The organism is Thermus tengchongensis (assembly GCF_021462405.1).
Classification (GTDB): domain Bacteria; phylum Deinococcota; class Deinococci; order Deinococcales; family Thermaceae; genus Thermus; species Thermus tengchongensis.
Genome location: NZ_JAKEDU010000003.1, coordinates 1 through 53,791 on the forward strand (window position 1 = coordinate 1; position 53,791 = coordinate 53,791).

The window sequence follows — 53,791 nt, forward strand, 5'->3', positions numbered from 1 at the left end:
ACCCCCACCTGCCGGGCCAACAAGATGTGCTCCCGCGTCTGTGGCATCGGCCCGTCCACCGCCGATACCACCAAAATCGCCCCGTCCATCTGCGCCGCACCCGTGATCATGTTCTTGATGTAGTCCGCGTGCCCCGGACAGTCCACGTGCGAATAGTGCCGCTTCGCCGTCTCGTACTCCACATGCGCCGTGTTGATCGTAATCCCACGCGCACGCTCCTCCGGCGCCTTGTCAATGTCCCCGTAGTCCTTCACCTCCACATTCGGGTTCTCCGCCGCCGTCACAAACGTCAAAGCCGCCGTCAACGTCGTCTTCCCGTGGTCCACGTGCCCAATCGTCCCCACGTTCACGTGAGGCTTCGTACGGACAAACTCGCCCTTGGCCATCTGCGCCCTCCTTTCCGTATGCGGGGCAGGCCCGAAGGCCCACCCCCAGGCATTCCTACTGACCCTTGATGAGCTTCTCCTGCACCTGCTTGGGGACTTCCTGGTAGTGGTCGAAGAACATGACGAAGGAGCCTCGGCCCTGCGTCTTGGAGCGCAGGTCGGTGGCGTAGCCGAACATCTCCGCCAGGGGCACGTAGGCCCGGATCACCTGGGTGTTCCCCCTGGGCTCCATGCCCAAGATCTGGCCCCGGCGGGCGTTCAGGTCGCCAATCACGTCGCCCATGTACTCCTCGGGGGTGGTGACCTCCACCCGCATGATGGGCTCGAGGATCACGGGATCCCCCTTCTGCACCGCTTCCTTGATGGCCATGGAGCCTGCGATCTTGAAGGCCATCTCCGAGGAGTCCACCTCGTGGTAGGAACCGTCGTAGAGGGTCACCTTTACGTCCACCACGGGGAAGCCAATCAGGGGACCCGACTGCATGGCCTCCTCGATGCCCTTCTGCACCGCGGGGATGTACTCCTTGGGGATCACCCCGCCCACGATGGCGTTGACGAACTCAAAGCCCGACCCTCGAGGCAGGGGCTCGGCCTTGATCTTGACGTGGCCGTACTGGCCGCGGCCACCGGTCTGGCGGATGAACTTGCCCTCCACGTCCACCGGGCGGGTGATGGTCTCGCGGTAGGCCACCTGGGGCTTGCCCACGTTGGCGTCCACCTTGAACTCCCGCTTCAGGCGGTCCACGATGATCTCCAGGTGGAGCTCGCCCATCCCGCTGATGATGGTCTGGCCGGTCTCGGGGTGGGTGGAGACGCGGAAGGTGGGGTCCTCCTCCGCCAGGCGGGCCAGGGCCTGGGAGAGCTTGTCCTGGTCCGCTTTGGTCTTGGGCTCGATGGCCACGTCGATGACGGGCTCGGGCACCTCAATGGACTCCAGGACGATGCGCGGGGCATCCTCGCCCACCAGGGTGTCCCCGGTGATGGTTTCCTTGAGGCCCACCACCGCCCCCAGGTCACCTGCCCGGAGCTCCTCCACCTCCTCCCGGTGGTTGGCGTGCATCCTGAGAAGCCGGGCCACCCGCTCCTTACGGCCCTTGGTGGTGTTGTACACGTAGGAGCCGGAGGTGAGGGTGCCGGAGTAGACCCGAATGAAGGTGAGGCGGCCCACGTAGGGGTCGGCCATGATCTTGAAGGCCAAGGCCGCCAGGGGGCCGTCGGGATCCGGGTGAATCTCCACCTCGTTCCCGTCAGGCGTGGTGCCCCGGATGGGGGGGATGTCCAAGGGGGAGGGCAGGTAGTCCACCACCGCATCCAGGAGGAGCTGGACGCCCTTGTTCTTCAAGGCGGAGCCCAAGAACACGGGGGTGATCTGGATGGCGATGGTGCCCTTGCGGATGGCCGCCACCAGCTCCTCCTCGGTGGGCTCCTCGCCCTCGAGGTACTTGAGCATCACGTTTTCATCGAAGTCAGCGGCGACCTCAATGAGCTTCTCGTGGTACTCCCGGGCCTGGGGGAGGTACTCCTCGGGGATGGGGACCTCACGGATGTCGGTGCCCAAGTCGTTGCCGTAGGTGTAGGCCTTCATCCGGAGGACGTCGATGATCCCGGAAAAGGTGTCCTCGCGGCCGATGGGGAGCTGCATGACCACGGGCCTCGCCCCCAGGCGCTCCTGCATGGTGCGGATCACCAGCCAAAGGTCAGCCCCCGTTTTGTCCATCTTGTTGGCGAAGGCGATGCGGGGCACCTTGTACTTCTCCGCCTGGCGCCAGACGGTCTCCGACTGGGGCTCCACCCCCTGGCTGGAGTCAAAGACCACGATGGCCCCGTCCAGCACCCGCATGGAGCGCTCCACCTCGATGGTGAAGTCCACGTGGCCGGGGGTGTCGATGATGTTGATGCGGTGGTCCTTCCAGAAGCAGGTGGTCACGGCGGCGGTGATGGTGATGCCCCGCTCCCGCTCCTGCTCCATGAAGTCCATGGTGGCCGCACCCTCGTGGACCTCCCCGATTTTGTGGATCTTGCCGGTGTAGTAGAGGATGCGCTCGGTGGTGGTGGTCTTACCGGCATCGATGTGGGCGGCGATGCCGATGTTGCGGAGCCTCTTTAGGTCGTACTCTACCTTAACCGCCATGGCTTACCACCGGTAGTGGGCGTAGGCGCGGTTGGCCTCGGCCATGCGCTCCACGTCCTCCTTCTTCTTCACCGCTCCGCCCTTGCCCTCGGCCGCATCCATGAGTTCATGGGCGATGCGCACGGCAGCCCCCCGCTCGGAACGGGCGTTGGCCGCCTGCACCAGCCAGCGCAGGGCCAAGGACTGCTGCCTCCTGGGGGAGACCTCCATGGGCACCTGGTAGTTGGCCCCACCCACGCGGCGGGAACGCACCTCCATCCGGGGCTTCACGTTCTCCACCGCCTGCTTAAAGACCTTCAACGGCTCCTGCCCGGTCTTCTCCTGGATGATGCGACAGGCATCGTAGAAGATGCGGGCAGCCAGGTTCTTCTTGCCATCCCGCATGATCTTGTTGATGAAGGCCGACACCACCACATCCCCGTAGACCAGGTCGGGCTGCAGTTGGCGTACCTCTGCTCTTCTTCTCCGTGCCATAGCTCACCTACTTCTTCTTGGCCGGAGCCGCGCCCTTGGCCTCCTTAGGCTTCTTGGTTCCGTACTTGGAGCGGCTCTTCTTGCGGTCCTTCACGCCCTGGGCGTCGTAGACCCCGCGCACGATGTGGTAGCGCACGCCCGGCAGGTCCTTCACACGGCCACCCCGGATGAGGACCACGGAGTGCTCCTGCAGGTTGTGCCCCTCACCGGGAATGTAGGCGGTCACCTCGTACCCGGAGGTAAGGCGCACCTTGGCCACCTTACGCAAGGCGGAGTTGGGCTTCTTGGGGGTTACGGTGCGCACCACCGTGCACACCCCCCGGCGGAAGGGCGAGCCCTTCAAGGCCGGAACCTTGCTCTTCTTCTGGACCTTCTCGCGGCCCTTTCTAACCAGCTGGTTGATCGTCGGCAGTGCCACCACTCCCTTCTTATTGGACTTGCCCCCGTGTTCTCAAGATCCACCCGGGGGAAGGTGCATTCCCCCGACCTTCGCCCACACAGGGCAGCACCCTCAGGACCAGGGGCTGGCCCTGAGGGCCCTCAACTTGCCTAGTCTACAGGCCCAGGGGCGTTTTGACAAGCGGCGAGCCATGGAAAACCCCCGCCCGAAGGCGGGGTGTTCTGGAGCCGGTGGCCGGATTCGAACCGGCGGCCTACCGCTTACGAGGCGGTTGCTCTACCGCTGAGCTACACCGGCCCGCCCTAAAGAGTCTAGGGCAGGAGGCTCTTCTTGGCAACTACCTGAGCACCACCCCGGGCTGGACCCTTAGGGCACGGAAGAGGGGCAAGAGAGCGGAAAGGAAGGTGGCGGCTAGGCTTGCGCCGCTCACCAGAAGGAAGTCCGAAAGGCGCATCTCCACAGGCAGGTGGGTGAGGAAGTAAAGCTCCCCCGGAAGGTCCACTGGGCGGAGGGAGAGGTAGAGGCAAAGAAGATACCCCAGGAGATTGCCTAGAAGAACCCCCCCGATTCCCAGAAAAACCCCTTCCAGGGCGAAAACCATCCCCACGGTGAACCTCGAGGCCCCCATGGCCCGAAGAAGGGCGATCTCCGGGGTCTTCTCCACCACCTTGAGCACAAGAAGGTTGGCCACCCCCAGGGCGGCCACCGCCACAATCAGGAAGATCAGGATGCCCAGGACCCGCTTCTGCAGGGAAAGCTGCTCCAAAAGTGTACGCTGGGTGTCCTGCCAGGCCTGGGGGAAAAAGCGGGTGCCGGCAAGGGCTACCCCTATCTCCTTGGCCCGCCAGGGGTCCTTAAGGCGCACCTGGTACCCTTGGGCCCGTATGCCGGAAAGCCTCTCCACCGTTTTCAGGTCCACGAAGGCATAGGCGGAATCCAGGAGGTAGTTTCCCGTGCGAAACGCCCCCAAGACCCTTAGCTCCACCCGCTCCTGGGTGGCGGACATGGCATAGAGCCTGTCCCCCACGAAGGCTCCCAGGGATTGTTGCAGAGCCGAGCCCAGGTAGATGCCCCCGGGTTCCAGCCCCAGCCCCAGACCGGGGTAGAGGGCCTCACCTCCCTCACCCAGGCCCACCAGGGTGGCGAAGTCCACCCCCGGGCCCCTGGCACCCTCCGCCGGGCGGATTAGGAGAGCCTTGGTGGCGGCAAAGGGGGCGTAGGCCTCCATCTCGGGGTGTTGGGGCATGGGGGGGAGTTCCTCCGAAAGGCTGAAGAGGACCAGGTGGGGGTAGGCCTTCAAGGTGGCCCGCACCAGACCACTGACAAAGCCATTGGTGAGGGAGAGGGCGGTGAGGAGGACCGCCACCCCTACCCCCACCCCCAAAAGGGCCAAGGCGGTCTGCAGGGGCCTACGCCGCAGGTGGGCCAGGGCCAGAAAGAAGGCGAAGCGCACGCCCTAAGGATAAGGAAACTCTTGGCCTTTAGCGCCTGGGGTACTCCACCACCTCGAGGCTCACCACCCTGCGGCCAAAGCGCAGGGCTGTGGCCCGGTCGGGAAGCCAAACGTCCACCTTCTCCCGCATCCTGGGGTGCATCACGTCGGCCACCACGAAGATGCGGTCCCGGAAAAGGTAGTCAAACTGCCCACGGCCCCGGCCGTACACGGAACCCAGGTCCTTAAGGCGCACCTTGGTGCCGTAGGGCAGGACCTTGAGGAGGTCCGGGCTCACCGCCAGGACCCCCAAGCGGGTGCGCATGCCGGTGGCGGTGAGAAAGGGGGTGGAGTCGGTTTCCCGTACGCTGGAGGTGTAGGCCGTAGCCTGCAAGACCAGCACCTTCTTACCGCCAGACTGGGCCCATCCCCCAGCAACGGCGAGGGATAGAAGGAGCGCCACGAGCAATCCTCGCATAGCGCCCCTGAGTATGCAGACGAACCCTGGGAATTTCTGAGAAGGATGAGGTCAAGCCCTCATGCAAGCCCCTGCTTCTATTTTGAATTCATTCCCGAAGCTTAAGAACTCCGCACTGTAAAGAGCGCAATTTCCGCTACTCTATGAGAAAAAACCAAATGAACTTTAGTTTCTCCTAATCCCCATTTAAAGACCCTCAGGGACAAGGGGAGGCAGAAAGGGTGAGGGTGTACCTGCCGCTGAAGCGGCTCTCGGGATCGTTAAACCCAGCCATGGACTGGTTGCGCTCCTGGACCACAACTATACTGGGTGTGAAGCCGAGATCGCCCAGATTCACCACCCGCATCACCCGGTCTAGACGAACGGGGTTTCCCGGAGTGGTGCTCGCGGAAACCTTGGCAACCAAATCCAGAACCCCGGGTTCAAAACACAGGTATGGGCCGCTTCCCGGGTTCAGCTGGTACATGTCGGCTTCCCCCACAAACTCTATGGCCCCTATGGTGCTTCCCAGAGAAAGCGGCTGTAGGGGTCGGCTCGGATCGCCATTCGGATCTGGGGTGAACCAAACGGCCTTTAAACTCGCCGTATCCTGCTCTGTAGCAAGATTCTCCACACGGAGATAGAAGACTTGCCCTGTTGTGCCCCGGAAGTTAAGGCGGATACCAATGTCGGCAAACACCTGTGGGGTCAGTCCCAAGGGGTATGCGTAGATCTCGGCAACCACGCCAAACCTATCCCGGGCAACGCTGACCGCCTGGACAACCCCTTGGTCGTTGAGGAGTACCAGCCGCAGATTTCCCCGCAACTGAAGTTGCGCCGACACCGCGCTCACCTGCACCGCACCCGAATTGGGCAAACGAATGCGGAAAGTTTTGACAGCAGGAACCACACGTCCTCCCGAACGTACCTCGGCAGCAGGTAAGGGAACCGGTAAAACCGTTCCCCCTACGTCCAGATCGCCACTCACCGGCGGTACAGGTTGCACGCCGCAAGCCGCCAGCAAAATGAGGCTGGCTAAAATCAGGCTCTGTCGCCACATAGCAAACCCCCCTCTCCCTCAAGCATAGTTCGGAAGAGGGGGTAGAGCCTTGGAGTTTCCTTTAGCTACTCCAAGACCCCCAGGTAGGCGTAAAGGTCAGGCCCTCCAGGGAGGATCTCCACCACGAGCCCCGGGAACTTCCCGACCACTTCCTCGGCCTTTTCCTTAGAGGTGTTGGGGCCCAGGAAAAGGGTGAGGATTTCCTTGTCTTCTCCAGCCAGGCGGATAAGGCCCTCCAGCACCTCCTCGGGGGTTTCCCCCATGAGGACCAGCCTTCCATCCAGAAGCCCGATGGGCTTATCCTTTAGGACCTTGACCCCATCCACCTCAGCGTCCCGGCTGGCCCACGTGACCTCGAGGGTCACCGCCCCCTTTAGGGCCTCCTCCATCTCGGGAAGAAGCTCCTCCACCTCCACCTCAGGCAAGTAGCGCACCGCCGCCGCCAGGCCCTGGCCCAGGGTACGGGTCTTGAGCACGTACACCTCTTTGCCCTGGGCTTTGGCCAGCTCCGCCGCCTTCTCCGCCGCCAGGAAAACGTTCGGGTTGTTGGGCAGGAGGATCACCTTGGGGCTGGCCACGCTCCTGATGGCAGCCAGCAGATCCTCCACGCTGGGGTTTTGCGTCTTGTCCCCCGCCACCACCCGGGCCCCCAGGCTGCGGAAGACCCGACTCGGGCCATGCCCCAAGGCCACCGCCACCAGGCCCGTGGGAGGAGGGGCCTCCTCTCCTGCCCCCACCATGGCCAGAATCTCCGTGTGTTGCTCGGTCATGTCTTCCACCTTGGTGCGCACCATGCGGCCGAAGCGGGCCACGGTGGCCAGGAGGCCATCGGGGTCGTCGGTGTGGATGTGCCCCTTCACGTAGCCCTCGGCCCCCACCACCAAGAGGGAGTCCCCGAAGGGGGCCACGGCCTCGCGGATCCTCTCTATGGGCACCTCCACCCCCTCCATGAGGAACTCCGTGCAGTAGCCAAACTCCTCGGTGGCGAAGGCGGTCTGGGCGTAGCGCTCCACCTTGGGGGGCTCGGGCAGGGGAAGCCCCAGGACATACCCCCGAATACCCTCCAGAAAGCGCACATACCCCGCACCCCCGGCGTCCACCACCCCCGCCTGCTTCAGGACGGGAAGGAGATCCGGGGTCTTCTCCAGAGCCCTTTGGGCTGCGCCAAGGGCATTTGCCAGGGTTTCCTCGAGGGTCTCCCCTTGAGCTCCTTCCCCAGCCGCCCGGGCCACGGTGAGGATGGTGCCTTCCACCGGCTTCATCACCGCCTTGTATCCGGTTTCCGCCCCCAGGCGCAGGGCCTCAGCTAGGGCGGAGGCATCCAGCACCTCCCTCTTGCGGAGGGCCTCGCTGAACCCCTTCAGGATCTGGGAAAGGATCACCCCGCTGTTCCCCCGAGCCCCCAAAAGGCTCCCGTAAGCGATGGCCCGGGCCACCTCCGGCATCTTGGAGGTGTCGGCCAGATCTAGCTCCCGCCGGGCAGATTGGAGGGTGAGGTGCATGTTGGTGCCCGTGTCCCCATCGGGGACAGGGTAGACGTTGAGGGCGTTGATCTCCTCCACGAACACGGAAAACCAGTCCGTGGCGTAGCGGAAGGCCTCGGCCACCTCCCCAGGGCTTAGGCTAGCCACGCCCCACCCCCACCACGTGGACCCGCACCTGGGAGAGCTTAACCCCTGCCAGCTTCTCGGCGGCGAAGGCTACCCGCTCCGCCAAAGACTCCACCACCGTGGGGATGCGGGCGCCCACCGCCACCACCACGTAGAAGTCGGCGGTGTACTTTCCCGGGCTCGTCGGGTCCTGGCGCACCACCACCCCCTCGCTGGCCTCCTGCCGCCCCAGGATGCGCACCACCTGGTCCTTAAACCCCGCCGGGGCCATGCCCACCACCCCCGGCACCTCGTGGGCCGCCAGGGCCAGCAAGGAGGCCAAAGCCCCCTCAGTTACCGTCACCCGTCCTTGCATCCTACCTCCTTAGGGCCTCCTCCGGGGGAGTATAGGACAGGCCGAAGGCCTCCGCCACCCCGGGATGGGTGAGGAGTCCCTTGTGGGTGTTCAGGCCCTTGAGAAGAGCGCCATCCTCCAGGAGGGCTTGAAGGCCCTTCTCCGCCAGCTTCAGCACATAGGGCAGGGTCTGGTTGGTAAGGGCGAAGGTGCTGGTCCTGGGCACCGCCCCCGGCATGTTGGCCACCCCGTAGTGCACCACTCCCTCCACCACGTAGGTGGGCTCGGCGTGGGTGGTGGGGCGGATGGTCTCCACGCACCCCCCCTGGTCCACGGCCACGTCCACAATCACCGAGCCCTCCTTCATGAGGGGAAGCATGTCCCGGGTAACCAGCTTGGGAGCCTTGGCCCCCGGCACCAAGACCGCCCCGATGAGGAGGTCAGCGTGCTGGATGCTCTTCTTGATATTGGCCTCGGTGGCGGTGAGGGTGACCACCCGGCCCCCGAAGATATCGTCCAGGTACTGAAGGCGCCTGTGGTTCACGTCCAGAATGGTCACCTGGGCCCCCATACCCAGGGCGATCTTGGCGGCGTTGGTGCCCACGGTACCGCCCCCCAGGATGACCACGCTGGCCGGGGCCACCCCGGGCACCCCCCCGAGGAGCACCCCCCGCCCCCCGTGGGGCTTCTCCAGGAACTGGGCCCCCACCTGGGGGGCCATGCGGCCCGCCACCTCGCTCATGGGCACCAGGAGGGGCAGGGAGCCATCGGGAAGCTGCACCGTCTCGTAGGCGATCCCCGTGACCCCACTCCTCAGCATGGCCTCAGTGAGGGCGCGGTCCGCAGCCAGGTGCAGGTAGGTGAAGAGGAGGAGCCCCTCCCGCAGGAAGGGGTACTCCTCGGGCAGGGGCTCCTTCACCTTCACCACCATCTCCGCTCCCCAGGCCTCCTCCCGGCTCACCAGGTGGGCCCCGGCTCGCTCGTACTCGGCATCGGATAGGCCGGAACCCACACCCGCTCCCCGTTCCACCAAAACGGTATGCCCCCGCTTGACCAGGCTTTCCACCCCACCCGGGGTCATGGCCACGCGGTTTTCCAGGGTCTTGATCTCCTTGGGTACGCCGATCACCATACTAGGCCTCCTTTACGAAGACGCGTCTTATCTTGAGCTTGAAGCCGTCGCCCTCGGCGATGGCCAGAAGCCTTCTTCGGGAATCCACCAGGGCCACATAGCCCAGGGCGGGGATGGGCAAGGGTACCCCCTCCAGCACGCGCCGAGCCTCGGTGTGGGAAAGCTCCACCACCGGAAAGGGCAGGACATCGGTCTCGGGGATGGCCTTTTCCGGGGAAAGCTCGGAAAGCTTTACCGCCCTTTCCAGCCCCACCTTGCCGATACGGGTGCGCACCAGCCCGGAAAGGAAAGCCTTGGTCTTAAGCCTCTCCCCCAGGTCCCGGGCAAAGGCCCGCACATAGGTGCCCGGGCCCACCACCAAGCGGATCACCGCCGTGGGGTAAGGGCCCAAGGGCTTGGGAAGCTCCACCTTGCGCCCGCCCTTTTCTGCAAGCCGCCAGCCCTTGGCCGAGGGAGCGATGGGATGGGGTATGGGCTCGGGATCCAAGGCCAGGAGTTCCACCTCCAGGTACTTTACCGGCCTCGGGCCAAGCTCCAAGGGCTTCCCCTCCCGAGCGGCCTCGTAGGCCCGTTTCCCTCCCACCTTGATGGCGGAGTAGAGGGGAGGCACCTGCTCCTTGAGCTTCAAAAAGGAAGGGAGAACGGTTTCCAAGTCCTTGCGCTCAAAGCGCACCGGCGCTTCCTCGCTCACCGGCCCTTCCGCATCCAGGGTGGGGGTGGTGGCCCCGAAGGAAACCCAGGCGATGTACTCCTTGTCCTCCCCCGAAAGGAAGGGAACCAGCTTGGTGCTCTCGTCGGAAACCAAAAGGAGAAGGCCCGTGGCCAGGGGATCCAGGGTTCCGGTATGCCCCACCCGGCGGGTACCAAGAAGGCGCCTCGCCTCCTCCACCGCATCGTGGGAGGTGAGGTGGAGGGGCTTATCCACCGCATAGAGGGCCATGCCTAGGGGATTGTACCACCACCCGCCAGGGGAAAGAATGGAGGCATGGACCTGAAAGGCCGTTACCCCAGCCTTTCCTTCACCTGGCCCCGGCCCGGGGTGCTGGAGATCACCTTGCGGGGGGGAAAACTCAACGCCTTGGGCCCCGAAGCCCACCGGGACCTGGCCCGCATCTGGCAGGACTTAGGGGAACTCGAGGACGTCAAGGCTGTTCTTTTAAGGGGCGAGGGTGGGATCTTCTCCGCCGGGGGTTCCTTCGCCCTCATCGAGGAGATGCGCTCCTCCCACCAAGCCTTGATGCGGGTCTTTTGGGAAGCGAGGGAACTGGTGCTCGGGCCCATGAACTTCCCCAGGCCGGTGGTGGCTGCGGTGGAAGGGGTGGCGGTGGGGGCGGGGCTGGCCTTGGCCCTGGCGAGCGACGTGGTGGTGGTGGGCAAGAAGGCCAGGCTTCTGGACGGGCATCTTAGGCTTGGAGTGGCAGCCGGGGACCATGCGGTCCTCCTGTGGCCCCTCCTGGTGGGCATGGCCAAGGCCAAGTACCACCTCCTCCTCAATGAACCCCTCACCGGGGAAGAAGCGGAAAGGCTGGGCCTGGTGGCCCTGGCGGTGGAGGACGAGAAGGTGTACGAAAGGGCCCTCGAGGTGGCCATGCGCCTGGCCGAAGGTCCAAAGGAGGCCCTGAGCCTCACCAAGCACGCCCTGAACAACTGGTTCCGCACCTTCGTGCCCCACTTTGAGGTGTCCTTGGCCCTGGAGTTTTTGGGGTTCCAAGGAGAAGCATTGGAAGAAGGGCTACGGGCGCTTAAGGAAAAGCGCAAACCCCAGTTCTAGCATGGAGAAACCCCTGCGCCTACAAGCCTTCCTGGCCCGCGCCGGCGTGGGAAGCCGCAGGAAGGCGGAGGAGCTCATCCGCCAGGGCCGGGTGCGGGTGAACGGGGAGGTGGCCCACCTGGGGCAGAAGGTGGGGCTGGGGGACGTGGTGGAGGTGGACGGGAAGCGGGTGGAACTCCCCCAGGAAAGGATCGTCCTGGCCCTGCATAAGCCTAAAGGCTACACCACCACCCGCTTTGACCCCCATGCCCAGAAGACGGTGTTTGACCTCCTCCCCCCCATCCCCGGCCTCCACCCCGTGGGCCGCCTGGACCGGGACTCGGAGGGCCTCCTCCTCTTCACCAACGACGGCGCCCTCACCTTCCGCCTCACCCACCCCCGGCACGGGGTCAAGAAGGTCTACCGGGTCTGGACGGAAAGGGGCACCCTGCCGGAAGGGGTCTGCCGCAAGCTCCTCCAGGGGGTGGAGCTGGAAGATGGCCCTGCCCAAGCCCTCGCCTGCCGCCCTGCTCCCGGGGGGGCCTACCTTACCCTGGCCGAGGGAAGAAAGCGGGAAGTGCGCAGGATGCTGAAGGCGGTGGGCTACCCCGTGCGCCGCCTCCTCAGGGTGCAGGTGGGTCCCATCCAGCTGGGCCACCTCCCCCCCGGGCGGTGGCGCAGGCTCTCCGAGGAGGAGGTGGCGGCCCTCCTGCGGGAGGGCGGGCTAGAATGAAGGGCATGTTCACCGCGGGAAACGGACCCGTGCAGATCAGCGCCGAGGCCATCGCCCAAAGGGTGCGGGAGCTGGGAGCCCAGATCGCCCAGGACTACCAGGGCAAAACCCCCCACCTCATCTCCGTCCTGAACGGGGCTTTCATCTTCACCGCCGACCTGGTGCGGGCCATCCCCCTCCCCCTCACCCTAGACTTCATCTCCATCAGCTCCTACGGCAACGCCTACCGCTCTAGCGGCGAGGTGGAGCTCATCAAGGACCTCCGCCTCCCCATCCACGGCCGGGACGTGATCGTGGTGGAGGACATCGTGGACACCGGGCTCACCCTTTCCTACCTCCTGGACTACCTCGAGGCCCGCAAGCCCGCCTCCATCCGGGTGGCCGCCCTCCTATCCAAGCCCTCGAGGCGCCAGGTGGAGGTGCCCATCCACTACCTGGGCTTTGAGATCGAGGACGCCTACGTCTTTGGCTACGGCCTGGACCGGGCCCAGTTTGACCGCAACCTGCCCTTCATCACCTCCATCCGCCCGGAGGAAGAGTGAGGTACCTGGACCTCCTCACCGCCCTCTTCGCCACGGTGCTCCTCACCTCCAACGTGGCCTCCACCAAGCTGGTGGTCCTGGGGCCTTTCACCTTTGACGGGGGTACCCTGCTTTTCCCCTTGGCCTACATCTTCGGCGACGTCCTCACCGAGGTCTACGGCTACCGGAAAAGCCGGCGGGTCATCTGGACGGGCTTTTTCGCCCTCCTTCTCGCCACCCTCACCTTCCAAGCGGTGGCCGCCCTCCCCACCCCACAGGACGGGGAAAGCCAGCGCTTTGGGGAGGCCTTCCGCCTCCTCCTGGGCCTCACCCCCCGGATCGTCCTGGGAAGCCTCCTCGCCTATTTCGCGGGGGAGTTCGCCAACGCCTACGTGCTGGCCAAGCTGAAGGTGCGCACCGGGGGGCGCCACTTCTGGCTCCGCGCCCTCCTCTCCACCCTGGCAGGCCAGGGACTGGACACCGGGATCTTCCTCCTGGTGGCCTTCTACGGGGTTTGGCCCCATGAGGTGCTCCTCGCCGTTTTCCTCTCCAACTACGTCTTCAAGGTGGGGGTGGAGGCCCTCATGCTCCCCGTCACCTACGGGGTGGTGGGCTTCCTGAAGCGGGCCGAGGGTATGGACGCCTACGACCGGGATACCGACTTCAACCCTTTCCGCCTGGCGTAAGCTTAAGGGGATGCCGGGAGTCGCCATCATCGGGGCGCAGTGGGGGGACGAGGGCAAGGGCAAGGTGGTGGACGCTTTGGCCCAGGAGGCGGACTACGTGATCCGCTACCAAGGGGGGGCCAATGCCGGGCACACCGTGGTGGCCGAGGGCCGGGTCTTCAAGCTGAACCTCCTGCCCTCAGGGGTCATCCACCCCCATGCGGTGAACGTCCTGGGGGACGGGATGGTAATCGATCCCTTCCGCTTCCAGGAGGAGCTCTCCGCCTTGGAGAAGGAAGGCTTCCGCCCCAAGGTGCTGGTCTCAGAAAGGGCCCACCTGGTTCTCCCCCACCACAAACACGTGGAAAGCCGCCACAACTTCGTGGGCACCACCGGCCGGGGCATCGGCCCCGCCTACTCCGACCGGGCGCGCAGGGTGGGCATCCGCGCCGGGGATCTCCTGGACGAGGGGGTCTTGCGGGAGCGGGTGCGCCGCCTCCTCTTGGAAAAGCCCAACTCCACCCGGGAGGCGGGCTGGGACACGGAGGAAAAGGCCCTGGCCGATCTCCTAAGGATGCGGGAGATCCTGGCCCCCTTTGTGGCCGACACGGGAAGCCTCCTGCGGGAGGCCCTGAAGCGGGGCAAGCGGCTTCTCTTTGAGGGGGCCCAGGCCACCCTCCTGGACCTCAACTACGGCACCTACCCCTACGTGACCAGCTCCCACCCCACGGTGGGGGGCATCCTGGTGGGCACGGGGCTAAACCACAAGGCCATCACCAAGGTCTACGGCGTGGCCAAAGCCTACGCCACCCGGGTGGGGGAAGGCCCCTTCCCCACCGAACTCCAGGGGGACCTGGCCCACCACCTCCGGGAGAAGGGCGGGGAGTACGGCACCACCACGGGACGCCCCAGGCGGGTGGGCTGGCTGGACCTGGTGGCCTTGAAGTACGCCTGCGAGGTGAACGGGTTCGACGGCCTGGCCCTCACCAAGCTGGACGTGCTCTCGGGGCTGGAGAAGGTGAAGGTGGCGGTGGAGTACCTGGACGGGGCTCGGCCGGGGGAAGCGGCCCCCGAGGCGGTGCGCTACGTGGAGCTTCCGGGCTGGGGCGACCTCTCCGGGGTGCGGAGCCGGGAAGATCTCCCCGCCTCCTTGAGGCGCTACCTGGAGCTCATAGAGGAATACACCGGTGTGCCCGTGGTCCTCTTCTCCACGAGCCCGAGAAGGGAGGACACCTTCGGGGCGGTGAGCTGGGTCTAATACCACCCCACCTTGGCTCCGCCAAGGTGGGGGCCCCGGTCAAGCCCTTCTTCAAACCCCCCTTTATCCCCTTAAGAAGGCCACGTAGCGCTCCAGGAGCAAGTAGGCCTCCCCCGAGGCCAGGACCTCCTGGGCCAGGCGCACCCCCTCGGCCAGGGAAGGAACTTTCCCCGCCGCATAGAAACCGGCCCCCGCCGCCAGGGCCACCCCCTGAGCGTGGGGGCCCTTTTCCTCCCCCTTCAGGACCCGCTTGGCCAGCTCAGCGTTCTCCTGGGGGGAGCCTCCCCGGAGGGCCGCCACGGGGAAGCGGGTCAGGCCCACCGCCTCCGGGGTGAGGGCATAGGCCCCCCGCCCCACCTCCACCACCTGGTTCTCCCCCAAGACGAGCTCGTCCGCCCCCTCCCCGTGGACCACCAAGCCCTTAGCCCCCAAGCGCTCCAGGGCCTCGGCCATGGGGGCAAGCCACCTTGGGCTAAAGACCCCAAGGACATACCGGTCGGCCCCCGCGGGGTTGGTGAGGGGGCCCAGGAGGTTGAAGACGGTGCGGATGCCAAGCTCCGCCCGCACGGGGGCCACGTGGCGCATGGCCGGGTGGAAGAGGCGGGCGAAGAGAAAGCCAAAGCCCAGCTCCTCAATGGCCTCCCCTACCCGCTCTGGAGGGGCCTCCAGGTCCACCCCCAGGGCCTCGAGGAGATCCGCCGAGCCCGCTCTTGAGCTTGCCGCCCGGTTCCCGTGCTTGGCCACCGCCACCCCCCCCGCCGCCGCCACCAGGGCCCCCAAGGTGGAGAGGTTCAAAAGCCCCTGGTGGTCCCCGCCCGTGCCCACGATGTCCAAGAGGGGTCGCCGCCTTACCGGCAGGGTCCTGGCGGCCTCCCGCATGGCCCTGGCCATGGCGGCGATCTCGGCAGGGGTTTCCCCCCTGAGGGCCATGGCGGTGAGCACCCCCGCCACCCGCACCGGGCTCAGTTCCCCCCGCATCATGGCCCCCATGAGGCCAAAGGCTTCCTCCTCCGTGAGCACCTCCCCCAAAAGCGCCTTTTTCACCGCGTCCATGGGTCCTCCAAGAAGTTCTTGAGGATGAGTTTACCGGCTTCCGTGAGGTAGCTTTCCGGGTGGAACTGCACCCCGTGGGTGGGGTATTGGCGGTGGCGGAAGCCCATCACCGTACGCCCCCCCGCCTCCTCCACCCAGGCGTTCACCCGGAGGTCTTCCGGCACCTCCTCCACCACCAGGGAGTGGTAGCGGGTGGCGGGGAAGGGGTTAGGCAGGCCCCGGAAAAGGCCGGTGCCGTCGTGGTGGATCTCGCTCACCTTGCCGTGCATGACGATGGGGGCGGGCACCACCTTACCCCCAAAGGCCATGCCGATGGCCTGGTGCCCCAGGCAGACCCCCAGGATGGGGTAGCGGGGGGCATACTGGGCGATGAGGGGCAGGGAAAGGCCCGCCTCGAGGGGGGTGCAGGGCCCAGGGCTTATCAGGATGCGGTCCGGGTCCAAAGCCTCCACCTCCTCCAGCCGGAACTGGTCGTTGCGCCACACCACAGGGCTTGCCCCCAGCTCCCCCAAATACTGCACCAGGTTGTAGGTGAAGCTGTCGTAGTTGTCGATCACGAGAACCCTCACTTCGCCCACCTCCCTTTCCGAGGCCCCCGCCCTGGCGCCAGCCAGGGTGGGGTGGTCATAGTCCTTCCTCCGCCATCTCCACCGCCTTCAGAAGGGCCTTCGCCTTGTTCCAGCACTCCTCGTACTCCCTTTCCGGCACCGAGTCCGCCACGATGCCCGCCCCCGCCTGCACGTGCATCCAGCCCTTGGCGATCACAAAGGTGCGCAGGGTGAGGGCCACGTCCATGGCCCCGTCGTAGGCCAGATACCCAAAGCTTCCCCCGTAGGGCCCCCGGCGGTGGGGCTCCAGTTCCTCGATGATCTCCATGGCCCGGATCTTGGGGGCCCCCGAGACCGTGCCCATGGGAAGCACGCTGGCCAGGGCGTCCAGGGGGGTCTTCCCCTCCGCCAAAACCCCTTCCACCGTGGACACCAGGTGCATCACGTGGGAGTAGTACTCCACGTGCAAGGGCTCGAGGACCCGCACCGTCCCGAAGGCCGAAACCCGGCCGATGTCGTTGCGGGAGAGGTCCAGAAGCATCACGTGCTCGGCCCGCTCCTTTTCGTCCTTTAGAAGCTCCTCGGCAAGCCGCTTATCCTCCTCCTCGTCCTTTCCCCGGGGCCTTGTGCCGGCGATGGGCCGAGTCACCACTTTCTTCCCGTCTGAGCGCAGGAGGCTTTCCGGGCTGGCGGAAACCAAGACCACCTCCCCCAGGTCCAAATAGCCCATGTAGGGGCTAGGGTTCACGCTCCTTAAGGCGCGGTAGAGGGCAAAGGGGTGGACGGTGAGGGGGGAGGAAAGCCTCAAGGAGAGCACCACCTGGAAGATGTCCCCGGCGCGGATGTAGGCCAGGGCCCTTTCCACTGCCTTTAGGTACTCCTCCCGGCTCATGTCGGGCGCAAAACGGGCCCTTCCCCCCGGCCTTTCCCCCGGCACCCCCGGCAAGGGACCCTTAAGCTTTTTCTCGGCCCAAAGAAGGCGGGCCTCGGCCTCCTCGGGGTCCGTCCCCGGGGCCACCAGGTGGAGGAGGCTTTTCAGGTGGTCAAAGACCAGCACCACCTCAGGCTCCACGAAGAGGAGGTCGGGGAGGCCCAGGTCGTCGGGCTTGAGGGCGGGCAAGCGCTCGTAGTGGCGGATGAGGTCGTAGGCGGCGTAGCCCACCACCCCCCCGAAGAAGGGGGGGAGGTCGGGGGGGCGCTCCAGGGGAGCGTGGACCACCTCGTAGAGGGTGCGCAAGGGGTCCCGGGTTTCCACCCTTGCCCCGTTTACGGCGAAAATCCCGTCCTTGAGCCGGAAGGTGCGCCTGGCCCCCACCCCCACGATGGAGAAGCGGCTTTGCCTTCCCCGCTCCACCGACTCCAGGAGGAAGCTCACGGGGGCCTTCTCCGCAAGCTTCAGGTAGGCGGTCACCGGGGTTTCCAGGTCGGCCAAGAGGGTTTTGCGAAAAGGCCTTATGGTTTCCATGCCGCTCCTTACAAAAACCCCGGGGCCTAGCCCCGGGGAAACACGCCCATCCGCCCCCGGGGACCTAACCGGGCCACCAAAGGGCGGGAAGCGGGCTCATGTTCCCAGAATAGCCCAAGCCCCCCCTGGCGTCCAGGGGGAGCCGGGCATCAAGGAAGCCTCAGAACCTTTCGGCCACCGTCTTCATCTGCAGGAAGTGCAAGAGGTAATCAGGCCCCCCGGCCTTGGTGTCGGTGCCGGAGAGGTTGAAGCCGCCGAAGGGCTGGACCCCCACCAGGGCCCCGGTGATCTTGCGGTTGAAGTAGAGGTTCCCCACGTGGAACTCCCGCCGGGCCCGTTCCAGGTGCTCCCGCTTGCGGGAGTAGACCCCCCCGGTGAGGCCGTAGACGGTGTTGTTGGCCACCTCGAGGGCCTCGCCAAAATCCCTCACCCGGATCACGGAGAGCACCGGGCCAAAGATCTCCTCCTGGGCGATCTTGGCGGTGGGAGGCACCTCGGTGAACACGGTGGGGGCGATGAAGTAGCCCTCCCCTTCCAGGCGCTTTCCCCCAAGAACCAGCTGGCCTTCCCCTTTGCCGATCTCGATGTAGGAGAGGATCTTCTCCTCCTGGGCCTTGCTGGCCACAGGGCCCAGGTCGGGGTTCTCCTCCGCGGGGCCCACCACCAGCTTGCGAGCCCGCTCCAGAAGGCGCTCCATCAGGGGCTCAAAGGCTTTTTCCGTGACGATAAGGCGACTCGCCGCCGAGCACTTCTGCCCCTGGAAGCCATAGGCGGAGATGAGGATGCCCTCGGTGGCGGCGTCCAAATCGGCGGTCTCATCCACAATGATGGCGTCCTTGCCCCCAAGCTCCAGGAAGACCCGCTTGATCCACTTCTGGCCGGGGGCCAGCCGGGCGGCCGCCTGGTGGATCCAAAGCCCCACCTCGAGGCTCCCCGTGAAGTTGATGAAGCGGGTCTGGGGGTGCTCCACCAAATAGGCCCCCACCTCCCGCCCCTCCCCGGGCAGGAAGTTCACCACCCCCGGGGGGAAGCCCGCCTCGTGGAAGATCTCAAAGACCTTGGCGGCGATGACCACCGTGTCCTCCGCAGGCTTGGCCACCACGGTGTTCCCCACGGCCACCGGCCCGGCGATCATCCCGGTGAAGATGGCGATGGGGAAGTTCCAGGGGGCGATGACCACCCCGGCCCCCAAGGGGATGTAGAAGCTCTCGTTGTCCTCCCCCGGGAAGGGCACCACCTCCACCGAGGGGTACTTGTACTTGAGGGCCTGGCGGGCGTAGTACTCCAGGAAGTCGATGGCCTCGGCCACCTCGGCGCTGGCCTCGGTCCAGTTCTTCCCGATCTCGTAGACCAGGGTGGCCTCCAGCTCCCGCCTTCTCCTCTTCATGAGGGCGGCAGCCTTCAAGAGGAGGCGGCTTCGGTCCTCCTGGGGCCAGTCCTTCCAGGTCCTAAAGGCCCGCCAGGCGGCCTCGAGGGCGGCCTCCGCCTCGGCCCGAGTGGCCTTGGCGGTGCTCCCCACCACCTCGCTGGGAGCCGAGGGGTTGAGGGAGAGGATCCTCTCCCCCGTGTCCACCCAGGCCCCGTCCAGGTAAAGACCCCAGTGGCGGCCAAACTCGGCCCTGACCCGCTTCAGGGCCTCTTTCATCTCCCGCCGGGCTTCCTCCGTCCCGAAGGTCTCGATGGGCTGGTTGCGGAAAGGCTCCACGGTCATGGCTTCCTCCTTCTAGCCTCCCAAGAGGCTTCTCAGCACCAAAAAGAGGTTCTCGGGCCGCTCGGCGATGCGCCGACTCAGATAGGGGTACCAGTGGGTGCCGTAGGGCACGTAGGCCCGCACGGTATAGCCCTCCTGGGCCAGGCGCCTTTGCTCCTCCGGGCGCACCCCAAAGAGGAGCTGGAACTCAAAGCGGTCCCTGGGCACGCCCATGGCCTGGGTGTAGCGCTTCACCTCGGCGATGAGGCGGGGGTCGTGGGTGGCGAAGGCCACGTAAAGCCCCTCCTTGAGCGCCAGCTTCCCCAAGTGCAAAAACTCGGCGTCAATGAGGCGCTTGTCCTGGAAGGCCACCTCCTTGGGCTCCCGGTAAGCGCCTTTCACCAGGCGGAGGTTGGGCCGGTAGGGGAGAAGGTCCAGGAGGTCTTTTTCCGTGCGGTAGAGGTAGCTTTGCAAGACCACCCCCACCCCGGTAAACCCTTCTTCCCGCAAGGCCTTGTAGAGGCGCAAGGTGGCGTCCACCCTGGGGGAATCCTCCATGTCCAGGCGCACGAAGACCCCCCTGGGCTCGGCCTCGCGGAGGATGCCCCGCAAAAGCTCCAGGGCCAAGGTCTCGGAGAGATCCAAACCCAGCTGGGTGAGCTTCAAGGAAACGTACTTGGGCCATGGGCGCTCGGATATTTTGCGGACCAGCTCCAGGATGCCCGCCTGGAAGCCCCGGGCCTCCTCCTCGCTACGGACCATCTCCCCCAGGAGGTCCAAGATGGCGTGCACCCCCTCGGCCTCCAGCCGCTCCGCCGCCTGGAGGGCCTCCTCCAGGCTCTCCCCCGCCACGTAGCGGCGCACCAGGCTCCTGGCCCTGCCCTTGATGAGGGCCTCCACCTTGGGGTTTCCCGCCACGGAAAGCACCGCCTGCCGATATACCATGTCCAGGTTCATACCCCTCCTTTCAGCCTGCCCACCACCAGGTCGCGGAAGCGCCCCACGTGGGCCTCCACCGCCCGCTTGGCCCCTTCCGGGTCGCGCCTTTTCAGGGCCTCGAGGATGGCCCAGTGTTCCTTGCGGGTGGTCTCCTCCTGGGAGAGGTTGGGCAGGGCGCTCCGCACCAGGGCCAGGCTGGAAAGCAGATCCTCGTAAAGGCGGTAAAGGGTCTTGTTCCCGGAAAGCCGCACCAGGGCCCGGTGGAACTCCAGGTCCCGGCGCATCTGCTCCGGGTAGTCCTCCCTAGGGGCCTCGTCGATGGCCTTGAGGCGCGCCTCCAGCTCCGCCAGCTCCCAAGGGGTGGCCCTCAGGGCCGCCTCCCGCGCCGCCTCCCCCTCTAGAAGGGCCCGCACCCCGTAGACCTCCTCCACCTCCTCCGGGCTGAAGGCCCGCACCCGGGCCCCTTTCCCGGGCACGAGCTCCACCAAGCCCTCCTCGGCCAGGCGCATGAGGGCCTCCCGCACCGGGGTGCGGGACACCCCCAGCTCCTGGGCCAGAAGGGGCTCGGAGAGCCGCTCCCCGGGGGCAAAGCGGCCGGAGAGGAGGAGGTCTTTCAGGTGCCGGTAGACGGCCTCGCGCACCTGGTTGGGTCGGCGGAAGCCCAAGGTCTGCATCCTGTATACAGGATATATCGGCGTTGTGGCTCCCGCAACCCTTAAGGCGCTCGAGGACCGACGAAAAGCAAGCGCTTCAGGCCTCCCCCAAGCCGCTTCCACCAGGGCCCGAACCTGGCCTCGTAGGAGCGAACGGCTTCCTCAGGGCCTAGGTCCATCCCCAGCTCCTGGGCCAGGAAGTAGCGGTGGTCCATCACCCAGAGGTAAAGGTCGGCCTCGGTGCGGCCGGGGAAGTCCCGAAGAAGCCCTAGGCGGCGGATGGCCTCCACCGTGGGCCGGTAAAGGTTGCGGTACCAGTCCACCACCGCCTCCTCCCAGGGGATCTCCCGCCCCTCCTCCAAACCCTTGAAGTAGCGCCGGGTGGCGATGTGGTCCAGGAGGAGGTCGTAGCGGCCCAAGGCGGTGAAGCGGATCGCCTCCGCCTCCGGCACCAGCTCTTTGAGCTGGGTTCGCTCCAGGAAGTGGGCGTACTCCGCCTTCAGGATGAGGTCCTTGGGGGTGTCCCCGGGGGCCACGGGCACGGGCACCTCCAGGGCGATGACGTAGGCGTCGATAAACCTCTGCCCCGTGGCCTTGGCCAGGGCCACCCGGTGGTTTCCGTCCTTGACGAAATAGGCTTCGCCCACCTGGTAGACCTCGATGGGGGGGAACTCCATCCCCGTAAGCTCCAGCGCCCGCAGGCGCTTCCAGCGCTCCAGGGTGTGGGGGGTCTTGGGCAGGAAGTGGCGGTCGAAGTCCTCGTAGCGGTCCACCGAGCCCACCACCTTCTCCACCTCGATGGTCCGTAGACCCAAGTGGTGCTCCCCTTTGGGCCTGAGGGCCAGGGCCTGGTGGAAGGGCAGCAGGGTGTCCGGCTCCCCCCGGAGGCGGTAGAGGAGCTCCTGGAACCTCACCCGCCGCTCCAGCCGCTCGGCCTCGGTTTCCGCCTGCCACACCCCCCTCATGGAAGCACTACCACCTCCCTAGCCCCAAGGTAGCACCCTCCGGTCAGGGGAGTGTGAGGCCCCCCACCTGGACAGGGAGGGCTTGCCGGGGTTTAGATAGGGCCATGAGCGTGTCCTTGCGCGCCCGCGTGGAAAGCGAGCTGGAGCGGCTACGGGGAGAGGGGCTTTACATCCGCCCCAGGGTCCTCGAGGCCCCCCAGGAGCCCGTGACCCGGGTGGAGGGACGGGAAGTGGTGAACCTCGCCTCCAACAACTACCTGGGCTTCGCCAACCACCCCTACCTGAAGGAGAAGGCCCGCCAGTACCTGGAGCGCTGGGGGGCAGGAAGCGGGGCGGTGCGCACCATCGCCGGCACCTTCACCTACCACCTGGAGCTGGAGGAGGCCTTAGCCCGCTTCAAGGGCACGGAAAGCGCCCTGGTCTTCCAGTCCGGCTTCACCGCCAACCAAGGGGTGCTGGGGGCGCTTCTCCAGGAGGGGGACCTGGTCTTCTCCGACGAGCTCAACCACGCCAGCATCATCGACGGCCTCCGCCTCACCAAGGCCACCCGTCTGGTCTACCGCCACGCGGATGTGGACCACCTGGAAGAGCTCCTGAAGGCCCACGACACCGATGGCCTCAAGCTCATCGTCACCGACGGGGTCTTCTCCATGGACGGGGACATCGCCCCCCTGGACCGGATCGTGCCCCTGGCCAAGCGCTACGGGGCGGTGGTCTACGTGGACGACGCCCACGGGAGCGGGGTCCTGGGGGAGATGGGCAAGGGCACGGTGCACCACTTTGGCTTCCACGCCGACCCCGACGTCATCCAGGTGGCCACCCTCTCCAAGGCCTGGGCGGTGGTGGGGGGGTACGCCGCCGGGGCCCTAGAGCTCAAGGACCTCCTCGTCAACAAGGCGAGGCCCTTCCTCTTCTCCACCAGCCATCCCCCGGCGGTGGTGGGGGCCCTCCTAGGGGCCCTGGAGCTCATCCAGAAGGAACCCGAGCGGGTGGAGCGCCTTTGGGCCAACACCCGCTACTTCAAGCAGGAGCTTGCCCGGATGGGCTACGACACCCTGGGGAGCCAGACCCCCATCACCCCGGTACTCTTCGGGGAGGCCCCCTTGGCCTTTGAAGCCAGCCGCCTCCTCCTGGAAGAGGGGGTCTTCGCCGTGGGCATCGGCTTCCCCACGGTGCCCCGGGGCAAGGCCAGGATCCGCAACATCGTCACCGCCGCCCACACGGAGGAGATGCTGGACCGGGCCCTCGAGGCCTACCAGAAGGTGGGCAGGAAGCTGGGCGTCATCCGCTAGATGGCTGGCCCTCCCCTTGCCGCCTCCCACCGGAGCCTGGGCCAGGTGCCCACCCCCAAGGCCCTGGTGGACTTTATGGTGGGCCTGGCCGAGGCCCCCAAAGGGGGGCGGGTGCTGGAACCCGCCTGCGCCCACGGGCCCTTCCTCCGGGCCTTCCGGGAGGCCCACGGCACCGGCTACCGCTTCCTGGGGGTAGAGGTGGACCCTCTGGCCCTGGACCTTCCCCCCTGGGCCAATGGGGTGCGGGCGGACTTCCTCCTTTGGGAGCCGGGGGAAGCCTTCGACCTCATTTTGGGCAACCCCCCCTACGGGGCCCTGGGGGCGGGGGCAAGGCTTTCCCCCGAGCGCCGCAAGGCCTACCGGGAGCGCTTCGCCACCTGGTGGGGGCGGTACAACCTCTACGGGGCCTTCCTGGAGAAGGGGGTGCGCCTCCTCAAACCTGGCGGGCTCCTGGTCTACGTGGTCCCCGCGGGCTGGATGGTCCTGGAGGAGTTCCAAAGGCTCCGGGCCTTCCTGGCCCGGGAAGGGGCTTTGGAGGTCTTCTACCTGGGCCGGGCCTTTCCCGGGCTCAAGGTGCGGGCCGCGGTCCTGCGCTTCCGCAAAGGAGGAAAGGGGCTTCGCCTCTACGACGCCGAAGCCCTGGGGCAGGGCCATCCCCCCCTTCTCCTCCTGGAAGAACCCGCCTGGCAGGGGGAAATGGTGCGCTTTCCCCACCGGGAGGCCCTGGCCCTGGAGGGGGAAGGCCTCCCCTTGGGGGAGGTCTTCCGCATCCGCTTCGCCGCCAGGAGCCCGGAGGTCAAGGCCCACCCCCTGACCCAAACCCGGCCAGGCCCCGGCCTGGTGCCCGTCCTCACCGGGAGGAACCTCCTGCCGGGGGAGGTGGACTACGAAACCCCCCACTCCGGCCTCTACTTTCCCAAGGAGGCCGCAGGCCTCCTCAAGCCCTTCTACGCCACCCCCCACCTGGTGGTGGGCCACACCCGCCACTACCGGGTGGTGGCCGCCTGGGACGGGCGGGCTTACCCTTGGCGGGAGGAGTTCCACCTCCTCCCCAAGGAGGGGGTGCGCCTGGACCCGGAGGCCCTGGTGGCCTACCTGAACGGGCCCGAGATCCAGGCCTACTACCGGGGCCTCTACCGGGAGGTGGTGCCCCACCTCACCCGGCCCATGCTGGAGCGCCTGCCCCTGCCCAAAGGCCTCGTCAGCGCCCGGTGAAGTAGGCGCGGAGCACCAGCCCCACGGCGAAGAGGAGGCCCAGGGCCACGAAGACCTCGGGGCGCTTGGGGGGGTCTTTCAGCCCCCGGTGGAACCAGCCCCCGGGCTCGAGGCCCCCCAGGTAGTGGAGCCCTGCCGCCAGGAGGAGGCCGTAGAGGAGGTGGAGGCCGTCCTTGGGCCTGAGCCCCAGGAAAAAGAGGAGAAAGCCCAGGGCCACCTGGAGGATGGCCACCCAGGCCGCCCCCCGCAACAGGGCGTAGAAGCGGGCGGGGAGGGGCCGGGAAAAGCCCAGGAGGCCCCAAAGGGCCAAGGCGGGCACCGCCAGGAGGAGGACCAAGCCCAAGAGGGCGTGCAGGAAGACCAGCGCCGGCATGAGGGCATGATACCGGGGAGGCCCCACCCCCTTGGAGCCCAGGCCGCCATGGGAGCCTCTTGCCCCTCTATACCTGGAGGGCATTGCGGGCCCTTCGGGGCAAGCATTTCTTATACTGGCTCCTGTAAACCTAGGGAGCTTGCTGAGCCTCAGGCCCCTTTCTCAAGGGAAAAACGGGCCTCGGCAGCCTGTGCTATACTGAAGGGGTGAGCTACGACGCATCCGCCATTAAGGTGCTCAAGGGGCTGGAAGGGGTGCGCCACCGCCCGGCCATGTACATCGGCGGCACGGGGGTGGAGGGGTACCACCACCTCTTCAAGGAGATCCTGGACAACGCCGTGGACGAGGCCCTGGCGGGCTACGCCACGGAGATCGTCACCACCCTGCACGCGGACGGCTCCCTCAGCGTGGAGGACAACGGCCGGGGCATCCCCGTGGACCTCATGCCCGAGGAGGGGAAGCCCGCGGTGGAGGTCATCTACACCACCTTGCACTCAGGAGGCAAGTTTGAGAGCGGGGCCTACAAGGTTTCCGGGGGCCTGCACGGGGTGGGGGCCAGCGTGGTGAACGCCCTCTCCGAGTGGACGGTGGTGGAGGTCTTCCGGGAGGGCAAGCACCACCGCATCGCCTTCAGCCGGGGCGAGGTCACCGAACCCCTCTCCGTGGTGGGGCCCGCTCCCAAGGGCAAGACCGGCACCCGGGTCACCTTCAAACCCGACCCCCTGATCTTCGGCAACCAAACCTTTGACCCCAGCAAGATCAGGGCCCGCCTGCGGGAGGTGAGCTACCTGGTGGCGGGGCTCAAGCTCCTCTTTAAAGACCTCCAGCACGGGCGGGAGGAGGTCTTCCTGGACAAAGGGGGCGTGGCCTCCTTCGCCAAGGCCCTGGCGGAAGGGGAGGAGCTCCTCTACGAGCGGCCCTTCCTCCTCCGGGGCCAGGACGGGGACGTGGAGGTGGAGGTGGGCCTCATCCACACCAAGGGGTACAACGCCGAGATCCTCACCTACGCCAACATGATCCCCACCCGGGACGGGGGCACCCACCTCACCGCCTTCAAGAGCGCCTACAGCCGCGCCCTGAACCAGTACGCCAAAAAGGCGGGCCTCAACAAGGAAAAAGGCCCCCAGCCCACGGGGGACGACCTCCTGGAGGGGCTTTATGCGGTGGTGAGCGTGAAGCTCCCCCAGCCGCAGTTTGAGGGGCAGACCAAGGGGAAGCTTCTAAACCCCGAGGCGGGAAGCGCTGTAAGCCAGGTGGTCTACGAGAAGTTCCTGGAAATCCTGGAGGAGAACCCCCGCATCGCCAAGACTATCTACGAGAAGGCCCTGCGGGCGGCCCAGGCCCGAGAGGCGGCCAGGAAAGCCCGGGAGCTGGTACGCCGCCAAAACCCCCTGGAGTCCGACGACCTTCCCGGGAAGCTCGCCGACTGCCAGACGGAAAACCCCGAGGAAGCGGAGCTTTTCATCGTGGAGGGGGACTCGGCCGGGGGAAGCGCCAAGCAGGGCCGGGACCGCCGCTTCCAGGCCATCCTGCCCCTTAGGGGCAAGATCCTGAACGTGGAGAAGGCCAGCCTCTCCAAGGCCCTGAAAAACGCCGAGGTGCGGGCCATGGTGGCGGCCATCGGGGCGGGGATCGGGGGCACGGGGGACGAGGCCCACTTTGACCTCGAGGGCCTCCGCTACCACAAGATCATCATCATGACCGATGCCGACGTGGACGGGAGCCACATCCGCACCCTTCTCCTCACCTTCTTCTACCGCTACATGCGCCCCCTTATCGAAAGGGGCTACGTCTACATCGCCCAGCCTCCCCTCTACCGCCTGCAGGTGGGGAAGCGGGTGGAGTACCTCTACTCCGACGAGGAGCTTTCCGCCCGCCTGAAGGAGCTGGAAGGCAAAAGCTACGAGGTGCAGCGCTTCAAGGGCCTGGGGGAGATGAACCCCGAGCAGCTTTGGGAGACCACCATGAACCCGGAGAAAAGGGTGTTGAAGCGGGTGGAGCTCCAGGACGCCCTCGAGGCCAGCGAGCTCTTCGAACGGCTCATGGGCCAGGATGTGGCCCCCAGGCGGGAGTTCATCGAGGAGCACGCCCGCTACGCGGAGCTGGACATCTAAGGTACCCCGTCGTGGCCCAAGCCACGGCGGGGGCCCCAAAAGAGGGGAAATGGCCGACTGGCTGGACCAAGGGGTGGCCCTCCTAAGGCAGGAGGGCCGCCTCCTCCTGGTGGCCCCCCCGGGGGCGGGGAAGAGCACCCTTTTCACCCTCAGGGTGCTCCAGGCCCTTCCCGGAAAGGTGCTCCTCTTTGAGCCCCGGCGGGTGGCGGCCCGGGCAGTGGCGGCCAGGCTGGCGGAGAACCTGGGGGAGCCCCTGGGCCAAACCGTGGGCTACCGGGTGCGCCTGGAGGGGAAGGAAAGCGGGGCCACCCGGCTCCTGGTCATGACCGAGGGCCTCCTCACGAGGCTCCTCTTGGAAGACCCTGCCCTCGAGGGGGTTTCCGCCGTCCTCCTGGACGAGGCCCACGAGCGCCACCTGGAAACCGACCTGGCCCTGGCCCTCCTCCTCAGGGTGCAGGAGACCCTGCGGCCCGACCTGAGGCTTGCCCTCCTCACCGCCACCCCGGACGAGGACCTGAGGCGGGCCTTTTCCGGGGCGGTTCTGGAGGTGGAAGGGGAGAGCCACCCGGTGGAGGTCTTCCACCTGCCCAAAGCCCCCCAAGGCCCCCTGGAACCCCTGGCCGCCCGCTACGCCCGGGAGGCCTTCTTGGAGGGCGAGGGGGATGTTTTGGTCTTCCTGCCGGGCAAGAGGGAAATAGAAAGGGTCCAAAGGCTCTTGGAAGGCCTCCCCGCCTTCCCCCTCCACGGGGGGCTTCCCCTTTCGGAGCAAGCGGCCCTCCTCCGGCCTGGCCCCCGCAGGATCGTCCTGGCCACGGACGTGGCCGAGACCAGCCTCACCCTGCCAGGGGTGCGGCGGGTGGTGGACACAGGGCTCGCCAAGAAGCCCCGCTTTGACCCCCGCACCGGCCTCACCCGCCTGGCCCTGGTGAGGATCCCCGAGGCCTCCGCCCGGCAACGGGCGGGGCGGGCCGGGCGCACGGGGCCGGGGCGGGTCTACCGCCTCTACCCCGAGGGCCCCTTTCCCCCAGGAAGGCCCGAGGTGCTGGAGGCGGACCTCTCCCGGGCCCTCCTCCTCTCCCTGGCCTTCGGGGAGAGGCTGGAGGCCCTCCCCCTCCCCACCCCGCCCCCCCAAGGGGCCCTCGAGGCCGCCTGGAACCTCCTCGGGCTCCTGGGGGCGGTGGCGGGGGAGCGCCTCACCCCCTTGGGGCGGAGGATGCTCCTCCTGCCCACCCACCCCCGCCTGGCCCGCATGGTCCTGGAGGCGGAAAGCCTGGGCTTCCTCGCTTTGGCCACCGACCTCCTGGCCCTTTTGGAGGAGCGGGACCCCTTGGAGGGGGAGCCCGACCTCCTGGAGAAGCTTTCCGGGCTCCTCGAGGCCCGTCGGGCGGGGCGGGGAGCCTTTTTGGGGGTGGAGCGGGTCGCCGCCCTCTGGCGGGGAAGGCTAGGGGTGGCGCCCCTAAAAAGCCTCCCCGCCCCGGAGGCGGTGGGCAGGCTCCTCCTGGCCGCCTACCCCGACCGGGCGGCGGAACGGGTGGCCCCCGGGCGCTACCGCCTGGCCACGGGGCCCCTCCTCCGCCTCCCGCGGGATGGCCCCCCCTACCTGGTGGCGGTGGGGGCGGAGGCGGGCCCCAAGGAGGGCCGCGTCCTCCTCTTTGCCCCCCTGGCCCGGGAAGACCTCCTGGAACGGGCCGAGGTGGCCGCCTGGACGGGGTGGGAGGAGGGAAGGCTCAAGGGCTACCTGGAGCGGCGCTACGGGGCCATCCTGCTGGAGCGGGTGGCGGTGGACCCCGGCCCTCCCACGGAGGCCCACCTGCGGGAGGCCCTGAAGGAGGGGCTTCCCCTCCCCGAGGAGGCCCGGCAGGTCCTCCTGCGCCTAGCCTTCCTAAAAGCCCACGGGGTGGCGGTGCCGGAGCTTTCCGAGGAAGCCCTCCTGGAAGACCTCTCCTGGCTCCTCCCCTGGACGGAAGGGGTGAGGCGGAAGGAGGACCTAGCGGCCCTTCCTTGGAAGGAGATCCTCCTCTCCCTCCTGGGCGAAGCCCGGAGGGTCTTAGAGGAGCTCGCCCCTGAGGCCCTTTCCCTGCCCTCGGGGAAGCGGAAGCGCCTGGAGTACCGCCCAGACGCCCCGCCCCTCCTGGCCCTGCGGGTCCAGGAGGCCTTCGGCCTGCGGGAAACCCCCAAGGTGCTTGGGGGGAAGGTGCCGGTGGCGGTGGCCCTCCTCTCCCCCGCGGGGCGGCCGGTGCAGGTGACCCAGGACCTCGAGGGCTTCTGGGAGCGGCACTACCCCAAGGTGCGCCAGGAGCTCATGCGCCGCTACCCCAAGCACCCTTGGCCGGAGCGCCCCTAAGTAGCCGCACGCAAAGGTTGCCCCATCGGCCAAGGCCAAAGCGGCGTGCCCATGGCCTCTTTGGGGCCCCCGTCGTGGCGCAAGCCACGATGGGGTACTTAGGGCCGGAAGACCTCCGCGCGGAAGCCCAGGGCCCTAGCCTTGGCCACCAGGAGGGGGTTGTCGTCCAGGTAGAGGGCCTCCTCCGGGGCAAGCCCCAAAGCGCCCAGGGCCAGGGCCAAGGCCTCCATCTTTTCCGGGTGGAAGAAGGCCTGGTAGCCCTCGGGGGGCGGGAGGTCGGCGACCAGGTGGAAGGGCTCGGGGAAGGGGTAGGCCCGGGGGCGGAAGGCCTTGGGGTAGAGCCGGCTCGCCCCGGGGAAGAGGGCCTCCAGCACCCCCGGCCCCTCGGCCTTGAGCCGGGGCAGAAGGTCGTAGAAGGCCTGGGAAAGGTAGAACAGGGGCTCGCCGCTGGCCTCAGCGAGAAGGCGAAGCAAAAGGGGCTCCACCGGGTGGCAGTAGACCCCCGAGAGGTCCAGGAGGTAAACCACACCCCTAGCCTAATAGGGTTGCACCACAGCACGCCCCCCAAAAAGCCTTGGACAGGCGGTGCTGGCTTTGGTCGGCAAAGGGACCTTCGCGCGGAAGCCTTATACTTGGTATAAAGGGCGTGAAGGAGGAAACCATGCAGCTTTTTAGCGAAACCTGGGCCCAGGCTTACTGCCAGAAGCTCAACGCCAGCGAGGCCTACCAGAAGGCGGCCGCCACCTGGGAGGGCTCCTTGGCCTTGAGGGTGCGCCCTGACCCCTCCCAGGGCCTCCCCCAGGGGGTGGCGGTGGTTCTGGACCTCTGGCACGGGGCCTGCCGGGGGGTAGAGGTGGTGGAAGGGGAGGTGGAGGCGGACTTCGTGATCGAGGCGGACCTCGCCACCTGGCAGGAGGTCCTGGAAGGGCGCCTCGAGCCCCTCACCGCCCTGATGCGGGGGTTTCTGGAGCTAAAGCGGGGCTCCCTCGCCGCTTTGGCCCCCTATGCCCAGGCGGCCCAGGAGCTCGTTAGGGTAGCCCGGGAGGTGGCATGAAGGCCGTGGTGTACGGGGGCCCTTTCCAGGTGGCGGTGGCGGAGGTGCCCGAGCCCCGGCTGGAGGCGGAAACCGACGCCATCGTAGAGGTGGAGCTCGCCGCCATCTGCGGCTCCGATCTGCACATCTACCACGGCAAGATCGCCGGGGTCCTGCCGGGCACGGTCTTGGGCCACGAGTTCGTGGGGCGCATCGTGGAGAAAGGCCCCCTGGTGCCCTTCGCCGTGGGGGAGCGGGTGGTGGGGAGCTTCCAGGTGGCCTGCGGGGAGTGCCCCGCCTGCCGCAGGGGCCAGTACTTCGCCTGCCTTAGGGGAGGCGTCTTTGGCTTCGGCCTCGCCCTCGGGAACCTACAGGGGGCCCAGGCGCAAAGGGTGCGGGTGCCCTTCGCCCGCCAAAGCCTCTTCCCCATCGGGGACCTGCCCGCAGAGGAGGCCATCCTGGCCGGGGACATCCTCACCACCGCCTACGGGGGGGTAAGGCCCTTCCTCTCCCCGGGGATGAGCGTGGCCGTGGTGGGCTCGGGGCCGGTGGGTCTCATGGCCCAGATGGTGGCCCACGCCTTGGGGGCAGGGCAGGTCTTCGCCATCGACCCCGAGGAAAGCCGCCTGGAGAAGGCCAAGGCCCTGGGGAGCCTGCCCCTAAACCCCAAGGCGGAAGACCCCGTGGCCCGGGTGCGCCGGGAGACGGAGGGCCTGGGGGCGGATCTGGTGGTGGAGGCGGTGGGCGGGGAGGGGGAGGCCCTGGCCCTGGCCCTGCGCCTGGCGGGGCCCGGGGGGGTGGTGTCCAGCCTGGGGGTGCCCACGGCGGAAAGGCTGGACTACCCCTGGCTTTCCGCCTTCAGCCGGGGGATCACCTTCCGGAGCGCCCTGGCCAACATCCCCCGCTGGATCGGGGAGGTGCTGGCCCTGCAGAGGGCAGGAAGGCTCCGGGGAAGCTTCGTCTTCAGCCACCGCCTGCCCCTCGAGGAGGCCCCCGAGGGCTACCGCCTCTTCCACGAACGCCAGGCCAGCAAGGTGGCCCTGGTGCCCTAAAACAAAACCGCTACCCGCGGGCAACTTCTTCCTTTTTCCTTTGACTCCCTCATTATACCACGGTTTGCCGGTATGTAAAGGGGTATGCAGGAAAACCCGTCCCCAGCAGGGCATAAGGCTCCCAGTCACCTTTCCTCATGACCCCAAGGCCAGGGAGTCTGGGGAGCCTTTGAAGTTTCCCTGGAAAGAATCAGTATTAGAGCACAGGCCAGGACAATGTAACCTCGCTCCCAGCCCTCCCTGAAAGTTGGGGCTAGCCTCGAAGCAAGGCAAAGGAGGTAAAGGCCATGGCCCGGTATCTGGTGGTGGCCCATCGCACGGCCAAAAGCCCCGAGTTGGCCAGGAAGCTGGCCGAGCTTCGGAGCCAAGATCCCGAGGCTCGCTTTGTCCTTCTGGTACCCGCCGTCCCCCCGGCGGGCTGGGTCTATGAGGAAGGGGAGATCCAAAGGCGGGCCAAGGAGGAGGCCGAGGCCGCCAAGGCGGCCCTCGAGGCCCAGGGCATTTCCATAGAGGAAGCCAAACCCGGGGATGTCTCCCCCATCCTGGCCCTGGAGGAGGAGCTCATGGCCCATCCCGGGGAGTACCAGGCCATCGTCCTGGCCACCCTGCCCCCGGGGCTTTCCCGCTGGCTCCGCCTGGACGTGCACAGCCAGGCGGAGCGCTTCGGCCTGCCCGTGATCCACGTGATCGCCCACTGAGCTCCCGCCTCCTGCCCTTGTTTCTCATCCTAGACCCGTATACTCGGCCTGGTGCTGGGCCGGTATGTCCTCAAGGAGGTCCTGGTTCCCTACGGGGTGGGGGTCCTCCTCTTCACCGCCCTCCTCACCTTTGACCTCCTCTCCAGCCTCTCGGGGGTGCTCCTAAGCCGGGGAGCCGGCGTGGAGGCCATCGCCAAGCTCATCCTCTACCGCCTGCCCTGGACCCTAAGCCTGGCCCTTCCCTTGGGCCTGGTCTTCGCCATCCTGGTGGGCCTGGCCCGCCTCATCCGCCAATCGGAGCTGAAGGCAGCCTACGCCGCCGGGGTGCCCCCCTGGGCCCTTCTGAAACCCCTAGCCCTTCTGGCCCTTCTGGTGAGCCTCTTCAACCTCCTCAACCTGGCCGAGCTGCGCCCCCGGGCCCTCGAGGCCTACGACCAGCACCTGGCCCGGCTCCTCTATGGGGAAGGAGGCCTAAGCGGGGTGTTGCGCAAGCAACTTTACGCCGCGGAGGGCCTCGGGGTCTACTACGCGGAGGAGGTGCGGCCCGAGGTGGGGCAAAACCGCCTCTACGGCCTCCGGGTGGTGGACGAAAGGGGCCGGATCTACAGCGCCCAGGAAGGAGTCTGGGACAAGGAGGGGTGGCACTTCCGGGGATACGTCCTGGAGGGGGGAAAACCCAAGCCCTTTGCCGGCACCCTTCCCTTTCCCGCCCAGTTCCGCCCCAAGGAAAGCCTGGGCTCCCGCGATCCCTACGACTCCACCACCCTCAGGGAGCTTTGGGAAAGGAGCCGGGTGGAGCCCAGCGCCCGCTTCGCCCTGTACCGCCGGCTTTCGGATGCCCTCGGGGGCTTCTTCTTGGGTCTGGTGGCGGCGGCCTTGGGGCTTTCCTTCCGGGAGGCTGCCTGGGCCTTCTTAAGCATCGTCCTCCTCATCTTCGGCTACTACGTGCTGTGGACCTTAAGCGCCCAGCTTGCCCGCTACGACGTGAACCCCCTTTTGGCCTTCCTCCCCAACGCCTTTTACGGGCTTTTGGCCCTCTTCCTCACCTGGAGGCTTAGATGAAGACCCTGGACCGCTACCTCCTGCGCGAGGTCCTGGCCCACTTCAGCCTGGGGCTTGCGGTCATCGTCCTCCTCTTCCTGGCGGGGGCGGTCTACGAGGTCCTGGCCCCTTTGGTGGCCAAGGGCGCGGATCCCTACACCCTTCTCCTCTACCTCTTCTACCGCACCCCCGAGGCCCTGGTCCGGGGAGCCCCCGTGGCCTACCTCTTCGCCCTCCTCTTCCTCCTCTCCCGCCTGGCCGAGGACTCGGAGCTGAAAGCCCTTCTCGCTTTGGGCATCCGGCGGGAGCGGGTCCTCTTCCCCTTCTTGACCCTGGGAGGGGTTCTGGCCCTTTTGGGCTTCCTTTTGGGGGAAAGCCTGGTGCCCAAGGCCCTGGCCCAGGGGCAGGACCTCCTGCGGCGGCAGGTGCTGGAAAGGCCTAGGGCCCTCCTCAGCCCCGGCACCTCCTTCCAAGACGCCAAGGGAAGGGTGGTCTACGTGGGGGAGGTGGCGGGGGACCGGATCGGAAAGCTCCGGGTGCTGTCCCAAGAAGAGGTGCTCTTGGCAGAGCGGGGAAGCTTTGGGGGAGGGGTTCTGCGGGTAGAGGGAGGTCTTCGCATCACCTACGAGGGGGACCGCCCCCGCACCCTCACCCGCTTCCAGCAGGGGGAGCTGGTCCTTAAGGACCTCACCTTTGAGCCCTGGCAGAACCCCGCCAACCGCATGACCCTAAGGGAGCTTAAGCAGGAGGTGGAAAGGCTTAAGGCCATGGGGGTGAAGGCAGGCCTCGAGGCCACCACCTACTACCGCCGCTTTGCCGAGCCCGCGGCCAGCCTGGTCTTCGCCCTCTTCGCCGTGGGCCTGGCCTTCTACCTCCTGGGGGGCTCAAGGAGCCTGGGCCTTGTGGGGGTGGCGGTCCTCACCTTCTTCTACTACGCCACCTGGAGCGTGGGGCGGATCATGGGGGAGCAGAACGCCCTGGATCCCATCCTGGCCGCCTGGGGGCCCAACCTGTTCTACGGGATCCTGGGCCTCCTCCTCTTCCTAGGAGGGCGGAGGTGAGCCGCTCCTGGCTTGGAGCTATCCGAAAATCGGCCTTAGGGCTGACCGCGGTCGTGCTCTTCTTCTCCCTGGCCCTGGCCCAGGAGAAGGTGTTGAGGATCCTGGAGGCGGAAAAGCTGGAGCTAAGGCAGGAAGGAGGGGAGGAAGTCTACGTGCTCACGGGGAGCCCCGTGCGCCTGGAGCGGGATGGGGAAACCCTAGAGGCGGGAAGGGTCACTTATTTCCGAACCCGTAGGCTCCTCTTCCTCTCCCAGGGGGTGCGCTACCGGGACGGGGAGGGCCGGCTGGTGGAGGCGGAGGAGCTGCAGATCGACCTCTCCGACGAAAGCTTTGACGCCCTCGAGGTGCGCATCGAGGCCAAGGACCTACTGCTCACCGGCCCCCTCTGCCAGCGGGTGGCGGGGACCATCCTCCTGGAAGGGGGCTACGCCACCCCTTGCGCCTCCTGCGGCCAGGAGGTGCCCGACTACGCCTTCCGCGCCCGGGAAATCGTCCTCTACCCGGGGGACCGGGTGGTGGCCCGAGGGGTGGTGGTTTTGGTGCAGGAGAAACCCGTTCTGGAACTTCCCGTCCTCCTCCTCTTCCTCTCGGAGCGCCGGCCCCGGTTTGAGGTGGGCCAGGACGAAGGGGGCTTTTACCTGAAGGCCGCTTTACCCTACGTGGCCGACTTCGGCCTGGGCTTCACCCTCCTCTCCTACTATCAGGGCCGGGGCTACGGGTTTGGGTTTGACCACGTGGGTACCGGGGAGGCCAAGGAGCGTTACTTCTTCCTCTACACCCCCCCGGACACCTTCCAGTACCGGGGGGAGTACGCCCTAAAGCGGCAGGAGTTCTCGGTGAGTGCCCTTCTGGAGCGGGACGATACCCGGGAAAAGCTCTCCCGCTTCCGCCTAGAAAGCCTCTTCCCCGGCACCCCCACGCCAGGGGAGTGGCGCTACGCCCTGAGGGTGGAGGGCTTTTTGGACCACGACCCCGCCACCCCACCCCCCCGCACCCTCCAGCGCCTGCCCGAGCTGGAGGTGCAAAGCCCCGTGTTGCGGGAAGGGCCTTTCAGCGTGCAAGCGAGCCTGGCCGTGGGCCGCTACCTGGCGGAGACCAACCCCCTAAACCGCTCCGCCCGGGCCCTGGGGCCCTATGCCGAGGTGGGAAGGGCCCTCCTTTCCCACAGCGAAAGCCTTTCCTTTTCCCCCTGGCCCGGGGCCAGCTTGCGGGCGGAAAACCGCTTCCGGGGCTTCTACTACACCACGCAAAACCCTGATGGGGAGCCCGAGCGGCAGGTGGACTGGACCACTGCGGTCAGCCTCCGGCAGACCTTAGGGGGGGTAAGCCTCGAGGCCGCCTACCAGCGAAGCGTCCAGGAGGGAGAAACTCCCTTCCGCTTTGACGCCTTGCCCCAGCGGCGAAGCCACCAGGCCACCCTTAGCCTGGGCTTCCAGGAAAAGCCCCTCCTCCTCAGCCTGAAGGCAGGAAGGGACCTGGAGGTGGGGCGCTACCTGCCCCTCGAGGCCCAGGCCGCCCTCCAGGACCAGGGCTACGCCCTCACCCTAGCCCACCGCAGGGGCTTGGAGGGGGAAGGCCCCCTGGAAACCCGCCTGGAAGGCAGCCTCACCCCCTACCCCTTTTCCTTAAGGGCTAGCCTCCGCTACGACCACGCCAAGGCCCTCTTTGACCCCCTCCTCCTCCAGGCGGGCTACGCCCTGCCGGGGGGAAGCCTGAACCTGGCCCACCGCCACGACCTGAACGGCCAAGGGGCCCTCACCACCGACCTCACCTACGCCCTCCGGGAAGGAGCCACCGCCTACACCCTCCAGGGAAGGCGGGACTGGCAGCAAAACACCCTTGCCCTCCAGGGGCAGGCCATCCTGGGCCCGCAAAGCTTCTCCCTGCAGGCCACCTTGGACCCCAGGGCCCTGGCCTACGCCCTGGGCTACCGGGCGGGGACGGCCCCGGGGCCCCTTCTGGACCTCCTCCTCTCCGGCCGATACCAGGAGGGCCTCCGAGGAACGAACCTGCGCCTGGGCTTGGTCCAGGCCCTCCCCGAAGTGGGCTTCCGCCTCACCGCCAACCTGCACCTGCCCGAGGTGGAGGATCCGGGGGTGTACCTGCGGGACCTCACCTTCAGCGGGGGGGCGGAGCTTTGGAAGCCGGTGCCCGCGGGTGCGGAAGGGGAAGGGGCCATCCCCGGCCTCGCCTTCTCCGGGGCCCTCACCTACGCCCGCCGCCCCGACCGGCCCGAGGGATACGGCCTCGCCTTGCGGAACTTCGGCCCCACCCTCACCTTTTTGGGCCGGGAGAACACCAAGCTTCACCTTGCGGCCCTCCTCACCCAAGACCTCCCCGGAACCCCCCTGAAGCCCCGCTTCCTCCTGGTCCTGGACCGCTGCTGCTGGGCCCTGCGCTTTACCCTAGACGCCCAAAAGGGCGCCATGGGCTTAGCCTTCCTCTACGGAGGCCAGGCGGCGGGGCTTCTCCTCTCCGAGGAGGGGGTGAGGTTGGGAGGTGCGCCATGAGGCACCGCAAACGGCTCACGTACGCCTTAGGACCCCTTTTGGCCCTGTTCCTTGCCGCCTGCACCGGAAGCCAGGAACCTCCCCTGCCGGCCCTGGTGGCGGCGGGAAGCGGGAGCGAGGTGCGCTTCTACCGGGCGCAGGACCTGCAGGCGGGCACGGCGAGCCCCGTGGCCACCTGGAGCACCCCGGGCCTCCAGGACCTGGCCTACAGCAACGCCTTCCAAAGGCTCTACCTTCTCTTCCCCAACCGGGTGGAGGCCTACAGCACCGCGGGCTTCACGGCGGACGACGCGCCCCAGGGAGCCCCTTCCGTGGCCCCCCTTCCCGCGGACTGCACCGGGGGCTACCTGCGCCTGGGGCAAAACCAGCTCCTCGCCCACTGCCCCGCCGCGGGCCAGGCCTTCCTCTTAACCCTTCCCGATCCCGGCACCCCCCAGGCAGCCGACCTCACCGGCCTCCCCCCCGGGGTGCGCCTGGCCCTCTTCCCCAAAGGATCCCAAGACCTCCTGGGCTACCTGACCCAGCAGGCCCTGGGCTACCGCCCCGCCCTGAACCCCACGGGCACCCCTAGCCTGGAGAAGCCCCTAGACCCCTTGCCTTCCCAAGGCCCCTTTGACCTCCAGGCGGACCGGAACCAGGGCAGGCTCTTGGGGCTTGCCGCCACCGCCACGGAGGTGCGCCTTTACGCCCTGGAAGGAGACGCCCTCACCAGCCGCAAGGTGCTGTGGGACTTTCCTCAGCCCAGCCGCCTGGCCCTCGACCCCGTGGGGGGAGGGGTAGTCTATGGCCCGGGCTTCCAGGTCCTCTTCCCCAAGGACTCGGGCCTCCAGCGGCCCTTCAAAACCTACGCCGCCGGCCTGGTGGGGCAGGACGGCTACCTCTACCTGGTTCAGGGGACGGGCCTCGAGGTCTACGACCTGGTGCCCTCTCCACCCCTCCTGGTGCAGAGCCTTGCCTTGGGCTTCTCCCCACAATCCCTGGCCTTCATCCCCGTAGAATGAGGCATGCTGCAAGGCAAGGCCTTCTTGGTCACGGGGGCGGGGGGCGCCTTGGCCCGGGCGGTGATCCCCGCCCTGCACCGCGCCGGAGCCCGGCTCTTCCTCTCCGATCCCCGGGAGGAGCGCATGGCGGAAAGGGCCAAGGCGGTTGCGGCCAAAACCTTCGTAGCCGACCTCACCCGCCTGGAGGAGGCCCAGGCCCTGGCCCGCTTCGTGGAGGGGCAAGCTCCCCTTTTCGGGGTGGTGCATACCGTGGGCGGCTTCGCCGCCGGGCGCTTCCTGGATTCGGACCCTGGGCTTTACGACTGGATGCTGGACCTGAACCTGCGCACCGCCTTCAACCTCCTCCGGGCGGTTTTGCCCTACATGGAAAGGCGGGGGGAGGGCTTCTTCGCCGCCATCGCCGCCGGGCCCGCCTGGACGGGGGCGGGGCCGGGAAGGGCCCTTTACACCATGGCCAAGACCGCCTTGGCCAGCCTCCTCCGCTCCCTCCAGGGAGAGGTGGAGGGGGTGCGCTTCCTCATCCTCTACCCCATGGGCACCCTGGACACCGAGGCCAACCGGAAAGCCATGCCCGAGGCCGACTTCAGCCGCTGGATCGCCCCCGAGCTGGTGGCCGAGGCCATCGTGCTGGCGGCAGGGGCTAAGGGCGGAAGGCTTCTGGAGCTTCCCATCTACCCCCCAGCCTAGCCCCTACCCAGGCCCCCAGGGCGTCGGCCAGGAGGTCCCAGGGGTCCCGCTCCCTGCCCGGGACGAAGCCCTGGCGCCACTCCTCCACCGCCCCGTAGAGGGCAGCCAGGAGGAAAGCCGGGAGAAAGCGCCCAAGGCCCAGGCGCAGGAGGAGGCCGAGGAACAGGTAGGCCAGGAAGTGGGCCCCCTTGTCCCAGGGGTGGGGCAGGCCCATCCCGGTGGCGGGCTGGCTGGAAAGCCACCAAAGGAGGCCCATGTGCCCCAGGGCCAGGAGGAGGGGCAGGGGGCGCACCGGCTACGCCTCCACCAGCTCCCAAAGCACCCCGAGCCCGAAGGCGGGGTGGAGGAAGGCCACCCGGTGCCCGCCGAAGCCGGGGCGGGGCACCTCGTCAATCAGCTTGGCCCCTTCCGCTTTTAGCCGAGCGAGGTCCTCCTCAATCTGCCCCGTGGCGAAGGCCAGGTGGTGGAGCCCGGGGCCCCGCCGTTCCAGAAAGCGCCCCACCGGGGTATCAAGGCCCAGGGGTGCCAGAAGCTCTAAAAGGGTTTCCCCCTCGCCCCGCAGCATGGCCACCCGCACCCCCTGGGCTGCCACCTCCCCTTCGGCCACAGGGGTAAAGCCCAGGGAAAGGTAGCGGGCCTTGGCCTCGTCCAGGTCCTCCACCGCGATGCCCACGTGGTGTAGCCGCATGGGGCTATTCTAGCCCTTCGGCCACTCCCCTGGCCGCCAGGAGGCCGGAGAAGAGACACCCCCCTAGGAAGGTGCCCTCCAGGGCCTTGTACCCGTGGACGCCCCCGCCGCCGAACCCCGCGGCCTCCCCGGCGGCAAAGAGGCCAGGTAAGGGTTCCCCTTTGGGGGTGAGGGCCCGGCCCTTGAGGTCGGTCTGGATGCCCCCCAGGGTCTTCCGGGTTAGGGTCCAGAGGCGCACCGCTACCAAGGGCCCGCCCCGACCGCCCAGAAAGGGATGGGGCTTGGCCACCCGGAAAAGCCGGTCCCCCAGGTAATGCCGGAAACCCCGGAGGGCCAGGATTTGGGCGTCCTTGCTAAAGGAGTGCAGCAGCTCCCGGTCCCGGGCCTTTACCTCCCGTTCCAGCTGCATCGGGTCCAGGACCCCGGGGGCCAGGGCGTCCATCTGGCGCATGAGCTCAGAGAGGTCCTCCGCCACCAAAAAGTCCTTCCCCCGTTGCAAAAAAGTCCGCACCGGCCTCGAGGGGCCGAAGAGGCGGTTGCGCACCACCTGGAGCCAGCTTTTCCCGGTGAGGTCCGGGTTCTGCTCCGAGCCCGAGAGGGCAAACTCCTTGGCCAGGGTCTTGAGGTCCAGAAGGAACCAGCTCCAGTCCCACCCCGTGTTTCGGAGGTAGCGCAGGGTCTCCAGGGCGTCAAACCCCGGGAAGAGGGGCGGGGGAAGCCTTTTCCCGGTGGCATCCAGCCAGAGGGCAGAGGGCCCGGGAAGGATGCGGATCCCGTGGTGGCTCCAAATGGGGGTGTGGTTCTCCACCCCCTCGGGGTAGTGCCACATGCGGTCCAGGTTGATGAGCCGGGCCCCCGCCCGCTCCGCCAGGAAGAGCCCCGAGCCGTCCACGTGGTCCGGCACCCCGGAGAGCATCCTCCCTGGGGGCCTGCCCATGCGCTCCGGCCAAAAGCGGCGCACCAGATTCAGGTTGGCCCCAAGACCCCCCGTGGCCAGGACCACCGCTTGAGCCAGGTAGCGGAACTCCCCTACGGGCCTGCGGCTGGAAGGGGCCCCCCGGGGCACGGGGTCAGGCTCCAGGACCACCCCCGTCACCCCCACCGCCTTCCCACCCTCCACCAGCACCTCCTCGGCCCGGTGACGGAGAAGAACCTTGAGAAAGCCCTTTTCCTCCAGCTCCCTCACCCGCCGCAGGAAGGGGGCCAGAAGCCCCGGCCCCGTTCCCCAGACGATGTGGAACCGGGGCACGGAGTTCCCGTGCCCGGTGGCCAGGCCCCCGCCCCGCTCCGCCCAGCCCACCACGGGGAAGAACCGCACCCCCAAGGCGGCGAGCCAGGCACGCTTCTCCCCAGCGGCGAAGTCCAGGTAGGCCTCGGCGAACAGCCGGCCCCAGTAGTCCTCCTCCCTGTCGAACCCCGCGGCCCCGAACCAGTCCTGCCGGGCCAACTCCAAGGAGTCCCGGATGCCCAATCGCCGCTGCTCCGGAGAGTTTATCAGGAAAAGCCCTCCGAAGGACCAGTAAGCCTGTCCCCCCAAGTGGGGCTCCTGCTCCAGTAGATAGACCCGTTTCCCCTTGGCGGCGATCTCCGTGGCCGCCACCAGGCCAGCGAGCCCCCCTCCCACCACGAGGACGTCAGCGTCCATGATCTGCTCTCTCCCAATATACCCCCTACCGTCCTCCTGGGGGGCGCCTCGAGGCCAACCCCAGGCCGGAGGGCCTCACGGCCCGTGGGCGTTGGCGCTCAAGTTGAGGAGGACCACCCCTGCCACCACCGGGAGGACCCCCACCGGCGTCGCCAAGGCGGTGCCGAGGCCAGCCCTGATGGCGTAGGCTCCACTCAAGGGGATGGATTTGAGGCTCAGCCCCAGGAAGTGGAAGGCCAGGGCGTAAACCGCCACACCAGGCTGGGGAGGAGGCGGGTCAGCCCTTGGGAGAGTTTCAGGTGGCTGGTGGCCGCCACCTCAAAGCGACCACCCGGACGGTCGAAAAGCCCCCTGCTGGGCTCGAAGGAGAACCCAGGCATCGGTGCCCGGGGACCGCCCCACCGGGGAAAAGGGGGCGCCCTATGGCCTTTTGGGAGCCCGCTCGTGGCTTGCGCACGATGGGGTACTCAGAGATCGTACCAAGGTGGCTTGCCCCGGTAAAGCTCCAGCTCCTCCCCCACCTCCGCCTTGGGGGCCTCCTCGAGGCGGATCACCTGGGGCGGGCAGCTCTCCACGCAGGCCCCACACCCGGTGCAGGCCTCCACCTTGAGCCGGAGGACGTACTCCTCCCCCTCCCGCACCCGGTAGACCGCCTCCGTGGGGCAGACGTTGGTGCAGACCGGGCAGAGGGTACACCCCTCCTCCACCTGGATTTTGGGCCAGCGCACCGCCTCCGCACGGCTTGCCGCCAGGAAGCGCAGGCGAAGCTCCGCGGGAAGGCCCTTGGGTTCGGGCTCCTCCGGCAGGGGAAGCTCCGGCACCAAATCGGCGGCGGTGCGCCGGGCGCTGCCCATAAGGGCCTGGAAGAGCTCGCGCCGCCCCACCTTCTCCCCGGGAAGCTCCCCTTGGATCACCTCCACCTCCACCGGGTGGTAGCGCCGGGCCTCCTCCGCCATGCGCTGGAGGTGCTCGGGCACGGAAGGGCCGCCAATCCTACAGGAAGCGCAATCCCCCCGGGCCAGGACCACCTTGCCAAAGCGGCTTCCCGCCTCGGCCAGAAGCCCAGGGGTCAGGCGGCCGAGGCAAAGCACCTCCTCCCCCTTGCCCTCGGCCTTGGAGCAGCGGATCTGGCCCTTGCCCCGGATGAGAGCCTCCTGGAGGCCCCCCAAAGGGTATTCCAGGGCGATGCCGGGGCAGACCCCGGTGCAGAGGCCGCACCCCGTGCAGAGCACCTCGTCCAGCTCCACCCGCCACCCTTCAAGGCGCACCGCCCCCCGGGGGCAGGCCCCGTAGCAGCGGTCGCACCCTCCCACGCTGTTCTTGTAGAGGAGGCAGCGGGCCTCGGTGTAGCGGGGCCTGGGGTCCGTGGCCTTCAAGAAGGCGTTCAGGAGGTTATCCAAAAGGCCCATCAGCCCTCGGGCAGGAGGTCCTTTAGGGCCTCCAGGAAGCGGGTGAACTGCGCGAAGTCCATCTGCTGCTGGTTGTCGGAAAGGGCCACCTTGGGGTTGGGGTGGACCTCCACGTGCACCCCGTCCGCCCCCACCGCCAGGGCCGCCCGGGCCAGGGGGGCCAGGAGGTCGGTGCGCCCGGCGGCATGGGTCACGTCCACCACCACCGGCAGGTGGGTCTCCTGCTTGGCCAGGGCCACGGCGGAGAGGTCCAGGGTGTTCCGGGTCCAGCGCTCAAAGGTGCGGATGCCCCTTTCCGCCAGGATGACCCTTTCGTTGCCCTGGGAGAGGATGTACTCGGCGGCGTAGAACCACTCCTCCATGGTGGCGGCAAGCCCCCGCTTGAGGAGGACGGGCTTGCCCGAGCGGCCCACCTCCTTGAGGAGGGCGAAGTTCTGCATGTTGCGGGCCCCAATCTGCAGGATGTCCGCGTACTCCGCCACCACCTCCACGTCCCGGGTGTCCATCACCTCGGTGACGAAGACCATGCCGTAGGCGTCCGCCGCCCTGCGGCCAAGCCGCAGGCCCTCCACCCCCAGGCCCTGGAAGCCGTAGGGGCTCGTCCTGGGCTTGAAGGCCCCGCCCCTTAAGACCCTGACCCCCTTGGCGGCCAGGAAGCGAGCGGTTTCCATCATCTGCTCCTCGGACTCAATGGAGCAGGGCCCGGCGATGAGGAGGGGCTTCTCCCCGAAGACCACGTCCCTCACCCGCACCCGGGTGGGCTCGGGCTTGTATTTTCGGGAGTAGAGGAACTTCTTCTGGTCCTGGCGCTCCTCGAGGTCCAGGCTGGCTTTGAAGATCTCCTTGAAGAGCTTCCTTATGGTCTCCGGGGGGAAGGGCCCGGGGTTTTCCGCGGTGAGGTAGGCCAGCATCTCCTCCTCCCGCTTGGGGTCATAGTGGGGCAGACCGAGCTCGGTCTGGATGCGGCCGATCTCCTGCACCAGCCTCCCCCGCTCGGAAAGCAGGCGCAGAAGCTCCCGGTTTACCCGGTCCACCTCTCTTCTCAAGGCCAGGATGCGCTCGTCCATGGGCTATTGTATGGGGCGAAAGGCCTCAAGGTGTCAAGCGGCCTCTTCCTTGGGGCGGGCCCTCTCCGCCAGCCGGGCCACCAAGACCGAAATCCAGTAAAGGACCAGAAGCGGCCCGGTGACGATGGAGAGGGAGACCACGTCCACCGTGGGGGTGATGACCGCCGCCAGGGTGAGGAGAAGAACCACGGCAATCCGCCAGTTGCGGGCCAGGAAGGTGGAGGAAAGAATCCCCAGCCGGGCCAGCAAGTAGCTCACCACCGGCATCTCAAAAACCAGGCCCATGACCCCCATCATCATGAGGACCTGCCCCATGTAGCGGCCGATGGAGATCTGGGGGGTGATGACATCCCCAAGAAAGCCCAGGAGGAAGGGAATGGCGAAGGGCAAGAAGCCGTAGTAGGCAAAAAGCGCTCCCAGGGCAAAGCTGAAGCCCGCGCCCAAGAGGAAGGGCACCGCTAGGCGCTTCTCGTGCTCGTAAAGCCCCGGGGCGATGAAGGCCCAAGCCTGGTAGACGATGAAGGGCAAGGCCAGCACCAACCCCCCAAAGGCCGCCACCTTCAGGGAGACCAAGAAGGGTTCGGTGATATCCAGAACGATCAGGTTGACCTGGATGCCGTTCTGCTGGGCCGCCAGGTCCAAGGGGCGCTTCAGCCACTCCAGGAGCTGGACCCTGAAACTCCAGGCCACCCCCGTGCCCACCACCCAGGAGAGGAGGGCCCAGAGGATGCGGCTCCGGAGCTCCTCGAGGTGTTCGACCAGGGGGGCTTCCTTCAAGCCTTGTCCTCCGCCTGGGCGGCTTTCTCGGGCGCCGCCTCCGCCGGGGTGGGCTTAGGCTTCGGCTCCTCGCGAACGTCCACGCTCTTTTCCAGCTCCTCGCGGATCTCCTGCGCCCCCCGCTTGAACTCGCGGATGCTCTGGCCCAGGGAGCGGCCCAGCTCGGGGAGCTTCTTGGGCCCGAAGATGAGGAGGGCCACCACCAGGATCACCAGGATTTCCGGCATGCCCAGGTTCATACTCCCCAGTTTAGCACCCGGGCTGAAGGGAGGATGAACCCTGACGCCCTATTCCCCTGGGCTCTCCCCCCACCCATCCTCCCGCCAAGGCCTCCAGCCCGGCTTCGTAGGGATAGGGGCCTCAGCCCTCTTCCCGCTTGCGCCGGGCGTAGCCCTCTATGTTCCGCTGCCGGCCCCGGGCCACCGCCAGGGCGTCCTCCGGCACCTCGTGGGTGATCACGCTCCCCGCCCCCACCATGGCCCCATCCCCCACCTTGACCGGGGCCACCAAGACGGCGTTGGAGCCGATGAAGGCCCCCTTGCCGATCAGGGTCTTGTGCTTGCGCTTGCCATCGTAGTTGGCGGTGATGACCCCGGCCCCGATGTTGGCCCCTTCCCCCACCTCGGCATCCCCCAGGTAGGCCAGGTGGCCCGCCTTGACCCCGGGGTGGAGGAGGCTGTTCTTCACCTCCACGAAGTTGCCCACGTGGACCCCCTCCCGGAGGACCGCCCCCGGGCGGAGCCGGGCGAAGGGCCCGGCGTCGGCTCCCCTACCGATCACCGCCCCCTGGGCCACGGTGTGGGCCAGGACCCGGGCCCTGGGTTCCAGCACCGTATCCTCCAAGACGGCGTAAGGCCCCACCTCTGCCCCCTCCCCGATGCGGGTCTGGCCCTTGAGGACCACCCCTGGCCAGAGGGTGACGTCGGGGGCGAGCTCCACCGTGGGCTCGAGGTAGATGCTCTCCGGCAGGATCATGCGCACCCCCTTCCGCATCCACTCCCGGCGGAGGGCAGAAAGGAGCACCCCCTCCACCCGGGCCAGCTCCTCCCGGGTGTTCACCCCTAAAGCCTCGTCCGCCACCCCCTTCACCGCCACCACCTTCCGCCCGTGGGCCCGGTAGATGGCGATGAGGTCGGGGAGGTAGTACTCCCGGGCGGCGTTTTCGTTGCGCACCTCCTTGAGGGCCGTGAAGAGGAGGCCATCAAAGGCATAGGCCCCGGCGTTCACTTCCCGGATGGCCCTAATCTCAGGGGAAGCGTCCTTTTCCTCCACGTTGCCCAAGACCTCCTCCCCCTGGCGCAGGATGCGGCCGTAGCCGGTGGGGTCAGGAAGCTCCACGGTGAGGAGGGCCATCCCCGCCCCCTCCTGGACCTTCACCAGCAGACCCTTCAGGGTCTCCGGGCGCAGGAGGGGGGTGTCCCCCTGCGTGACCAACACGGGACCGGAGAAGCCCTGGAGGAAAGGCTCCGCCTGCAGGAGGGCGTGGGCGGTGCCGAGCTGCTCCTTCTGCCAGGCCACCGCCACGGGGTAGTCCCTAAGGGCCGCCGCCACCTCCTCCCCCCCGTGGCCCACCACCACCACCAGTTTCTCCGGGCTCAGGGCTAAGGCGGTTTCCACCGCGTAGGCCAGCATGGGCTTGCCGAGAAGGGGATGAAGCACCTTGGGCAGGCGGGACTTCATCCTGGTCCCCTGCCCCGCGGCCAGGATCACATGGGCATGCATAGGGCTATTTTAGGGCGTGGGCTAGGTGTGGTCCTGGACCACCTCGAGGCCCACCCTCTCCAGCTCCCGCACCAGGACCCGCACCGCTTCCTTGACCCCCTGGGTGATGAGGGGGCTTCCGAAGCGGCATACCCCCGCGTAAATGCCCCGGGCACTTGGGCGCACCTCCAGAAGGAGGTCCTGGGTGAGGTCTTCTTCCTCCACGTGGGTAAGCACGTAGTGGCCTTCCTCCCCCCGGGCCACCTCCAGAAACACCGCTACCCCTCCGGGGAAGGGGACGGGCCGCTTGCTCAAGGGGAGGGTTTCGGGAAGGGTTCCTTCCAAAAGGGCGTGGGCCATGGGGTACCTCCTAATGGGGGGCCAGGGTTCGGGGTCCTCGGCCACCTTGACGAAGGCGGCATGGAAAAAGGCCCGCCCTGCCTCCTTCCACTTCAGGGCGTACTTGGTGCGCAGGTGGGCTTCCGGGGGAGGGCGCACCTCCACCCGGTAAAGCCCGGTTCGCTCCGCTTCTTCCAGGGCGAAGCGGAAGTAGGCCTCGTGGTCGGTGGTGAGGAGAAGCGCCCCGCCTTCTTGGAGCCTGGTGGAAAGCCTGCGGAAGAAGCGCTCCTGCAGGAGGCGCCTTTCCTGGTGCCGTTTCTTGGGCCAGGGGTCGGGGAAGTTCACGATGGCGAGGTGGAGGCTTCTGGGAGGGACCAGGTTTCGGAGGGCGAAGGGGCCTGTCCCTTGGTAAAGGCGCACGTTCTCAATGCCCTCCCGGCGCATCCGCCTCAGGGCCTTCAGCACGCTGGTGGCGGAAACCTCCGCCCCCAGGATGCACCAGTCGGGGTGGGCTTTGGCCAGCTCCGCGGTGAAGCGCCCGTCCCCGAAGCCCACCTCCAGGACAAGGGGGCCTTCGGCGCCGAAGAGGTCCTTGGGCGTAGGGGGCCAGGTGGAAAGAAGGGCGGGCCGCACCAGCACGAGGGGGGATTATAGCAGTTTTTCAAACCCCTTTCACAAGGAGGGGCTACGCTGGAGCCTGGAGGAGGTTTGGTTTATGGCCCTATTCGGAAGCCTCGATTCCCTGCCCCTGGAGGAGCTTCTCCAGCTTCTCGCCCACAAGGAAGGGGCCTTGGAGATTTGGAACCTGAAGGGTATTCCCCCCACCACCATCTATCTGAAGCCGGGCCACATCCGCTCCTTGGACCAAAACGGCAAGCCCCTGGACCCCATGGCGGCCAAAGCCACGTTGCAGGCCCTCCTCCAGGCCCGGGAGGGGAGCTTTGAGTTCCTGCCCGGGGCGAAGCCCAAGCACAAGGTGCGGCTGGGCTGGCCGGTGGAGAAGGTCCTCCTGAGCACCATCACCCTCCAGGACGAGCTGGATCGCTACCGGCCCCACCTGCCTCACCCGGAGGCCCGCTTTGAGCTGGCGGGAAGCTCTCCCGAGGATCCCCGCTTCAAGGACTTTTTCCGCTTGGCCCTGCCCTATCTCAAGCGGGGCGTTTCCCCCCAGGAGCTGGCCCAGGCCCTGCGGCTTCCCCTGGATCAGGTGCGCTTTTACCTCTACCGCCTCCAGCTTTTGGGGGCGGTGAAGCGGGCGGCCCCCAGGCCCAAGGCCCACCCCCTGGCGGGGAAGCTCCTCGCCCACCTGAAGGCCCTATGGAGCCGCTGAAGATCCTGGTGGCCGGCCCGGTGGGGGCGGGAAAGACCGCCTTCGCCAGAAGCCTCTTGGGGGAGGAGGCCCTCACCACCGAGGCCAAGGCCAGCGAGGACCTGGGCAAGGAGACCCCCACCTTGGCCCGGGAAGCCGCCAAGCGCTTGCGGGAGCTGCTCTAGGAGGTTCTTATGCGCGTGCTCGTGGTGGACGACGACCCGGTACAGCGCCTCCTCCTCATGCGGGCCCTGGCCCCCTTGGAGGTGGAGGTCCAGGAGGCCAGGAACGGTCAAGAGGCCCTGGACCTCTTGCGGGACGGCCTTCCCCATGTGGTCCTTACGGACCTGCACATGCCCCTGGTGGACGGGCTGGAGCTCACCCGCAGGATCAAGGCCCTGGACCCCCTCCTCCCGGTCATCCTCCTCACCGCCGACGGGGAGCGGGAGGTGCGCCTCAGAGGCATTGAGGCGGGTGCCGATGACTTTCTGAACCGGCCCGTGGACCTCTCCGAGCTCCGCCTGCGGGTGAAGGGCCACCTGGAGCGGCGCAAGCTGCAAGAGCGCCTCGAGGACCTGGAACGGACCCTCTTGGCCTTGGTGCGGGCGGTGGAGGCCAAGGACGCCTACACCGCGGGCCACGGGGAGCGGGTGGCCCAGTACGCCCTCTGGACGGCGGAGGAGCTGGGGGCCAAGGAGGCGGAGCTCGAGGACCTGCGCATGGGAGCCCTCCTCCACGACGTGGGCAAGATCGGCATCCCCGACCACATCCTCCGGGGGGACTACACCCTTACCGAGAAGGAGTGGCGCCTTATCCGCGAGCACCCGGTGAAGGGAGACGAGATCATCCGCCCCTTGCGGGCTTACCACCGGCTCAGGCCCTACGTGCGCTGGCACCACGAGAAGCTGGACGGCTCCGGCTACCCCGATGGCCTCACCGAGGTGCCCCTCCTGGTCCAGGCGGTGAGCGCCGCCGACATCTATGACGCCCTCACCAGCGTGCGCACCTACCGCGCTTCCCTCAAGCCCGAAGAGGCCCTTAAGGTACTGGAGGAGGAGACCCGCCAAGGGCGGCTTCACCGGGAGGTGGTGCGGGCTTTCCGGAGCGGCCTCCTGCGCAACCGCGCCCTGCGTACCACCTAGAGGCCGTACTCCTCCCAGCGGCTTTCCACCAGGGCCTTGATGCGCCCGTCCATGCGGATGCGCTCGGGCCAGACCCGGTGGAAGCCTTCCTCGGGGAGCTTGCGGGTGCCGTCCAGGACCAAAACCGGACCCTCCACCCCCGCCATGACCCGGGCGTCCCGCTCCGGGTCGATGTTGTTGAGCACGGCCCAGAGGAGCTCCTCGGGGGTGAGGGCAGTGTCGTGGTCCGCCAGCAGGAGGAGCCGGATGCCCGCGCTGGCCGGTGTCTGCAAGAGGCGCTCCGCCAAGGCCCAGGCCTGGCCCGGCCGCTCCTTGCGCAGGGTAATCCCCCAGACCCCGGGCCACTGCCTTTGGGCCAGGGCCTCCGGGTCCTGGGGGAGCTCCGTGTGGACCCTGGGAGCCCAGGGTACCTCCCCGCCCTCCTCCGGGAGCTTGCGGGTGCCATCGATGAGGAGCTTCCCTCCGAAGGCGAAGGCCCGGGCGCTGTGGTCCAGGACGTCTATGGGCCCCCGGAGGAAAAGGGTGTCCCGCCCAGGGAGGGCGTGTTCCAGGGCTTTCAGAAGGGTGGCGAAGCCGGGCCGCACGGGCACGTCCGCGTCCACCGCCACGATCACCTTGGCGAACATCATCTGCCCCAGGCCCAGCATCCCATAGGCCACCTTGTAGGCCTGGCCCGGGTACCCCTTCTTTAGGGCCACGTTCACCCAGTTGTGGGCCACCCCCTCGGGGGGCATGTGGTAGTCGGCCACCTCGGGGAGGACCAGGCGCAAGGGGGGAAGGAAGAGGCGCTCGCTGGCCTCGATGAGGTAGGCGTCCTCCATGGGGGGCATGCCCACGATGGTGGCCGGGTAGATGGCCCCTTTCCGGTGGGTGAGGGCGGTGACGTGGAAGCGGGGGTAGAGGTCCACGGGGGTGTAGAAGCCGGTGTGGTCCCCGAAGGGCCCTTCCACCACTAGGGGCTCCTCCGGGTCAATGTAGCCCTCCAGCACAAACTCCGCCTCCGCGGGCACGGGGAGGTCCACGGTGACGCCCCGGGCGAGCTCGATGGGGGCACCCCGGAGGAACCCCGCCAGGTGGAACTCGCTCACCCCTGGCAAAGGGGGTAGGGGAGCCGTAGCGGCGTAGGTGAGGATGGGATCCCCCCCTAAGGCCACGGCCACCTCCAGCTTTTTTCCCAGCTTCCGGGCCTTTTCTAGGTGCTGGCGGCCCACCTTGTGGAGCTGCCAGTGCATGGCGGTGCTCCTTCGGTCCAGCACCTGCATGCGGTACATGCCCAGGTTGAGCTCCCCGGTCTCCGGGTCCCGGGTGATCACCAGGGGCAGGGTGAGGAAGGGCCCGGCGTCCTGGGGCCAGCACTTGAGGACGGGAAGGCGGCTTAGGTCCACCGCCTCCCCCTTGAGCACCACCTCCTGCACCGGGGCCCTGCCCACCCGTTTGGGGAAGAATCCCTTGAGGAGGGGGAGCTTGGGGAGAAGACCCATGAGGGCAGAAATCCCCCCTCTTCCCGGCTTCAACTCCAGCAAGCGGGACACCTTCTCAGAAAGCTCGTCCAGGTCCCCAACCCCCAGGGCGAAGGCGGTGCGCTCCCTTGTGCCGAAGAGGCCGATGGCCACGGGGAAGTCCTTACCCACCACCCTTTCAAAAAGGAGGGCAGGACCCCCCCTCTTCACCATGCGGTCGGCGATCTCCGTGATCTCCAGTTCGCTGGAAACGGGTACCCTTATCCGCTTGAGCTCCCCCCGCCTCTCCAGGGCCAGGAGGTAGGCCTCCAGGTTCCTAAACACCCTCAAGCTTACCCAAAGGGCCCATGGAGGGAAGGTTCCCCCCTACACTTCCAACACCAGGTGCTCTATCCGGTGCGCCCGGGGGGTCCCGTGGACCAGGATGGCCTCGAGCCTCACCGGAAGATCGTCGCGTCCCAACAGATAACGGGCGCTTTGTAAAAGGCGCCTCACCTTTCTGAGGGTCAAGGCCTCCAAGGGCGTACCGTAAGCCCCTGAGCTCCTTTGCTTGACCTCCACCAGCACGTAAACCCCATCCTTTTCCAGAAACAGGTCCACCTCCCCAAAGGGCGTGCGGCGGTTGCGGCCCAGAAGCCGGTAGCCCCGCTCAAGAAGGTAGGCGAGCGCCAGGTCCTCCGCCCAGCCTCCTTTCACACCCTCCTCCTTAAGCCAGGGGGAGCCTCAGGGGGTCCACTCCTGAACAAGCTCCCCGTCCATATAGAGGCGGAAGCGGGCCTCCCCCACCACTTCGTAGGTACCCGAAACCCTTAGGCCCCCACGGCCTTCCCCCTCATAGACCAGGTGCTCCCCCCGGTCGTCCACCAGCACCAGGCGCACCTGGCGGCCCTCCGCCTCCTGGGGCAGATTCAGAGCCAGGGTCACGGTACGGGCCTCGGGGCCCGGAGGCGAGGGGGGGGTCAAAGCCCCCACCTGCACCTCTCCCCTTGCCGCCACCCTTAGGCGCACCCCGCTCCCCGGGGGCATGGGGGTTCCGGGGGCGGGCTCCTGGGCCAGCACCGTGCCGGGCGGAGCCCCGGAGGGCACCTCCTCCGCCTGGACCTGCAGGCCCATGGCGTTCAGGAGGAAAAGCGCCTCCTTTTGGCTCAAACCCGTGAGCTTTGGAAGAGGCACCGTGGGACCCAGGGAAGCACCCCGGGAAACCAGAAGCCTCACCGGGGCCCCAGGGGGCAAGGGAGTGCCGGGGGGCGGGTCGCTGGCCAGGACCGTGCCTAGGGGTTCGGGACTTTCCATCTGGGCCACCCCAGCCAGGCGGTATCCTAGCTCGGAAAGCTTCGCCTCCGCCTCCTCTTGGCGGAGCCCCTTCAGCTCGGGCAAGGGGTTCAGCCGGGCCTGGTTAAGGGTGAGGCGCACGGTGCGCCCCGCCCTAAGGCGGGTTCCCGGTGGAGGCTCCTGGGCCAGCACCACCTCCTTGGGCTTGGCCGGGTCGTTCCCCTCCACCACCTCCAGCCTGAGCCCCGTATCCTTCAAGAGGAGAAAGGCCTCCCGGGCGGTCTTGCCCACCAGGTTCGGCACAGCGTACTCCGGGGGATTGAAGTAGCGGTAAACCCCTTGGGAAAAAAGCCACAGCCCTAGGAGGAAGAGGAGGAGGCCCGGGGCCACCCCCAGTAGCTTCCCGAAGGGAACAGCTTTAAGAAAGCCCGGCCGGGGGCGCGAAGGACCCCGGGCCAAGGCCCGCCGGGCAGACCCCAAGGGCCATGGGGACAGGTAGGCCACCCCTTCCTCGGCCATGGCCAGGTGCTCTGGGCCAAAGCCCAAGGGGGCCAGGGCCTCGAGGGCCGCCCGGGGCGGCACTTTCCGGGCCAGGGGACGCTCGGGGAAAAAGGCGTAGTAACGCCCAGGCTTGGCGGAAACCACCGCCTCCACAAGCCCAAGCTCCTCTAAGCGTTTGATGGCCGCCCGGTACCGGTAAAAGCGCTCCTTGTCCTCGGGGGTGCGCACCTGGAAAAAGAAAACCACCCCGCCCTCCACCCGATAAAGGGTGACCCCCTCCCGCTCCTCGAGGGTTTCCAGCACCGGGTAGCGGTCGTCCAAGATCATGCGCCGCCGATTATACCTTGCCTTCCCTCCTCCGTCCCCGACCCCTATACTCTAAAAGGTATGTGGGACGTTCTCGTGGTAGGCGGCGGCCCTTCGGGTCTTTCCGCGGCCCTTTTCCTCACCAGGGCCGGGCTTAAGGTCCTGGTGCTGGACGGAGGTCATTCCAAGATCGCCCAGGTGAGCCGGGTTCCCAACTACCCTGGGCTTCTGGACGAACCCTCGGGCGAGGAACTTCTAGAGAGGCTGAAAGAGCACGCCCGACGCTACGGGGCAGAGATCCAAAGGGGCGTGGTCAAGGGGGTGCGCGACCTGGGGGGGGTCTTTGAGGTGGAAACCGAGGAGGGCGTGGTGGAAGCGGAAAGGCTTCTCCTCTGCACCCACAAAGACCCCACCCTACCCTCCCTCTTGGGCCTCACCCGCAAGGGAGTCCACATAGAAACCGACGAGGCCGGCCGCACCAGCTATCCCAGGGTCTACGCCGCCGGGGTGGCCCGGGGCAAGGTGCCGGGACACGCCATCGTGAGCGCAGGGGATGGAGCCTACGTGGCCATCCACTTGATCTCCGACCTGCGGGGAGAGCCCTACAAGGACCACGCCACGTGATGCCCTTTTTCGCCACATCGGTAAGGGCCTAAATGGTGCGGGCTAAGTACCCGCACGCAAAGGTTGCCCCACCGGCCAAAGCCAAAGCGGCGTGCTCACGGCCTCTTTGGGGCCCCCGTCGTGGCGCAAGCCACGACGGGGTACTTAGGGATTGGCCGGGCCCCCTACTCTGGCAAAACCAGGGTGGAGCAGCGCTAGACTGGCCTACCCGCCATCATGAAGCTCGCCGTCATACCCCCGTCCACCACCAGAATGGCCCCGGTGATGAAGCTCGCTTTTTCCGAAGCTAGGAAAACCACTGCCTCCGCCACTTCCTCGGGCTGGCCCAGCCTCCTCAGGGCGTGAAGGTCCTCCCAGTCCCGGCGGGTCCTCTCCGGATCCTCGGAAAGGGCGATGGCCTCCAGTACCGCCTCCGTGGCGATGGCCCCCGGGGCCACGGCATTCACCCGGATGCCCAAGGGGGCCAGGTCCAAAGCCAAGGAACGGGTGAGGTTGACCAGCCCTCCCTTGGAAGCGTTGTAGGCAGCATTCTCCTGCTCGGCGAAGAGGCCCTGGACGCTGGCCACGTTCACGATGGCCCCCCCGCCTACCTTGGCCATCTCCCTGGCCGCCAGGGCGGAGAGGTGCATGGGAGCGGTGAGGTTCACCTCCAAAACCCTTCGCCACTCGGGGAGTTTTACGGTAAGGGCCGAACCTGGGGCGCTGGTGGCGGCGTTGTTCACCAACACGTCCACCCGCCCCAAGGCGTGAGCCGCCTCCTCCACGAAACGCACCCGGTCCCTTTCCTCGGCCAGGTCCGCCTGCACGAAGAAGCCTCCGATCTCCTCCGCCACCCCCCGCCCCTCGGGATGCAGATCGCAAAGGGCCACCAGGGCCCCTTCCCGAGCGAAGGCCCGGGCGATGGCCCGGCCGATGCCCCGGGCCGCTCCCGTGACCAAGACTCCCTTTCCCTCAAAAAGCCCCATGGCCTTAGCTTACGAGGCCCGGATCCAAGGCTGCGGCCACCTTTTCCTTGGGCAGGCTTCCCTGGACCACCTCTTTTCCCCCGCCCTTAGCCCCAAGGGCCTTAAGCCTTTCCAAAACCTCCTGCCGGCCGGGGCCCAAGGTGGCAAAGCGACCCTCGAGGGAAAGGAGCAAAAAGGTCTTCTCGCTCCAGGAAAGAAGCCTTTTGGCCAGGTCCCCCAGGACGGAAGCCGGCACCAGGAGCACCCTCTCCTCGAGGGCCCGGGGCAGGAGGGCCTCCACCAAAGCCTCTTTGAGCTCCAAGTTCTCGCCCTTAAGGGCGTATACCTCCTCCTGAAGGCGGCGCACGGGTCTTTCCAGCTCCAGGGGGCTGGTGGAGAAGGAAAGGGCCAGGCGGGAAAGCAGGGCGTGCTTGGCGTGGTAGTCCTCCAAAGCCTCCCACCCCGCCAGGAAGTGCACCCGGGTCCCCCCCTTGTACCGCTCCCACTTGAGCACCTTGATGGGCCCCGCC

56 protein-coding genes and 1 tRNA gene (1 of these 57 cut by a window edge) are annotated in these 53,791 nt (G+C 67.4%); 21 read left to right on the top strand and 36 right to left on the bottom strand.

The genetic code is table 11. From position 1 onward, the window contains the following. The 12 genes from L1087_RS04535 to truB form a co-directional block, all read right to left on the bottom strand. A partial coding sequence (locus L1087_RS04535) for a GTP-binding protein (protein WP_234557841.1) occupies positions 1-386 on the bottom strand: 386 nt, incomplete at its 3' end. A 55-nt stretch (positions 387-441) separates the two neighbouring features. Further along, entirely contained in the window at positions 442-2,517 is a 2,076-nt protein-coding gene (gene fusA, locus L1087_RS04540) for an elongation factor G (protein ID WP_038041255.1), read from the bottom strand. A gap of 3 nt (positions 2,518-2,520) precedes the next feature. Continuing rightward, complete coding sequence (gene rpsG / locus L1087_RS04545; protein ID WP_015718111.1) at positions 2,521-2,991, bottom strand: 30S ribosomal protein S7; 471 nt, start codon at positions 2,989-2,991, stop codon at positions 2,521-2,523. Positions 2,992-2,998: 7 nt separating this feature from the next. After that, positions 2,999-3,412, bottom strand: coding sequence for a 30S ribosomal protein S12 (rpsL, locus tag L1087_RS04550; protein WP_135259374.1), 414 nt, complete (start codon positions 3,410-3,412; stop codon positions 2,999-3,001). 201 nt (positions 3,413-3,613) lie between these two features. Then, positions 3,614-3,688: transfer RNA gene (locus L1087_RS04555), tRNA-Thr, on the bottom strand. 40 nt (positions 3,689-3,728) lie between these two features. Next, on the bottom strand, positions 3,729-4,844 hold the full coding sequence (locus L1087_RS04560; protein WP_234557843.1) for an ABC transporter permease: 1,116 nt from the start codon (positions 4,842-4,844) through the stop codon (positions 3,729-3,731). A 28-nt stretch (positions 4,845-4,872) separates the two neighbouring features. Continuing rightward, complete coding sequence (locus L1087_RS04565) at positions 4,873-5,301, bottom strand: 3D domain-containing protein (RefSeq protein ID WP_234557845.1); 429 nt, start codon at positions 5,299-5,301, stop codon at positions 4,873-4,875. 196 nt (positions 5,302-5,497) lie between these two features. After that, complete coding sequence (locus L1087_RS04570; RefSeq protein ID WP_234557847.1) at positions 5,498-6,340, bottom strand: hypothetical protein; 843 nt, start codon at positions 6,338-6,340, stop codon at positions 5,498-5,500. Between the two features lie 65 nt (positions 6,341-6,405). Next, positions 6,406-7,971 (bottom strand): DAK2 domain-containing protein, encoded by a 1,566-nt coding sequence (locus L1087_RS04575; RefSeq protein WP_234557848.1) that lies wholly within the window; start codon positions 7,969-7,971, stop codon positions 6,406-6,408. After that, complete coding sequence (locus L1087_RS04580; RefSeq protein ID WP_038041250.1) at positions 7,964-8,305, bottom strand: Asp23/Gls24 family envelope stress response protein; 342 nt, start codon at positions 8,303-8,305, stop codon at positions 7,964-7,966. Before L1087_RS04580 ends, L1087_RS04575 begins: the two co-directional genes overlap by 8 nt. A gap of 1 nt (position 8,306) precedes the next feature. Beyond that, a complete protein-coding gene (gene ald / locus L1087_RS04585; RefSeq protein ID WP_135259369.1) occupies positions 8,307-9,416 on the bottom strand; it encodes an alanine dehydrogenase in 1,110 nt (369 codons plus the stop codon). 1 nt (position 9,417) lies between these two features. Beyond that, positions 9,418-10,356, bottom strand: a complete 939-nt coding sequence (gene truB, locus L1087_RS04590; protein WP_234557849.1) for a tRNA pseudouridine(55) synthase TruB — start codon at positions 10,354-10,356, stop codon at positions 9,418-9,420. A gap of 45 nt (positions 10,357-10,401) precedes the next feature. On the opposite strand from truB, the gene L1087_RS04595 reads away from it, so the two are divergent. From L1087_RS04595 to L1087_RS04615, 5 genes are read left to right on the top strand one after another with little or no spacing between them, the layout of a single operon-like run. After that, positions 10,402-11,187: an enoyl-CoA hydratase/isomerase family protein gene (locus L1087_RS04595; protein ID WP_038041247.1), complete on the top strand. Its 786-nt coding sequence runs from the start codon at positions 10,402-10,404 to the stop codon at positions 11,185-11,187. A gap of 1 nt (position 11,188) precedes the next feature. Further along, positions 11,189-11,899, top strand: a complete 711-nt coding sequence (locus tag L1087_RS04600; RefSeq protein ID WP_135259367.1) for a pseudouridine synthase — start codon at positions 11,189-11,191, stop codon at positions 11,897-11,899. Further along, positions 11,896-12,441 carry a hypoxanthine phosphoribosyltransferase gene (gene hpt, locus L1087_RS04605; RefSeq protein WP_234557850.1) on the top strand — a complete coding sequence of 182 codons (546 nt, stop codon included), beginning with the start codon at positions 11,896-11,898 and terminating at the stop codon, positions 12,439-12,441. The genes L1087_RS04600 and hpt overlap by 4 nt, the downstream gene beginning before the upstream one ends. Continuing rightward, the gene (locus L1087_RS04610) at positions 12,438-13,106 is read left to right on the top strand and encodes a queuosine precursor transporter (protein ID WP_234557851.1); all 669 of its coding nucleotides are present in this window, start codon (positions 12,438-12,440) and stop codon (positions 13,104-13,106) included. Before hpt ends, L1087_RS04610 begins: the two co-directional genes overlap by 4 nt. A gap of 10 nt (positions 13,107-13,116) precedes the next feature. Beyond that, positions 13,117-14,343: an adenylosuccinate synthase gene (locus tag L1087_RS04615; RefSeq protein ID WP_135259364.1), complete on the top strand. Its 1,227-nt coding sequence runs from the start codon at positions 13,117-13,119 to the stop codon at positions 14,341-14,343. Positions 14,344-14,406: 63 nt separating this feature from the next. Here L1087_RS04615 and trpD read toward each other — a convergent pair whose 3' ends face one another. From trpD to L1087_RS04650, 7 genes are all read right to left on the bottom strand, one after another. Next, entirely contained in the window at positions 14,407-15,396 is a 990-nt protein-coding gene (trpD, locus tag L1087_RS04620) for an anthranilate phosphoribosyltransferase (protein ID WP_234557852.1), read from the bottom strand. Next, complete coding sequence (locus L1087_RS04625; protein WP_135259362.1) at positions 15,384-15,965, bottom strand: anthranilate synthase component II; 582 nt, start codon at positions 15,963-15,965, stop codon at positions 15,384-15,386. The genes trpD and L1087_RS04625 overlap by 13 nt, the downstream gene beginning before the upstream one ends. A 55-nt stretch (positions 15,966-16,020) precedes the next feature. Continuing rightward, the gene (gene trpE / locus L1087_RS04630; protein WP_234557853.1) at positions 16,021-17,409 is read right to left on the bottom strand and encodes an anthranilate synthase component I; all 1,389 of its coding nucleotides are present in this window, start codon (positions 17,407-17,409) and stop codon (positions 16,021-16,023) included. A 160-nt stretch (positions 17,410-17,569) separates the two neighbouring features. Continuing rightward, a complete protein-coding gene (pruA, locus tag L1087_RS04635) occupies positions 17,570-19,120 on the bottom strand; it encodes an L-glutamate gamma-semialdehyde dehydrogenase (RefSeq protein WP_234557854.1) in 1,551 nt (516 codons plus the stop codon). Between the two features lie 12 nt (positions 19,121-19,132). Continuing rightward, positions 19,133-20,056 (bottom strand): proline dehydrogenase, encoded by a 924-nt coding sequence (locus tag L1087_RS04640; RefSeq protein WP_234557857.1) that lies wholly within the window; start codon positions 20,054-20,056, stop codon positions 19,133-19,135. After that, the gene (locus L1087_RS04645) at positions 20,053-20,712 is read right to left on the bottom strand and encodes a GntR family transcriptional regulator (protein ID WP_135259358.1); all 660 of its coding nucleotides are present in this window, start codon (positions 20,710-20,712) and stop codon (positions 20,053-20,055) included. The genes L1087_RS04640 and L1087_RS04645 overlap by 4 nt, the downstream gene beginning before the upstream one ends. 41 nt (positions 20,713-20,753) lie before the next feature. Then, positions 20,754-21,656 carry a DUF4032 domain-containing protein gene (locus tag L1087_RS04650; RefSeq protein ID WP_234557858.1) on the bottom strand — a complete coding sequence of 301 codons (903 nt, stop codon included), beginning with the start codon at positions 21,654-21,656 and terminating at the stop codon, positions 20,754-20,756. Between the two features lie 104 nt (positions 21,657-21,760). On the opposite strand from L1087_RS04650, the gene L1087_RS04655 reads away from it, so the two are divergent. Further along, positions 21,761-22,948, top strand: a complete 1,188-nt coding sequence (locus L1087_RS04655) for a glycine C-acetyltransferase (RefSeq protein WP_234557860.1) — start codon at positions 21,761-21,763, stop codon at positions 22,946-22,948. After that, positions 22,949-24,163 (top strand): TaqI-like C-terminal specificity domain-containing protein, encoded by a 1,215-nt coding sequence (locus tag L1087_RS04660; RefSeq protein ID WP_234557862.1) that lies wholly within the window; start codon positions 22,949-22,951, stop codon positions 24,161-24,163. On the opposite strand, the gene L1087_RS04665 is transcribed toward L1087_RS04660, so the two are convergent. Then, a complete protein-coding gene (locus L1087_RS04665) occupies positions 24,150-24,536 on the bottom strand; it encodes a hypothetical protein (RefSeq protein WP_234557864.1) in 387 nt (128 codons plus the stop codon). The two genes, L1087_RS04660 and L1087_RS04665, sit on opposite strands and share 14 nt — an antisense overlap. Before the next feature lie 206 nt (positions 24,537-24,742). Here L1087_RS04665 and L1087_RS04670 point away from each other — a divergent pair, with 206 nt between their 5' ends. Continuing rightward, a complete protein-coding gene (locus L1087_RS04670; protein ID WP_135259354.1) occupies positions 24,743-26,650 on the top strand; it encodes a DNA topoisomerase subunit B in 1,908 nt (635 codons plus the stop codon). Positions 26,651-26,699: 49 nt separating this feature from the next. Further along, positions 26,700-28,994, top strand: a complete 2,295-nt coding sequence (gene hrpB / locus L1087_RS04675; protein ID WP_234557865.1) for an ATP-dependent helicase HrpB — start codon at positions 26,700-26,702, stop codon at positions 28,992-28,994. Between the two features lie 98 nt (positions 28,995-29,092). On the opposite strand, the gene L1087_RS04680 is transcribed toward hrpB, so the two are convergent. Beyond that, a complete protein-coding gene (locus tag L1087_RS04680) occupies positions 29,093-29,521 on the bottom strand; it encodes a hypothetical protein (RefSeq protein ID WP_135259352.1) in 429 nt (142 codons plus the stop codon). A gap of 134 nt (positions 29,522-29,655) precedes the next feature. On the opposite strand from L1087_RS04680, the gene L1087_RS04685 reads away from it, so the two are divergent. The 8 genes from L1087_RS04685 (at position 29,656) to L1087_RS04720 (ending at position 38,077) form a co-directional block, all read left to right on the top strand. Beyond that, the gene (locus L1087_RS04685; protein ID WP_135259351.1) at positions 29,656-30,048 is read left to right on the top strand and encodes an SCP2 sterol-binding domain-containing protein; all 393 of its coding nucleotides are present in this window, start codon (positions 29,656-29,658) and stop codon (positions 30,046-30,048) included. Then, the gene (locus tag L1087_RS04690; protein ID WP_234557866.1) at positions 30,045-31,079 is read left to right on the top strand and encodes an alcohol dehydrogenase family protein; all 1,035 of its coding nucleotides are present in this window, start codon (positions 30,045-30,047) and stop codon (positions 31,077-31,079) included. The genes L1087_RS04685 and L1087_RS04690 overlap by 4 nt, the downstream gene beginning before the upstream one ends. A 287-nt stretch (positions 31,080-31,366) precedes the next feature. Continuing rightward, entirely contained in the window at positions 31,367-31,777 is a 411-nt protein-coding gene (locus tag L1087_RS04695; protein WP_234557867.1) for a hypothetical protein, read from the top strand. A 51-nt stretch (positions 31,778-31,828) separates the two neighbouring features. After that, a complete protein-coding gene (locus L1087_RS04700; protein ID WP_234557868.1) occupies positions 31,829-32,839 on the top strand; it encodes an LptF/LptG family permease in 1,011 nt (336 codons plus the stop codon). Continuing rightward, on the top strand, positions 32,836-33,879 hold the full coding sequence (locus L1087_RS04705) for an LptF/LptG family permease (protein WP_234557869.1): 1,044 nt from the start codon (positions 32,836-32,838) through the stop codon (positions 33,877-33,879). Before L1087_RS04700 ends, L1087_RS04705 begins: the two co-directional genes overlap by 4 nt. After that, positions 33,876-36,389, top strand: coding sequence for an LPS-assembly protein LptD (locus L1087_RS04710; protein WP_234557870.1), 2,514 nt, complete (start codon positions 33,876-33,878; stop codon positions 36,387-36,389). The genes L1087_RS04705 and L1087_RS04710 overlap by 4 nt, the downstream gene beginning before the upstream one ends. Continuing rightward, on the top strand, positions 36,386-37,390 hold the full coding sequence (locus tag L1087_RS04715) for a hypothetical protein (RefSeq protein ID WP_234557871.1): 1,005 nt from the start codon (positions 36,386-36,388) through the stop codon (positions 37,388-37,390). Before L1087_RS04710 ends, L1087_RS04715 begins: the two co-directional genes overlap by 4 nt. A 3-nt stretch (positions 37,391-37,393) precedes the next feature. Then, a complete protein-coding gene (locus L1087_RS04720; RefSeq protein ID WP_234557872.1) occupies positions 37,394-38,077 on the top strand; it encodes an SDR family NAD(P)-dependent oxidoreductase in 684 nt (227 codons plus the stop codon). Here L1087_RS04720 and L1087_RS04725 read toward each other — a convergent pair. The 10 genes from L1087_RS04725 to trmB all read right to left on the bottom strand — a co-directional run bounded on the left by L1087_RS04725 (position 38,031) and on the right by trmB (position 46,342). Continuing rightward, positions 38,031-38,369: a VanZ family protein gene (locus L1087_RS04725; RefSeq protein WP_234557873.1), complete on the bottom strand. Its 339-nt coding sequence runs from the start codon at positions 38,367-38,369 to the stop codon at positions 38,031-38,033. The genes L1087_RS04720 and L1087_RS04725 overlap by 47 nt on opposite strands. 3 nt (positions 38,370-38,372) lie before the next feature. Beyond that, positions 38,373-38,765 carry a methylmalonyl-CoA epimerase gene (gene mce / locus L1087_RS04730; protein WP_234557874.1) on the bottom strand — a complete coding sequence of 131 codons (393 nt, stop codon included), beginning with the start codon at positions 38,763-38,765 and terminating at the stop codon, positions 38,373-38,375. Positions 38,766-38,769: 4 nt separating this feature from the next. Further along, positions 38,770-40,410 (bottom strand): FAD-binding dehydrogenase, encoded by a 1,641-nt coding sequence (locus L1087_RS04735; RefSeq protein WP_234557876.1) that lies wholly within the window; start codon positions 40,408-40,410, stop codon positions 38,770-38,772. Between the two features lie 75 nt (positions 40,411-40,485). Continuing rightward, positions 40,486-40,665, bottom strand: a complete 180-nt coding sequence (locus L1087_RS13290; protein ID WP_051906162.1) for an SMR family transporter — start codon at positions 40,663-40,665, stop codon at positions 40,486-40,488. A gap of 212 nt (positions 40,666-40,877) precedes the next feature. Next, entirely contained in the window at positions 40,878-41,819 is a 942-nt protein-coding gene (locus tag L1087_RS04745; protein ID WP_234557877.1) for a 4Fe-4S dicluster domain-containing protein, read from the bottom strand. Next, complete coding sequence (locus L1087_RS04750; protein WP_234557878.1) at positions 41,819-42,886, bottom strand: bifunctional 3-deoxy-7-phosphoheptulonate synthase/chorismate mutase; 1,068 nt, start codon at positions 42,884-42,886, stop codon at positions 41,819-41,821. Before L1087_RS04750 ends, L1087_RS04745 begins: the two co-directional genes overlap by 1 nt. Positions 42,887-42,919: 33 nt before the next feature. Continuing rightward, positions 42,920-43,663: a twin-arginine translocase subunit TatC gene (gene tatC / locus L1087_RS04755; protein WP_234553524.1), complete on the bottom strand. Its 744-nt coding sequence runs from the start codon at positions 43,661-43,663 to the stop codon at positions 42,920-42,922. Then, entirely contained in the window at positions 43,660-43,902 is a 243-nt protein-coding gene (locus tag L1087_RS04760) for a TatA/E family twin arginine-targeting protein translocase (protein WP_038048152.1), read from the bottom strand. The genes tatC and L1087_RS04760 overlap by 4 nt, the downstream gene beginning before the upstream one ends. A gap of 121 nt (positions 43,903-44,023) precedes the next feature. Further along, positions 44,024-45,385: a bifunctional UDP-N-acetylglucosamine diphosphorylase/glucosamine-1-phosphate N-acetyltransferase GlmU gene (gene glmU, locus L1087_RS04765; RefSeq protein ID WP_234557879.1), complete on the bottom strand. Its 1,362-nt coding sequence runs from the start codon at positions 45,383-45,385 to the stop codon at positions 44,024-44,026. 21 nt (positions 45,386-45,406) lie between these two features. Next, complete coding sequence (gene trmB, locus L1087_RS04770; protein WP_234557880.1) at positions 45,407-46,342, bottom strand: tRNA (guanosine(46)-N7)-methyltransferase TrmB; 936 nt, start codon at positions 46,340-46,342, stop codon at positions 45,407-45,409. Positions 46,343-46,418: 76 nt separating this feature from the next. Between trmB and L1087_RS04775 the strand changes: the two genes are divergently transcribed. Genes L1087_RS04775 through L1087_RS04785 form a run of 3 tightly spaced genes read left to right on the top strand, consistent with a single transcriptional unit; the run spans position 46,419 to position 48,154 of the window. Continuing rightward, entirely contained in the window at positions 46,419-47,033 is a 615-nt protein-coding gene (locus L1087_RS04775) for a DUF4388 domain-containing protein (protein WP_051906161.1), read from the top strand. Then, positions 47,021-47,197 carry a hypothetical protein gene (locus L1087_RS04780; RefSeq protein ID WP_234557881.1) on the top strand — a complete coding sequence of 59 codons (177 nt, stop codon included), beginning with the start codon at positions 47,021-47,023 and terminating at the stop codon, positions 47,195-47,197. The genes L1087_RS04775 and L1087_RS04780 overlap by 13 nt, the downstream gene beginning before the upstream one ends. Before the next feature lie 9 nt (positions 47,198-47,206). After that, positions 47,207-48,154 carry an HD-GYP domain-containing protein gene (locus L1087_RS04785; protein ID WP_234557882.1) on the top strand — a complete coding sequence of 316 codons (948 nt, stop codon included), beginning with the start codon at positions 47,207-47,209 and terminating at the stop codon, positions 48,152-48,154. Here the strand turns inward: L1087_RS04785 and L1087_RS04790 are convergent. Genes L1087_RS04790 through L1087_RS04800 form a run of 3 tightly spaced genes read right to left on the bottom strand, consistent with a single transcriptional unit; the run spans position 48,151 to position 51,714 of the window. After that, positions 48,151-49,938: a menaquinone biosynthesis decarboxylase gene (locus tag L1087_RS04790; protein WP_234557883.1), complete on the bottom strand. Its 1,788-nt coding sequence runs from the start codon at positions 49,936-49,938 to the stop codon at positions 48,151-48,153. The two genes, L1087_RS04785 and L1087_RS04790, sit on opposite strands and share 4 nt — an antisense overlap. Positions 49,939-49,980: 42 nt before the next feature. Further along, complete coding sequence (locus L1087_RS04795; protein ID WP_038041177.1) at positions 49,981-50,310, bottom strand: YraN family protein; 330 nt, start codon at positions 50,308-50,310, stop codon at positions 49,981-49,983. 27 nt (positions 50,311-50,337) lie between these two features. Then, positions 50,338-51,714, bottom strand: coding sequence for a PASTA domain-containing protein (locus tag L1087_RS04800; protein WP_234557884.1), 1,377 nt, complete (start codon positions 51,712-51,714; stop codon positions 50,338-50,340). A gap of 60 nt (positions 51,715-51,774) precedes the next feature. Here L1087_RS04800 and L1087_RS04805 point away from each other — a divergent pair, with 60 nt between their 5' ends. Next, positions 51,775-52,317, top strand: coding sequence for an NAD(P)/FAD-dependent oxidoreductase (locus L1087_RS04805; protein WP_234557885.1), 543 nt, complete (start codon positions 51,775-51,777; stop codon positions 52,315-52,317). A 194-nt stretch (positions 52,318-52,511) separates the two neighbouring features. On the opposite strand, the gene L1087_RS04810 is transcribed toward L1087_RS04805, so the two are convergent. Both L1087_RS04810 and L1087_RS04815 read right to left on the bottom strand, forming a co-directional pair. Continuing rightward, positions 52,512-53,282: an SDR family NAD(P)-dependent oxidoreductase gene (locus L1087_RS04810; RefSeq protein ID WP_234557887.1), complete on the bottom strand. Its 771-nt coding sequence runs from the start codon at positions 53,280-53,282 to the stop codon at positions 52,512-52,514. A gap of 4 nt (positions 53,283-53,286) precedes the next feature. Beyond that, positions 53,287-53,791 carry the end of an alanyl-tRNA editing protein gene (locus tag L1087_RS04815; RefSeq protein ID WP_234557889.1) on the bottom strand. The gene runs 623 nt beyond the window's last position, so 505 of the gene's 1,128 nt are visible here — the last part of the coding sequence; its start codon lies off the right edge, out of view — the gene reads right to left on this strand; the stop codon is at positions 53,287-53,289.

Bases quoted from the DNA above. Each gene is read 5' to 3' on its own strand.
- fusA (WP_038041255.1), bottom strand. From the start codon at position 2,517: ATGGCGGTTAAGGTAGAGTACGACCTAAAGAGGCTCCGCAACATCGGC.
- rpsG (WP_015718111.1), bottom strand. From the start codon at position 2,991: ATGGCACGGAGAAGAAGAGCAGAGGTACGCCAACTGCAGCCCGACCTG.
- L1087_RS04565 (WP_234557845.1), bottom strand. From the start codon at position 5,301: ATGCGAGGATTGCTCGTGGCGCTCCTTCTATCCCTCGCCGTTGCTGGG.
- L1087_RS04570 (WP_234557847.1), bottom strand. From the start codon at position 6,340: ATGTGGCGACAGAGCCTGATTTTAGCCAGCCTCATTTTGCTGGCGGCT.
- L1087_RS04580 (WP_038041250.1), bottom strand. From the start codon at position 8,305: ATGCAAGGACGGGTGACGGTAACTGAGGGGGCTTTGGCCTCCTTGCTG.
- ald (WP_135259369.1), bottom strand. From the start codon at position 9,416: ATGGTGATCGGCGTACCCAAGGAGATCAAGACCCTGGAAAACCGCGTG.
- truB (WP_234557849.1), bottom strand. From the start codon at position 10,356: ATGGCCCTCTATGCGGTGGATAAGCCCCTCCACCTCACCTCCCACGAT.
- L1087_RS04595 (WP_038041247.1), top strand. From the start codon at position 10,402: ATGGACCTGAAAGGCCGTTACCCCAGCCTTTCCTTCACCTGGCCCCGG.
- L1087_RS04600 (WP_135259367.1), top strand. From the start codon at position 11,189: ATGGAGAAACCCCTGCGCCTACAAGCCTTCCTGGCCCGCGCCGGCGTG.
- hpt (WP_234557850.1), top strand. From the start codon at position 11,896: ATGAAGGGCATGTTCACCGCGGGAAACGGACCCGTGCAGATCAGCGCC.
- L1087_RS04615 (WP_135259364.1), top strand. From the start codon at position 13,117: ATGCCGGGAGTCGCCATCATCGGGGCGCAGTGGGGGGACGAGGGCAAG.
- trpD (WP_234557852.1), bottom strand. From the start codon at position 15,396: ATGGACGCGGTGAAAAAGGCGCTTTTGGGGGAGGTGCTCACGGAGGAG.
- trpE (WP_234557853.1), bottom strand. From the start codon at position 17,409: ATGGAAACCATAAGGCCTTTTCGCAAAACCCTCTTGGCCGACCTGGAA.
- pruA (WP_234557854.1), bottom strand. From the start codon at position 19,120: ATGACCGTGGAGCCTTTCCGCAACCAGCCCATCGAGACCTTCGGGACG.
- L1087_RS04640 (WP_234557857.1), bottom strand. From the start codon at position 20,056: ATGAACCTGGACATGGTATATCGGCAGGCGGTGCTTTCCGTGGCGGGA.
- L1087_RS04645 (WP_135259358.1), bottom strand. From the start codon at position 20,712: ATGCAGACCTTGGGCTTCCGCCGACCCAACCAGGTGCGCGAGGCCGTC.
- L1087_RS04650 (WP_234557858.1), bottom strand. From the start codon at position 21,656: ATGAGGGGGGTGTGGCAGGCGGAAACCGAGGCCGAGCGGCTGGAGCGG.
- L1087_RS04655 (WP_234557860.1), top strand. From the start codon at position 21,761: ATGAGCGTGTCCTTGCGCGCCCGCGTGGAAAGCGAGCTGGAGCGGCTA.
- L1087_RS04660 (WP_234557862.1), top strand. From the start codon at position 22,949: ATGGCTGGCCCTCCCCTTGCCGCCTCCCACCGGAGCCTGGGCCAGGTG.
- L1087_RS04665 (WP_234557864.1), bottom strand. From the start codon at position 24,536: ATGCCGGCGCTGGTCTTCCTGCACGCCCTCTTGGGCTTGGTCCTCCTC.
- hrpB (WP_234557865.1), top strand. From the start codon at position 26,700: ATGGCCGACTGGCTGGACCAAGGGGTGGCCCTCCTAAGGCAGGAGGGC.
- L1087_RS04685 (WP_135259351.1), top strand. From the start codon at position 29,656: ATGCAGCTTTTTAGCGAAACCTGGGCCCAGGCTTACTGCCAGAAGCTC.
- L1087_RS04690 (WP_234557866.1), top strand. From the start codon at position 30,045: ATGAAGGCCGTGGTGTACGGGGGCCCTTTCCAGGTGGCGGTGGCGGAG.
- L1087_RS04695 (WP_234557867.1), top strand. From the start codon at position 31,367: ATGGCCCGGTATCTGGTGGTGGCCCATCGCACGGCCAAAAGCCCCGAG.
- L1087_RS04705 (WP_234557869.1), top strand. From the start codon at position 32,836: ATGAAGACCCTGGACCGCTACCTCCTGCGCGAGGTCCTGGCCCACTTC.
- L1087_RS04715 (WP_234557871.1), top strand. From the start codon at position 36,386: ATGAGGCACCGCAAACGGCTCACGTACGCCTTAGGACCCCTTTTGGCC.
- L1087_RS04720 (WP_234557872.1), top strand. From the start codon at position 37,394: ATGCTGCAAGGCAAGGCCTTCTTGGTCACGGGGGCGGGGGGCGCCTTG.
- mce (WP_234557874.1), bottom strand. From the start codon at position 38,765: ATGCGGCTACACCACGTGGGCATCGCGGTGGAGGACCTGGACGAGGCC.
- L1087_RS04735 (WP_234557876.1), bottom strand. From the start codon at position 40,410: ATGGACGCTGACGTCCTCGTGGTGGGAGGGGGGCTCGCTGGCCTGGTG.
- L1087_RS04745 (WP_234557877.1), bottom strand. From the start codon at position 41,819: ATGGGCCTTTTGGATAACCTCCTGAACGCCTTCTTGAAGGCCACGGAC.
- L1087_RS04750 (WP_234557878.1), bottom strand. From the start codon at position 42,886: ATGGACGAGCGCATCCTGGCCTTGAGAAGAGAGGTGGACCGGGTAAAC.
- L1087_RS04760 (WP_038048152.1), bottom strand. From the start codon at position 43,902: ATGAACCTGGGCATGCCGGAAATCCTGGTGATCCTGGTGGTGGCCCTC.
- glmU (WP_234557879.1), bottom strand. From the start codon at position 45,385: ATGCATGCCCATGTGATCCTGGCCGCGGGGCAGGGGACCAGGATGAAG.
- L1087_RS04775 (WP_051906161.1), top strand. From the start codon at position 46,419: ATGGCCCTATTCGGAAGCCTCGATTCCCTGCCCCTGGAGGAGCTTCTC.
- L1087_RS04780 (WP_234557881.1), top strand. From the start codon at position 47,021: ATGGAGCCGCTGAAGATCCTGGTGGCCGGCCCGGTGGGGGCGGGAAAG.
- L1087_RS04785 (WP_234557882.1), top strand. From the start codon at position 47,207: ATGCGCGTGCTCGTGGTGGACGACGACCCGGTACAGCGCCTCCTCCTC.
- L1087_RS04800 (WP_234557884.1), bottom strand. From the start codon at position 51,714: ATGATCTTGGACGACCGCTACCCGGTGCTGGAAACCCTCGAGGAGCGG.
- L1087_RS04805 (WP_234557885.1), top strand. From the start codon at position 51,775: ATGTGGGACGTTCTCGTGGTAGGCGGCGGCCCTTCGGGTCTTTCCGCG.
- L1087_RS04810 (WP_234557887.1), bottom strand. From the start codon at position 53,282: ATGGGGCTTTTTGAGGGAAAGGGAGTCTTGGTCACGGGAGCGGCCCGG.